This window comes from Thauera mechernichensis (assembly GCF_029588855.1).
GTDB lineage: Bacteria > Pseudomonadota > Gammaproteobacteria > Burkholderiales > Rhodocyclaceae > Thauera > Thauera mechernichensis.
Map to the genome: position 1 here is coordinate 112752 of NZ_JARQZE010000007.1, position 55349 is coordinate 168100.

The following is a 55349-nucleotide window of genomic DNA, read 5'->3' on the forward strand; positions in this document are numbered from 1 at the left end:
GAAGATCTTCGGCCAGCTGCTGCCGATCATCCAGGCCTACCGACCGGCCAGCATGCAGGCCTGAGGTTTCGCTAAGCCCCGGGGATGCGCAAGGTGAGCGTATCCCCGCGCTGGGTGAATTCGAGGTGGCGCAACACCGACATCCCGAGCAGGATCTCTGCTCCCTGCATCCCGGGGTTTAGATGGCCGCTCACGTTACGTACCTCGAAGGGCCCGAGCGCCAGGGTGTCGATGCGGGTCTGGTGCACGGTGACGTTGCCATTTGCGGTAATCACCGAGCCCGCGGCGCCGGGCCGCAGCCCGAGCTGGGGGCCAAGATGGGCGGGCACCGATACCTGGGTCGCACCGGTATCGAGCAGAAAAACCACCGGCTGGCCGTTGATCTCGCCTGGCGCCAGGTAGTGGCCGAAGCGGTTGCGCTTGAGCACCAGCTCTTGCGCCCCCTGAGTGACGACCAGGTTGCGGTTTGGATTGTCGCGGCGCTCAAGCACCGAATCGAAACTCACCCAGCCCAGCGCCAGAAAGGCGAGCGTGGCCAGCACGCCAAGCTTGCGGCCAAGGCTGCGGGTTTCCTGATCGCGGTCGTTCATGGCTGTCTCCCCTGGGGGCGGTATTCGATCTGTCCGGGGCGATAATCTCGCCCTCACTCACGACAATACAGCGCGCAAGAGGTTTCTGTTGGCAGCACGCACTCCCATCGATTCGACCACCCACGCCGGCGCAGCATTGAGCGAAGCGGAAATCGCCGCCCACACTCCCATGATGCAGCAGTATCTGCGCATCAAGGCCCAGCACCCGCGCACCCTGCTCTTCTACCGCATGGGCGACTTCTACGAGCTCTTCTTCGAAGATGCCGAGAAGGCAGCACGGCTGCTCGACATCACCCTCACCACACGCGGGCAGTCCAGCGGCAAGCCGATCCGCATGGCGGGCGTGCCCTTTCATGCCGTCGAGCAGTACCTCGCCCGCCTGGTCAAGCTGGGCGAGTCGGTGGTGATTGCCGAGCAGGTCGGCGAGCCGGGCACGACCAAGGGGCCGATGGAGCGTGCGGTGAGCCGCATCGTCACGCCGGGAACGCTGACAGACGCCGCCTTGCTCGACGACCGCCGCGACGCCCTGCTGCTGGCGGCGAACATGCATCGCGGCGTGCTCGGCCTGGCCTGGCTCAACCTCGCCAATGGCGATTTTCGCCTCATGCAATGCCCGTCGGACGCGCTGCAGGCGCAGTTCGAGCGCCTGCGCCCGGCCGAGGTCCTGGTGCCGGACGGGCTCGCCCTGCCGCTCCTGGACAACCTGGCACCGGCGCTGCGCAGGCTCGCCGACTGGCAGTTCGACGCCGACACCGGGACACGTCTGCTCACCGGCCATTTCGGTACGCGCGATCTCGTCGGCTTCGGCGTCGAAGACCTGCCGGTGGCGCTCGGCGCCGCATCCGCGCTCTACGACTACGCCCAGGCCACTCAGCGCCAGACCCTGGCCCACGTCACCGGTCTCACGGTCGAGCGCGAGTCCGAATACCTGCGCCTGGACGCCGCCACCCGGCGCAACCTGGAACTGACCGAGACCCTGCGCGGCGAGGCGGCCCCCACACTGCTCTCGCTGCTCGATACCTGCATCACCAGCATGGGCTCGCGCTGGCTGCGCCACGCCCTGCACCACCCACTGCGTGAGCGCAGCGTGCCGACGGCGCGCCACGCGGCCGTGGCCGAACTCATCGGCGAGGCCGCCGCCTACGGCATCGACGGCCGTGACGGGCGGCGGGCGGCCAACGTGCGCGGCGCGCTGCGCGGCGTCGCGGACGTCGACCGCATCACCGCCCGCATCGCCTTGCGCAGCGCGCGCCCGCGCGACCTCTCGGCGCTGCGCGACAGTCTCGCGCGCCTGCCCGAACTGGACAGCGCGCTTCACGCGTGCGAAGCAGCGCTGCTGCTCGAAATTCGCGCTGCGCTCGACATCGCCCCCGAGCCGCTCGCCCTGCTGCGCCAGGCCATCGCCGATGAGCCTGCAGCCATGGTGCGTGACGGCGGCGTGATCGCGTCCGGCTACGATGCCGAGCTCGACGAGTTGCGCGCCATCCAGACCAACTGCGGCGAGTTCCTGCTCGCGCTCGAAACGCGGGAGCGCGAGCGCACCGGCATCAGCGGTCTCAAGGTCGAGTTCAACAGGGTGCATGGCTTCTACATCGAGGTGAGCCGCGCCAACGCCGACAAGGTGCCGGACGACTATCGCCGTCGCCAGACGCTGAAGAACGCCGAGCGCTACATCACCCCCGAGCTGAAGGCCTTCGAGGACAAGGCCCTGTCGGCGCAGGAGCGCGCGCTGGCGCGCGAAAAACTGCTCTACGACACCATCCTCGACGCCCTGGCCGCGCACATCCCCAGCCTGCAGCGCATCGCCCGCGCACTTGCCACGCTCGATGCGCTCGCGGCCTTCGCCGATGCCGCACTGCGCCATGCCTACGTGCAGCCGAGTTTCGTGGACACGCCGGGGCTCGACATCGTCGGCGGCCGCCATCCGGTGGTCGAGCGCCAGGTGGACGACTTCATCCGCAACGACGCGCGGTTGTCGCCGACGCGACGCATGCTGATGATCACCGGCCCCAACATGGGCGGCAAATCGACCTTCATGCGCCAGGTGGCACTCATAAGCCTGCTCGCCCATGTCGGCAGCTTCGTGCCTGCGCAGTCCGCCACGCTCGGCCCGCTCGACGCCATCTTCACCCGCATCGGCGCCTCGGACGACCTCGCCTCGGGGCGCTCCACCTTCATGGTCGAGATGACCGAGGCCGCCGCCATCCTGCATGGCGCGACGGAACACAGCCTGGTGCTGATGGACGAAATCGGTCGCGGCACCTCCACCTTCGACGGCCTGGCGCTGGCCTTCTCGATCGCCCGCCACCTGCTCGAGAAAAACCGCAGCCTGAGCCTGTTCGCGACCCATTACTTCGAACTCACCCGCCTCAACCTCGATTACCCCGAGTGCGCCAACGTGCACCTGGATGCCGTCGAGCACGGTCACCGTATCGTGTTCCTGCACGCGCTCGAGGAGGGGCCGGCGAGCCAGAGCTACGGGATCGAGGTTGCCGCGCTTGCCGGCATTCCCGCAGCCGTCATCCGCGACGCCAAGCGCAGGCTGCGCATGCTCGAGAACCAGGCCGTGGATAGCGGCCCCCAGGCTGACCTGTTCACGTCGCTACCCGAGCCCGAACAGGACGTACCGATGTCACACCCGGTGCTGAGCGAACTTGCCGATATCGACCCCGACGCGCTGAGCCCGCGCGAGGCACTTGAGCGCCTCTACGCCCTCAAGCGCCTGGCCGCTAGCTGAGGCGCACAGAGGCACACATGAACCCACCTATCGAAGTCTCGGAAGAGGCCGGCGTGCGCTACCTGCACTTCGGCTCGGAATGGGTCCAGGGTGCGATGCGCATCCGCAAGCCCAATGCGCTCGAACTCGCATACACACGCGAAATGATGGCTGGGCTGCTGCTGCGCGACGGTCTCGCCGAGGATGGTGCGAGCTGGCCGCGACGCGTCCTCATCATCGGCCTGGGCGCAGCCTCGCTTGCCAAGTACGTATTTCACACCTTGCCCCAGGCGCGCATTCAGGTGGTTGAGATCGCACCGGCCGTGGTCGCCGCCGCGCGCCAGTTCTTCCGTCTGCCGCCCGAAGACATACGCTTTTCGATCCATGTCGGCTGTGGCGCTCAGTATGTGCTCGAGCGCGAGCAGAAATGGGACTACGTCCTCGTCGATGGCTTCGACCGCAATGCGCGCGCTGGCGTGCTCGATACCCAGGCGTTCCACGAGGCGGTGCGTTCACGCCTGTCTGAACATGGCTTGATGGCGGTAAACCTGTTCGGCCGCGCCCGCGGCTACAAGGCAGCGCTGGAGCGCATCAACCGCGCATTCGACGCCCGCTGCCTCGCCTTTCCGTCCTGCGACAGCGGCAACGTCGTCGCCTATGGTGCCGCAGGCGAGCCGATCGAGCGCAGCGTGGCCGAACTGCGCGAACGCGCGGGCTGGCTCAAAGCCCGCACCGGACTGGACCTTGGCCCCACGGTTACGCGACTGGAGCAGTCGGGGACGCTGCCGGGAGGGCGCGTCGAACTTTGATTGCTACGGAACCGAGCGTCGCGACCTGGATCAGAACCGCAGATGCCCGCGCTCGGAATAGTCAGAACTCACCCGCGCGCGGTATTCTTCGGGTGTGAACGGGGCTCGCAGCGAGCCCGCAAGATGGAGTCAGCATCAACATGAGCACCTTTCTGATCACCCTGATCGTCGTCGCCATCGTCATCGCCGCAATGGCGATCGGCGTCATGTTCGGACGCAAGCCGATCGCCGGCAGCTGTGGCGGCATCGGCTCACTCGGACTGGATTGCGAGTTCGGCTGCAAGAAGCCGTGCTCCAAGCGCCAGGCCCGCATGGAGGCCGCCAAGGCCGAACAACAACATTAAAACCCGGGAGACACCATGCTCAGTTCCCTGCTCGTCAAGGATTACATGATTGGCGATCACCTCGCCTTCGGCGCCCACACCGACCTGTTGAAAGCGGTCCATACCTTGCTCGAGCACCGCTTGAGCGGCGCTCCGGTGGTTGACGAGAACAACCGTCTGATCGGTTTTCTTTCCGAAAAGGACTGCCTCAAGGCGGCGCTCGACGCTTCCTACTTCCGCCGCGAAGCAGGCACGGTGCAGGAGTTCATGAGCAAGGACGTCGTTGCCATCTCGAGCGACGCAAGCGTGATCGACGCCATCGAGATGTTCCTTGGCGAACCCTGCCGCTGCCTGCCCGTGGTCGAGGGTTCGCGCCTGATCGGCCAGATTTCCCGTAGCGACATCCTCAAGGGACTGGAGCAACTGCGCCGCGACGGTCACTGAGACTCCACGGGCCGGGCTCAGCCCGGCGCGGGGGGCTCCTGTGCGGGCGGCAACCACAGGCAGAGCCCCTTGTTTGCCTTGGCGATGTCGGCCAGCATCGCCTCATGCGCGCCAAGCTCAGCAGCATCGGCGCGCACGACGACGATGCTGGCGCGCTCGCGCGGAGCCGCGCCGTCGTCGGCAGCGCCCGGGAGTGGCTCGTCGTCGAGGCCTATCATCAGGCTCTCCTGGCCACGCGTCATCGCCAGATAGACTTCTGCCAGCAGCTCCGCGTCCAGCAAGGCGCCGTGCAATTCGCGATGGCCGTTGTCGATTTCGTAGCGGTCGCACAAGGCATCCAGCGACGCCTTCTTTCCTGGATTCTGCTCCTTGGCCATGCGCAGCGTGTCGATCACCCCAGCGCACAGGGTGTCGAGCCGGCCGCGCCCAAGCAACTGCAGTTCGTTGTCGAGAAAGCCGACGTCGAAGCTCGCGTTGTGGATCACCAGTTCAGCGTCACGCACGAAGGCCTCGAAGTCATCGACGATCTCGGCAAAGCGCGGCTTGTCGGCGAGAAACTCTTCAGTAATGCCGTGTACCGCGACGGCCTCGGCATCGATGCTGCGGCCGGGATTGATATACACATGGAAATGGCGACCGGTCAGGCTGCGGTTGAGCAGCTCGACGCAGCCGATCTCGATTACCCGGTCACCGTTGCGCCAATCCAGGCCGGTGGTTTCGGTATCGAGCATGATCTGTCGCATCTTTGATTCCTGGCGGCCTGCGGCCGCGTCATGAGTTGTCGATGAAGGGGAGCGTCAGCCGTGCACGGCCCCGCCCGCCTTGCGCACGGCATCCACGCCTTGGCGCGCCAGCGCATCGGCGCGTTCGTTCTCCGGGTGGCCGGAGTGTCCGCGCACCCAGAGCCACTTCACCTGATGGCGGGCAGCGGCCTCGTCAAGCGCCCGCCAGAGGTCCGCATTCTTGACCGGCTCCTTCGATGCCGTCTTCCAGCCGCGCGCCTTCCAGCCGTGGATCCACTCGGAGATGCCCTTCTGCACATACTGGCTGTCTGTATGCACGCGGGCCGATACCGGGCGTTTGAGCGCCTCGAGCGCCCGGATCACTGCGAGTAGTTCCATCCGGTTATTGGTGGTGGCGGGCTCGCCGCCCCACAGTTCCTTCTCATGCGCGCCAGCGCGCAGGATTGCGCCCCAGCCGCCTGGCCCCGGATTGCCGCTGCAGGCCCCGTCCGTGTAGATATCCACTTCTTCCATTACTGCGTTGTCCTCGCTCCGGCATCGCGCTGAGCGACCGGAGACAATCGTTTAGAAGCCGACTTGCGCTCGCGCCAGTGAGGCGTGATCAGGCGCATTCCCTGCACCCGCTTCACCCCGTGCAATAGATAGGCGGCGCCCAGCACCGGCCACCACCGCGCCCCCGCCCGGTCCAGGAACTGCCAGCGCTGCAGCCAGCGCTCGCTGCTCACCGGCGGCGCATGGCAACCGAAACGGCTGCCCTGCACCTCGAAACCGAGCAGACTCATCCAGTCACGGATCCGCATTACCGTGCGGTACTGCCCGCACCAGGGCGGTTTCGAGCCACGTCCTGCGAGCAGGCGGCGCACACCCCACAGGCTCAACGGACTCAGGCCGCTAATCACCACGCTGCCTTCGGCGACAAGCACACGCTCGACCTCACGCAAAACCCGATGCGGGTGAGCAGAGAATTCGAGCACGTGCGGCAACAGCACAAGATCCACGCTTGCCGATGCGAATGGCAGTTCGAATTCGTTTGCCATCGCATCGCCGCCGGGTGCACGTGCACAGGTAAAACGATGCGGCATGCGATTGGCCCGCAGCAGGTCAAATCCGGGCAGACCGATCTGGACAGCGTTGTAGCCGAAGATGTCCGCGACCATGCTGTCCAGGACGTCCTGCTCCCAAGTCAGAAGGTAGTGCCCCTGGGGGGTGTGCAGCCAATCCTTGAGGTCGAGCATTGACATCGCCACTCAGGTCCTCAAAATTCGGGGGATGAACATTATCCCTCTTCCAGCCTTTCGCGATAACTACATCTGGTTGTTGCACGACGAACGGCACGCCGTAGTGGTCGACCCTGGCGATGCCCAACCGGTCGTGGAGGCGCTCGAGCGACTGCAGCTATCGCTGTCCGCGATCCTGATCACCCACCACCACCCCGATCACATCGGAGGCCTGGCCGCATTGCTCAGCCGTTGGCCGGTACCGACGTATGGTCCGGCGAACGAGGCGATAAACGGCGTGAGCCATCCAGTAAGCGAAGGCGACATTGTCCGCCTTGCACAGCCGGGCATCAGCCTGCGCGTCATGGAGGTCCCGGCCCACACGGCCGGACACATCGCATTCCTGGCCGATCAGGCCTCGCCCGGGCTGCTGTTCTGTGGCGATACGCTGTTCTCAGCGGGCTGTGGCCGGCTGTTCGAAGGTTCGCCGGCGCAGCTTGCCGAAGCGCTGGCCCGCTTTGCCGCCCTCCCCGCAGACACTCGTGTCTATTGCACGCACGAATACACTTTGTCCAACCTCGCCTTTGCGCGTGCGGCAGAGCCTTCCAACCCGGCCAGGGACGCCTACCAGCAACGCTGCGAGACGCTCAGGGCGCGTGGCGAACCCACGCTGCCATCGACCATCGGCCTCGAGCGCGACATCAACCCCTTCCTGCGCCCTCATATCACCGGGGTCATCGATGCCGTGACTGCGCAGAGCGGGCAACGGCCGGTGGACAGCACCGCCTGCCTGGCGGCACTGCGGGCATGGAAGGACAATTTCTGAGCCGCAGGCCACGCCCATGCCCCGTTCCCCTCGCCTGTGCCCTGCAGCCCCCGGCGCGCAAACCCGCCGCATCCTGATGGCCACCGTGCTTGCGGCCTTCTGCCAAGCCCCCCTGGCACAGCAGCACCCGCCCACGGATGCGCCGGTTCAGGCCATTCCCGCCGCCCAGGACGAAGCTGAGGCTCAGATCGAGGACGAGATCGTGGTCGAGCGCGTGCTGACACTCGACCTCACCCGCGACGCCAATGACATCTGGGACAGGATCAGGCGCGGCTTCGGCATGCCGGACCTGGACAGCCCTCGGGTGATGGACCAGCAGGCCTTCTACCTGAACCGACCGGGCTTTCTCAAGCAGGTCTTCGGCCGCGGCGGGCGCTATCTGTACTACATCGTCGACGAGCTCGAGCGCCGCGGCATGCCGACCGAGATCGCCCTGCTGCCTATGGTCGAGAGCAGCTTCAACCCGATGGCCTACTCATCGGCCCACGCCTCCGGCCTGTGGCAGTTCATTCCATCCACGGGGCGTTACTTCAACCTCACCCAGGATCAATGGGTCGATGAGCGCCGCGACGTGATCGCATCGACCAACGCCGCGCTCGACTACCTTCAACGCATCTACGAGATGCACGGCGACTGGCACCTCGCCCTGGCCTCGTACAACTGGGGGGAAGGCTCTGTACAACGCGCACTCAAGCGCAACGCCGAAGACGGTCTTCCCCTCGAGTACACCCACCTGCGCATGCCTGAGGAAACGCGCAACTACATCCCGAAGCTGCAGGCGATCAAGAACATCGTCAACGAGCCCGAGCTGTTCCATTTCGAGCTGCCTTACGTTGCCAACGAGCTCCACTTCGTCACCGTCGACGCCCCCGTCGGTGTGGACCTGGCCACCGCCGCCCGCCTCTCCGACATGCCACTGGACGAGTTCCTGGCCCTGAACCCCGGTTTCAATCGCCCGGCGATCACCACGCCGGGGCAGACCTTCATCGTCCCCACCGACCGTGCAGAACGCCTAGAGGAAGGCCTGGCCGAACTCGAACGCAGCGGCAAGGGCTGGCGCATGCACACCGTGCGCGCGGGGGAGTCGATCGATGCGCTCGCACGCCAGCATGGCCTCACGCCGGCCCAACTGCGACGCCTCAACGGCCTTGCCGCCGGTGCCACCCCACGTCCGGGTCATGCCCTTCTCGTACCCGACGGGGTGGAGCCCGAGGGCGCACTCGAGGTCAGCGCGCTGCTGCCTTTTGCCAATGCCGCCCCCAGCCGCCAGGGCTTGAAGCTCAAACCTGCCGGTGCAGGTCAGCCACAACTCAAGTCCACTTCGAACCGTCCGCGCGCCAGCACCACCCCCCGCTCCGGCAGCCGCACGCGCTGATCAGGCGCCGAAGCGGGGCCAATGGCAGCGCACGCGGTGGCCCTGCGACATCTCGGTCACCTGGGGATAGCTCAGCCGGCAGACATCGGTGGCATGTGCGCAGCGCGGGTGGAAATGACAGCCTGCCGGCGGCGCAAGCGGGGATGGCAGGTCGAGCGCTGCCGTTGCAGTGTCAGCGCCGCTGTCTTCCGCGCTTTCGGCATCGATGCGTGGAACCGCGGCCATCAGGCTGCGGGTGTAAGGATGGGTGGGCGCCGACAGCACGCGTTCGACCGGTCCCTCCTCGACGATACGACCGAGGTACATCACCGCCACCTCGTCGGCGAGGTACTCCACCACCGCCAGGTTATGAGTGATGAAAAGATAGGCCAGGCCGTGCTCACGCTGCAGCTCACGCATCAGGTTCAGCAACTGTGCCTGCACCGATACATCGAGCGCGCTGGTCGGCTCATCGCAGATCAGCACCCTGGGCGCCACCGCCAGCGCACGTGCCACCGCAATGCGCTGGCGCTGGCCGCCGGAAAACTCGTGCGGGTAGCGCCAGCGCATGTCGGGATCCAGGCCAACGCGTTCGAGCAGGCCATCCACCTGTTTCCGGCGCTGGCGCGGGTCGCCACCGAGCGCGAGCGCATTCATGCCTTCCTCGATGATGTCACCGACCCGCATGCGCGGATTGAGAGAGGCAAAGGGGTCCTGGAATACCATCTGCACTGCGCGGCGCAAAGGGTGCAAGGCCTGCTCCGGCAAGGCGGTAATGTTCTCGCCATCGAGCAGGAACTCGCCGGCCGTGGCCTCGACCAGCCGCAGGGCGGCCTTGCCGACGGTCGTCTTGCCGCAGCCAGACTCGCCGACAAGGGCAAGCGTACGGCCGGCATACAGGCGCAAGCTCAGACCATCGACGGCCTTCAGTTCGGCGACCTTGCGCTTGAGCACACCCTTGCGCACGGGGAAATGGACCGAGAGATCGCGAATCTCCAGCACCGGCTGCCGGCTGCGCGCGCCCTCGGCGACCGCGGTCAACGCCTGTGCGGGCACGAACGGCCGCGGCACGCTGACGCCCTCGTACAGGTGGCAGCGCACCGCCTGCTCGCCGAGCCTGTGCCAACCCGGCGCCTCCTCGTCGCAGCGATCGAAGGCCATCGGGCAACGCTCGGCGAAGCGGCAGCCCTGGAACACCCTGTCCAGCCCGGGCACGCTGCCCTCGGGCGCCTCCAGTGCGGCCCCGCGGCGGTCGGCGCCCGGCAAGGCGGCAAACAACTTGCGCGAATACGGATGCAGCGGCGCAGCAAAGAAGTCCGTGCGCGCGCCGGTCTCGACAATCTCGCCCGCGTACATCACCCCCACCGTGTGGGCCACGCGTGCGACCACACCCAGGTCATGAGTGATGAGCAGCATGCCCATGCCGCGCGCACGCTGGATCGCGACCAGCAGATCGAGCACCTGGGCCTGGATGGTGACATCCAGCGCCGTCGTCGGCTCGTCGGCAATCAGTAGCTGAGGCCGGCCGGCAAGCGCGATGGCGATCATCACGCGCTGCTTCATGCCGCCCGAAAACTGGAAGGGGAAATCGCGGAGGCGGCGTGCAGGATCAGGGATGCCGACTGCCTCGAGCAGGCCGCAAGCCTCGTCCGCCAAAACCACACCCGGCGGGCAGTGACGGGCGAGCGCCTCCATGATCTGTGCGCCGACGGTCATCACCGGATTGAGGCTCGTCGACGGTTCCTGGAAGATCATGCCGATGCGCCCGCCGCGCACTCGCCGCATCGCGGCCTCGGGCAAGGCCAGCACGTCCTCGCCTGCGAGATGTACGCTGCCGCCGCAGATCTGCCCGGTGTCCGGCAACAGGCGCGCCAGCGCCAGTGCGGTCATCGACTTGCCGCAACCCGACTCGCCCAGCAGGGCGAAAGTCTGACCCTGGCGGATGGAAAAGCTCACCCCATCGACGGGGCGGATCTCGTCGTCGCCGCGCGCGATCGCCACGCGCAGGTCCGTCACCTCGAGCAGGGGCGCGCCGTGGCTGGCGCACGCGCCTGCGACGGCGGCGCTGGATACGGAAAGGCTCATGCAGACCTTACGGACAGTTCACGAAACAAGGGCCGCTGATGCGGCCCTCTGATCACGATCCTCAGTGGTGATGACCACCGGCCCCATGCACGTGACCGTGGCTGATCTCCTCCGCGCTTGCGGCGCGGACTTCGGCCACCGTGACGTCGAACACGAGCGCAACCCCAGCGAGCGGATGGTTGCCATCGACCACCACCTTGCCGTCGGCGATGTCGGTGATGCGATAGACGAGGTCCTCCTCGCCATCCTCGGACACACGCTCGAAGCTCATGCCGATCTCGATGTTATCGGGGAACAGCTTGGCATCCTCGACCAGGATCAGCTCTTCGTCGTAGTCGCCGAAAGCGTCTTCCGGCTGCAGTTTGACCTGCAGCTTTTCGCCAACCTTCTTGCCGTGCAGGGCCTCTTCGAGCACCGGGAAGATGCCGTCGTAGCCGCCATGCAGATAGACCAGCGGGTGCTGGCCATCGTCGATGACGGCGCCGTCCGGGTCGCGCACGGTGTACTGCAGCGTCACGACGCTGTTCTTGACGATCTCATTTTGCATTGCGGGATTCCAGTTCCTTGACCAATTCAAAAACCGCGGCGGCATGGCCGCGAGGCATCACATCGTAGAGTGCGTGGCGGACCCTGCCTGCCTTGTCGATGATGAAGGTCGACCGCCGCACACCCATCTTCCTGACTCCGTCGACTTCCCGCTCCTGCCAGACCTTGTAGAGCCGGCAAGCCTCGGTGTCCGTATCCGACAACAGGCGAATCGACAGGCCTTCCTTGTCGCGGAACTCGGCATGCGTCAGACAATCGTCGGGGCTCACGCCCACCACGATGCAGTCGTAGCGGGCAAACTCGTCCTCATGGTCGCTGAAATCGGCGGCCTGGAGCGTGCAACCCGGCGTGTTGTCACGGGGATAGAAATAGAGCACCACATTCTGCTTGCCGACCTGCGACGCGAGGTCGAAAATTTCCATGTCGGCATCCGGCAGTGAAAACGCGGGGGCGATGTCTCCGCTCTGCAGCATGTGTTCTCCCTGATGTGGAGGGGATTCTAGCCGAGACACCCGGCCAGCACTACCGGCGTGGAGGTTGACTTGCGATTGGTTCAGCACTGAGAACTCCTCCCTGGCTTGTTGTCTCGCTTCGGGGTGCCGCCTGCCGACACCATGGAGAAGCAATAGCCCAGATCTGGCCCGGGCTCAAGACGCAGCGCATCATTGCATGGGCGCGGGGCCGGCAATCGATCATCTGCCGCACGGCTACAGAGGGGGCCCATGCCCGAATTCACATACCCCGAGAACCCAGCCCCCGAGGCTCCACCGCCACGCCCTCTCGTCGTCTTGCCCGCAACCATGCGGGCCATGGTGCTCGAGCGCAGTGGCGAACCTCTGCGCGCTCGGGCGCTCGCTCTGCCCCGACCTGGACACGGGCAGGTTCTGCTGCGGGTCGAAGCCTGCGGAGTCTGCCGCACCGACCTGCACCTGGTCGACGGAGAACTACCCGACCCGCCGCTGCCGATGATCCCCGGACACGAGATCGTCGGACGAGTCGCCGCCCTCGGCACGGGGGTGAGCGGCTTGGCACCCGGCCAGCGCATCGGCGTACCCTGGCTGGGTTGGACTTGCGGCCGGTGCGATTTCTGCACCAGCGCACGCGAGAACCTGTGCGACGAAGCGCGTTTCACCGGCTATCAGATCCAGGGCGGCTATGCCGAATACACCGTGGCCGACGCCCGCTACTGCTTTGCGCTGGACGATGCGCTCGATGCCGCCGAAGCCGCGCCGCTGCTGTGCGCGGGCCTGATCGGTTACCGCGCGCTGGGCCTGGCCGGCGCAGCGCAGCGCATTGGGCTGTACGGCTTCGGTGCAGCCGCCCACATCATCGCCCAGGTGGCACGCTGGCAGGGCCGCGAGGTGTATGCCTTCACGCGCGTCGGCGACACCGCCAGCCAGGCCTTCGCGCACCATCTCGGCGCGACATGGGCCGGTAGCGCTACCGACAAGCCGCCCCACCCTCTCGATGCAGCGCTGATCTTCGCCCCTGCGGGCGAGCTCGTACCCGCCGCCCTGCGTGCGCTGGCCAAGGGCGGCACGGTGGTGTGCGCGGGCATCCACATGAGCGACATTCCGTCCTTTCCCTACGACATCCTGTGGGGCGAGCGCCGCATCGTGTCGGTAGCCAACCTCACCCGCAGCGATGGCGACGCCTTCCTGGCGCTTGCCCCTCGCGTACCTGTCCGTACCGAGATCACCCGTTTTGCGCTCGAAGATGCCAACCTGGCGCTCGAACGGCTCAGGCGTGGCGAGCTTCAGGGCGCAGCCGTGCTCGTGCCCTGAGCGCACATCGCACACCGCAGGATTGATGCGGGTCGGCGCACGGTTGACCGTGATGCTTGCCATTGGCACACAACTGTTTAAAATTACAGCCAGCTCATGGAGGCCGACATGTCTGCCCGCAACGAAACCCTTACCGCACGCCAGCAGGAAATCCTCGACTTCATCCGCAGCACCGTCGAGTCCGAAGGCCGCCCGCCCACCCGCGCCGAAGTCTGCACCGCGTTCGGCTTTCGCTCGCCCAACGCGGCCGAAACCCACCTGCGCGCACTGGCCGCCAAAGGCGCAATCCTGCTCGAGGAAGGTCGCGCCCGCGGCATCCGCCTGGCCGAAGCACTCGGCCTGCCACTGGTCGGACGAGTGGCTGCAGGCAGCCCCATCCTTGCCGCCGAGCATGTCGAGGCCCGCTATCAGCTCGACGCCTCCCTGTTCTCGCCCAAGGCCGACTACCTGCTGAGGGTGCGTGGCATGAGCATGCGTGATGCCGGCATCCTCGACGGCGACCTGATCGCCGTTCACCGCAGCAGCGAGGCCCGCAACGGACAGATCGTCGTTGCCCGCGTCGAGGATGACGTCACCGTCAAGACCCTGCAGCGCAAGGGCGCAGTGGTCGAGTTGCTGCCCGCCAACCCGGATTACACACCCATCGTGGTGGACACCCGGCGCGACGAACTCGTCATCGAAGGGGTCATGGTCGGCCTGATCCGCAAGGATCACTGAGCCCCCGTCACCCAGCGGCTTTAGTCTCATCGTGCCGTCCTGCCCGCATCGCTCCCAATGGCTGCATCCCTGCGCCACGCCCCCTCTGCTGCGCCGCTGGCGGCCGTACTCGACGCCCTGCCCGCCGGCAGCGTCTGGCAGGCCAGCCGGATTGCCGACCATGCAGACACCTGCCATCCGAGCGGTTTCGCCGCGCTCGATCGTGAACTGCCCGGGGGTGGCTGGCCGGCTGGCGCGCTGATCGAACTGCTGCTCGACCAGCCCGGCGTGGGCGAGTTATCCCTGCTGCTGCCGCTGCTCGGCGGCGCCCCTGCCGAGCGCTGGATCACCCTGGTCTCCCCGCCCTTGCTACCCTATGCACCCGCCCTCGCCGACGCTGGCGTCGCCCTCTCGCGGCTGTTGCTGGTTCGCCCGCCTCAAGCCAGAGATGCCGTATGGGCTGCACGCCAGGCAGCAGCCTCCGGCAGCTGTGCAGCCGTGCTCGCCTGGCTGCACATGCCGGACAACACGGCGCTGCGCCGACTGCAACTGGCGGCCGAGGCAGGCGCCACACCATTGTTCCTGTTCCGTCCCCTCGCTGCCGCCCGCCAGTCCTCGCCTGCGGCGCTGCGCCTGTGCCTGACACCCGCGGCCGGCCAGCTCCGGGTCGATATCCTCAAGCGTCGCGGCCCGCCCTTGGCACGCCCGCTCCTGCTGCCGATCCGCTGACGGGCTCCGCCTTTCGCCATGCTCTGGCTCGCCATCCTGCTGCCCGACCTGCCGCTCCAGGTCTTCACCCGTGGCCTGCGCGACGTACCGGCCATCGCCATCACCGCCGACAAGCCTGGCGCGCCGCTGATCGCCGCCAGCGCATCCGCGCAGGCAGCCGGCATCCGTCCCGGGCAGCACGCAACAAGCGCAAGCGCACTGTTGCCCGAGCTCCGCCTGCATGCACGCGTGCCACGACGCGAAGCCGAGGCGCTGAACGAGATCGCAAGCTGGGCAGGACGTTTCACCCCACGCGTAAGCCTGTCCTCTCCGGATGCGGTACTGCTCGAGATCGCCAGCTGCCTGCGCTTGTTCGGCAGCGTTCATGACATCACCACCCAGGTTGCCAGCGGCCTCGCCGCACTCGGCTTTCATGCACGCATCGGCCTTGCCCCCACCCCCCTGGCCGCACGCTGGTTCGCCCGCTGCGGGCGCCCCGCTGGTGAGGACTGGCTGCAGGCCATCGACCAGCTGCCACTGTCCGTTCTCGAGGACGAAGCCGCTTGCGACGCCGACACCCGGGCCCTGCTCGCCGGCCTTGGCCTGCACAGCCTCGGCGAGGCCCGCGACCTGCCTGCAGCCGGGCTGGCGCGCCGCGGCGCCCAGGCAGTGCGCCACTGTCTGGCGCGCGCACGCGGCGAGATGCCCGACCCGCGTCCCTGGTTCGAAGCGGCAGATACCTTCAGCCACGGTCTCGAGTTGCCGGCACCCACCCATCACAGCGAGGCCTTGCTGTTCGCCGCCCGCCGACTGCTTGCCAGCCTGGAAGGCTGGCTGCAGGCGCGACACGCCGCCATCGACCATTGCCAGCTGATCCTCGAGCATGCACATCGCCCCCACAGCAGGCTCGAACTGGTGCTCGGCCAGCCCTGCAGGGATACCGCTGGCCTGCTGACGATCCTGCGTGAGCAACTGGCCCGCCTGGTACTCGAGGCGGACGTCGGCGCCCTCAGGCTGATTGCCGATCGTCCGCTGGCCGCCATTGCGCGCACAGGCGTGCTGTTCGATGACGTCGGCACCCTGCGCGAGCAGGCCGTCCTGCTGCTCGACCGCCTGCGCGCCCGTCTCGGCCAGTCCAGCGTCCACCTGCTTGCCTCCCAGCCCGACCACCGTCCGGAGTCGGCCTGGCGCCAGGGCGATGCAAGCTGCGCCGGCAGTCCCGCACAACACACCTGCAGCGCACACGCGAACCCCCTCGCACGCGAACACAAGGGGCTGCACGTCCGTCCGCTGTGGCTGCTGCCGGAGCCAAAGCCCATCGAGCGCGCAGACTACGTCCTGCTGAGCGAGGCCGAGCGCATCGAGTGCGGCTGGTGGGACGACCATCCGGTGCACCGCGACTACTACCTCGCAAACAACACGGGCCAAGCCCTGTGCTGGATTTTCCAGGCGCTCGACCCGCCCGGGCGCTGGTTCCTGCATGGTTATTTCGCCTGAGCAACGCGACAACGGGCGATGTCATGCAGGAGATAGCAAGTGGCGGGGACGGGCGTAGTACACTTTGTCCCCTCCCCCTTTTTACCCTCCACCCAGTATCTTCTGTGCTTCCGACTGCAATCCAGGATCCTGCAAGCACAAACCGACAACCGACGATGCCCCAGCCCCAACAGCCGAGCCCTACCCCGACCGCCCCCTCCTCTTCACGAGCCACCGATCATGCGCAGGATGCTGTGCTGGCAGGCGATCGCAGCCGCAGACGTGCGCTGTTCTGCCTGCTCCTTTGCCTGGTCGCTCTGCCCGCATCGTGGCTGATCTTTTCCGAGCTCGATCGCTTGTGGCCCGAAATCGCCACACTCGAAGGGCCCACCTTCATGGCTGCGACCACCCTGCTCGGCGCTGCCATGGCCCTCGGACCGCTCGCTGCCGCCATCGGCTTCCTGCTTGCCGTCTGGTTCGGCGTCGATAGCGTCTACCAGCCGCGTCGCCATCCCTCGCCCGCACTCGACCGCTTCATCGTCGGCGCCGGGTTGTTCGTGTGGTTCGCTCCCGCCGCCACTGCAGCGGCGATGGCCATCCAGGCCGTGCTGCGTGGCCGCATCCACTTCGTCCGCCCACCACGCGACTACCTGCTCGCCACCGATCCGATCGCATTCTGGCAAGGCGTCGGTTTCTGGCTGATCATGGGCGCCTTATTCGCGTTTCTCGCCTGGCGCTACTGGCGTCCGCGCCTGATCCCCAACGCGGCGTCCGAAGATTGACCGTAGCCGGCGCCACGTCCAAAGCCCCTTCGGCGCAGCCTTCGCCGGTTGCCCCGAGCGTACCGGGGGCGCTCGCCATCGGCAGACAGCTGCTGCACCACGCCTGGCCCGTGCTGGTCGCGCAACTGCTGTCGATGAGCATGATGGTGGCCGACACCCTCATCGCCGGCCACTACAGCACCAAGGACCTGGCCGCCGTCGCAGTCGGTAGCGGGCTATACATCTCGGTGGTAATGCTGCTGGTCGGCATCCTGCAATCGGTGGCGCCCACGGTCGCACACCATGTCGGCGCCGACCGTCATGACGAGATCGGTCCCGCCCTGCACCAGGGCTTCTGGCTGGCCCTGATGCTGGCCGTACCCGGAACCTTGCTGCTCGCCCACCCCGAGGCATTGCTCGCGCGCGTGGGCGTACCTGCGGACGTTGCCGCCACGGCGAGCAGCTACATGCTGGCTACCGCCTTCGGACTGCCTGCGGTGCTGCTGCACCGCACCTTCTACGCCTTCATCAACGCCCTCGGCCGGCCACGTGTGCTGATGGCGATCAGCTTCATCGCCACCAGCACGCACATCCCGCTGGCGTGGTTCCTCACCCATGGCCTCGGGCCACTGCCCGCACTCGGCGCCCTGGGCTGCGGCATCTCGACCGCACTCGTAAGCTGGCTCGGCTTCGCCTGCGCACTCGCCTACCTGTGGCGAACGCCGGTTTACCGGCGCTACCGCATCTTCGAGCGCTGGCAACCGCCACGTGCACGCGCAATCGGCAGCCTGCTCAGGCTGGGCGTACCGATGGGGCTGTCGACCTTCATCGAGATCACCTCATTCACCCTGATCGCGCTCTTCGTCGCCCGCATCGGCGCCGATGCAGTGGCGGGCCACCGCGTCGTCGCCAACCTCGCCGCCCTCGTCTATATGCTTCCGCTGGCGATGTCGATCGCCACCCTGGTACTGGTGGGCCAGGCAGCCGGTGCGCGCGACTGGGCGCGCGCACGTGCCACGGTGAGAGTCAGCCTGTGGCTCACCTGCGCATTTGCAGTCACCATCGGTATTGCGCTGTGGCTGGTGCGCGGGCCGGTGATTGCCCTCTCCACCAGCGATCCGGCGGTTCGCGCGGTTGCGCTCGGGCTCATCTTCTACATCTGCATCTACCAGCTCAGCGATGCCATTCAGACCGTCGCCGCCCACGCACTGCGCGGCTTCAAGATCACCCTTCTGCCGATGCTGCTGCACACCGTGTGCTTCTGGGGCATCGGCCTGGCAGGCGGCTACTGGCTGACCTACCACGTCGGCGCACGCACCGAGCAGCCCTCGGTAGCCGGGTTCTGGGAAGCCAGCGTGGCGGCGACGATCCTGGCTTCCGTCCTGTTCGGCCTGCTGCTGCGCAGCGTGCTGCGCCGCCATCGCGAACTCGACCCCGGGCGCTGAGCACCCGCGGCGCCAGCCCCCAGTCGGCCGCGCTCAGCGCCCCAGCCAGCCCTTGCGCAAGCGCCGTGCGCGCTCGCCACTGCGCGGTGCGAACCTGAGCACGTACCTGTCAACTGCCGGCGGGTCGAGCTCCACGCTGAAGCGCATCAGCTCATCACGACGGAAGGCGTGCAGCTCCACCCGATCGCCCACCTGCCTGCGCTTGAGTTGCGCCTCCAGGCCCTTGGGGCTCAGCCTGAGACCATCGAGCGCGATCAGCACGTCGCCCGCCGACAGGCCGGCACGCTGGGCCGCGCCGCCATCGAACACATTGGCGACGCGCACCTCGCCCTCACCCGCGGCCAGCTTGATGCCCAGGCTGGGGGCCTGGATGCTGGCCTCTGCGTCCAGGTCCACCCCGAACCCCTTGAGCAGGCGTTGCAGCGCCAGATCCTCCGTACCCTCGACCGTATGCTCAAGCCAGCGCGCCAGGCGCGCACCCAGGCCGGCACCGCCCACCTCGCGCACCGCCTGGTAAATACCGTCCTCGGCGACGCCGATACCGGTCTGGCCATGCTCGACCCACAGGCGGCGCATCACATCGTCCAGGCTGCGTTCGCCCGCACTGCCGGCGCGCAGCTGCAGATCAAGCGCGAGCGCGATCAGGGCGCCCTTGGTGTAGTAGCTGACGATGGCGTTGGGCGCGTTCTCGTCCTGGCGGTAGTACTTGGTCCACGCATCGAATGATGATTCGGCCACGCTCTGCTTGAGCCGACCGCTGCCGCGCATCACGTTCGACACCGTCTTGCCCAGCAAACCGAGGTAGTCCTCCGGATCGATCACGCCGCTGCGCACGAGCGCAAGGTCGTCGTAGTAGGACGTGAAGCCTTCGAACGCCCACAGCAGCCTGGTGTGGTTCTCGCGCGACAGATCATAGGGGGCAAAGGCGGCGGGCTTGATGCGTTTGACGTTCCAGGTGTGGAAGTACTCGTGACTGCACAGGCCGAGAAAGGACTTGTAGCCATCGGGCAGGCCCTGCATCCCTTTCCAGGGCAGATCCTCGCGCGCACACAGCAGCGCCGTCGAGGCACGATGTTCGAGGCCACCGTAGCCATCGCCGACCACCATGGTCAGGAAGGCGTAGTAATCCACTGGCGCCGGGCGACCGAACAGATCGATCTGCCAGGTGCAGATGCGTGCCAGGTCGGCGCACAGGCGTTCGAGGTCGCAGTCGTGGCGTCCGGTCAGCGCAATGTCGTGGGCGACACCCCCGGCCTCGAAGCGGGCCAGGCTGAAGCAACCCATTTCCACCGGGTGGTCGATGAGTTCGTCGTAGTCGGCGGCAAGGTAGCGCCCGAAGCGGCCGCTGCCCTCTCCGCCCGGGCGTCCATCTGCGGGCGGCAGGCTGGTGATCACCCGCCAGTCGGCGAATTCGGCGCCTTCCGGGCGCTCGATGGTGACTGCGCAGGGCATGTCGGTACGCCCCTCGACGGCGAGGAACACGCTGGTGCCATTGAAGAAACCATGCGTACGGTCGAGATGGGCGGAACGTACCGACAGATCCCAGGCATAGACCTCGTAGTGCAGCACCAACGGCTCACCGGCGACCGGGTGCGACACGCGCCAGCTGTGCTTGTCGAGCTTCTCGACCGCGCACGGTCGCCCGGCGCTCTCGGCACGCAGACGCACGATATTGCGCGCGAAGTCGCGGATCATGTAGCTGCCCGGAATCCACGCCGGCAGGCGGAACACCTGCCCGCTCGGGTTGGGGTCGGCCACTGTGCAGCTCACCGCAAACAGATGGGCGCCGGGGTTTGACGGGCAAATGCGGTAGGCGACCGCAGGATGAGGGGTTGGCATGCGCGTGGTGCTCCGCAGGCGAAGAAGTGGGAGGCAGAAAAATGCGAGCGTTGCGAAGCATACCCCCGCCCGGTCCTGCGGCTCCACTCGCGATGGCGCGCCCTGCGCCGGCAGGAAGCCCCTCGCTGGCGCATGCGATCGATGCAGGGCGGTGAACGACAAAGCCGGCGCGAAGGGCGCCGGCTTTGTCGTGGTGTGCTGGTGGGCGGTACTGGGATCGAACCAGTGACCCCTGCCGTGTGAAGGCAGGATTCTCAGTAAAATACAGTAAGTTCAAGTCTTCAACCCATTGTTTTGCCGCACTTTTTATAAGTTGAAGTAAGCCGTAGTTCATGGTAGTTTTCCGTACAATTTCCGTACGTAGAAACTCCTCATGACGAACGACATAACCACCGTGGGCGGCCGCAAGCGCCTCGACCCCCGCCGCGAACCCTATTGGCATCGAATCAATACCGGGAACTTTCTCGGCTTTCGCAAACTGGACGACGGCACTGGCACATGGATCGCCCGCCATCGCGACGACGCCGGCAAGCAGAACTATCGCGCCCTGGGAGACTTCCAGCGGTTCGACGAGGCCGAGAAGAAAGCACGCGAATGGTTTGCTCAGTGTGAAGGCGGATCGCCCGAGGTGGTCACGGTCGCCGAAGCCTGCCGGCGCTACGTAAAGGACCGTCTGAAGGAGAAAGGGAAGGCGACCGCGACAGACGCAGAGGGGCGTTTCCGCCGCACCGTTTATGAGGCACCCATTGGCAAGCTCGAACTACACTCGCTTCGTGCTGCGCATCTAACGGATTGGCGCAATGGACTGGTGGACATTGATGAGGAAGACGACGACCCGGATGCCGAGCGTAAAGCGAAGGATTCTGCGAACAGGACCCTCGCCTCACTCAAGGCCGCACTCAACCTAGCCTATCGCATGGGTCTCGTTTCTTCCACCGCCCAGTGGGATCGCGTGGAGAGCTTTCAGAGGGTGGGAAGACGCCGCGAACGCTTCCTGAACTTGGCTGAACGCAACAAGTTGATCAAGGCTGCCTCGCCTGCTCTTGAGCTCCTTCTGCGTGCAGTCGTGGAGACTGCCGCACGTCCAGGTGAGCTTGCAAGTGCGACAGTGGGAGATCTCGACCCGGCCGGCCTCCTTTCCGTGAACGGCAAGACCGGACGGCGCATCATCCCTCTTTCGCCAAAAGCACTCGCTCTCCTTAAGTCTTGCGCAGACGGTCGGCCGATGGATGCGCAGCTGCTGACTCGCCCAGACGGGAACCCCTGGACACGATTCGACTGGCGCGATGAAATGGGAAAAGCCCGCAAGATCGCCGGTCTGCCGGATGACGTGGTGCTCTACAACCTGCGCCACGTTGCCATCAGCGAAATGCTCATCGGCGGCATTGACGTGCTGAGCGTCGCCAGGGTTGCTGGCACCTCGGTGGCGATGATCCAGCGTCACTATGGACACCTTATCAAGGATGAAATCGTCGCCAAGCTGGCGCAAGTCAAGATGCTCTAGCAACGATCTCTGGCACCTCCCCTTGAAAGGCGGAGGTCGCTTGACAGACACAAGCCACGAAACCACAACAACCCCACTGCAATGGACCGCGCTCCTCATTTGAGAAAACTCATTTCACGAGTCAGCGTCACCAATCGAGGCCCTCTGTAAAGTTCGCTCCAACCCGATTGACTACGAGCTTCGGTCCTTGGCTACGGATCCAAGAGCGATTGCCTCAATCGTGATGAGCAGAATATCTAACAAGAGGAATCATCGATCATGACTAATGCGACTTGGAACCAACTGGCTATGAGTGTTGCGGATTTTTGCATGTCTCATTCCATCACCAAGCCTACTTTCTACGAGATGATCAAACGCGGCCTGGGCCCGAAAATCATGAAGGTTGGGGCTCGGACGCTCATCTCTACGGAGGCGGCAGCTGAGTGGCGGCGGAAAATGGAAGAAGGGGCCGAGCTCATGAAACCCCGGAACTCGCACTCGCGGGCGCGCTATTCTTAAAAAATAGCTTATTGAGTTTTTTCCGCAGGCTGCTTTAAGAAAGCCACCTTCTTAACTCCTACGGGAAATAATAGGAACCGGCAGCAATCGAAGTAAGCAGCACGCACGAAAAAGCTCGCGTAATTACATGCGAGCTTTTTTATTTCAACGGGCGTCACCATAGAGTAACGCGATTGCCGCCATTGGCACTACTTGCGCGACGTCGTGATTAAAACGGCCTGGCTACTCTAACGACGATCTAACCAGCAAGCGAAGTAAAGGCTTCTACCAGCTTTTCGAACCCGGATCTCTCCAGCCTTTTCACCATTATCATGTGCAGACTTCAAAACCGCTTAACGTCAAGTTGAGGTTAAGCGGTCCATGAGCAAATGAGCACACTCAGGCCACGAGGAGATCCGAAGCCTCGTCAAAGGTCATTTTTCCATCATTGACAGCTTTGGCGAAGCTCTCAAACTCTGCGACCAAATTTCTCATTCGGCGTGTCGCTCGTTTGTTCTCTGAAACACGGACCCACCGTTTTGCTCGAGTTGCATTTGCTGGAATCATTGGCCTGCCCATGCTGTCAAGATCCACCATCAGCAAGTAGACTCGAGTCGGCCACACCCACATTCCACCGCCGGAGCCTGACCTTACCACCACTACTGCACGTTCACCTGATTTCATAGCTGCACTCATAGATCACCTATTTGGAAGGAATGGATCTACGCAGCAGCCTTCATCCGTATCAAGCGTACAAAGGCGGGGTTGTACCCACATTTAGTTCCCCCAGCTTCGATGGCGGTCGATCTGTTTCTCGACTGCGTAGGCTATCGATCCGTTAAGCCTTCACTAAGCTGTTAACTCATCGGCGCGCTGATTGCACCCGGTGAGCCGCGTTGCTTTAAAAACTCAGCACTTCTTGCGACAGGGGTTAATAAAAAAATATTTGAGAACAGCTTACTATTTTTAAATCCATTCGTCAATTGTTTTTAAACCTAAGTTGACGCTATTTTATAACTTTACGGCACCGTATGGTTCCTCTCGTCTAGGCTTTTTTAAATCGGCTACGCCGACGGAACTCAGTCTGCTATGATTGTCAGCCCTAAACCTCAAAGAGTATGAAGCATGCTTCCCGACGAAGAGCTCAAGCAACTCGAAAAAGAGCGCGAGGAGATTGAGCGGCAGCGTAGGGAGCTTGAAGCGAAGATCCAGAGCCGGAAGCAAGAACTTAAGGCTGAGGCCATCAAGCAAGTCCTCACCCTTGTGAAGACCTTTGACCTGACACTGGAAGATTGCGGCTTCCGGTGCCCTTCACTTGAAGAGCGGGAACGGGCACGACCACCGATTAAGTTCGTGTCGCCTGACGGCCAGGTCAAATGGAGCGGCCGTGGGGTCGCACCCAAGTTCTTTCGGGACGCCCTAGACAGAGGCGAAGACCTGAGCATCTACTTGATAGAGAACCTGACGAAGGATTCCTCGAACTGAACTCAGACCCGGTTTCCAGCTCATCTTTTCGATTACAAGAAGGTCGGCGCGAAAACCCCGGCAAGCCAGATCCAACGGGCGCCCTCAGGCCCGGGCTGAGGACGGCTCGATCAGCCCCGCCCCCTCACTCCTCACGTTTCCCACCGCCTTCCCCACGGGATACACCGCGAGCGCCGCCTCGGGACACGGCCTCACCAGCGCCTGCACCTCGTCGGCCGCAGTCACCCCGTTCAACCACGCCCAGTAATCCCCCGGCGCCAGGATCACCGGCATGCGGTCGTGCAGCGGTCGCATCGCCGCGTTGGCCTCGGTGGTGACGATGGTGAACGTGTCGAGCGCCTCGCCGTCGGCCGGTCGCGTCCAGCGCTCCCACAGCCCGGCGAGCGCGAAGAACTCGCCCCCGACCGGGTGGATGTAGAATGGCTGCTTGCCGCCGCCCTCCTGGTCACTGAGTTGCTGCCACTCGTAGAAGCCGTTCGCCGGCACGATGCAGCGCCGGCGGCGGAACGCCGCCCGGAACGAGGGCTTCTCGGCGACCGACTCGCCGCGCGCGTTGATCAACCTGGTGGCGATCGCCTCATCCTTGGCCCACGAGGGCACGAGGCCCCAGCGCAGGCGGTGAATCACCCGTTCGCCGTTCGACCGCTGGCGCACCACCGGCAGCCACTGCATCGGCGCCGCGTTCCAGCGCGGCTCGAAGTCGAAGCCTTCGGGCACCGCGTCGAAGGCCTCGCGCAGGCGCGAGACCGGACCGTAGAGGGCGTAACGACCGCACATGCGCGCCCCCTCCCCGACTGCCTCAGTGCAGGGTGCCGGAAGGCGCGCCCTCGCCTTCCTTCACCGGCAGCAGATCCGTGAACCGCCCCTGCACCTCGGTGTAGTGCCGGAACTCCGGCGCCCCGACCGTGCGCTTCTTCTTGCTGATGCCCTTGGGCCTGATCGGCACCTGGGCGACCCACACGCCGTGACGGGTCTCGAGCGACAGGCTCACCACGTCGATCCGCCAGCTCGCCGGGCAGTCGGCCAGCGAGCCGTACTCGTCGAGGATCTCCTCGTAGCGGGCGACCTTGTCGGCACGCAGGCTGTAGGCCTCCATCAGCACGAACACGAAGTCGGCGTCGAGCTGCTCGGCGAGCAGCTTCACCGCGCGCGCCGCTGCGTCCTTGTCGCCCGGCGAGCGCATGACGAGCGCCGTGGGGATCGTGGCCCCGGTGGTGAAGTTGCCGACGAAGGCCATCGGCACGAGCTCCTCGCCCTGCTCGAGGAGTTCACGCGCCTTGCCGATCAGCGGCGCGATCGCCGCCTGGTAGCGTTCGGGGAGCTGGCTCATGTCGGGGTCCTCGCCGGGTTCAGCGCTCGCGGCGCATCTTCACCGCCGCCTCGTATTCGCGATCGAGCCCGGTCCCGGCGTCGCCCTTCGGGTCGAATATCCGGAAACCCACGTGCATGTACGCCAGCAGCGCCAGCCCGGAGAACTCGCCCTCGAGGTTCTCGAGCGTGTAGCGCACCGCCGGCTTGTTGATCTCGAGCCCATTGCGGCCGATCAACGCGATCTCCATCACAATCTGCCCGACCTTCGCCTGGTCGAGCGTGGCGAAGCGGTCCAGCGCCGCCTGCATGTACATCACCGCGTCCATGCGCAGCCCGCCGTCGACCGCCGCACGCATCTCCTCGTGACCGATGCGCGTGAGCGCCTCCTCGGCCATCTCGCCCGCCTGGTGCTCGGGGAAGCGCTTGACCACCGCCTTGTACTGCTCGGCCGCCTCCTTCACGTGCGACGGCCCGAGCGCCTCCAGGCACTGCGCGAGCCCGAGCTGCGCCCCCGGATCGGCCGGCGCCAGGCTCGCCGCCTGGCGGAAGAACGGCAGCGCCTCGGCCGCCCGGCCGGACCGCATCAGCACCGCCGCCAGGTTGCGCTTGGCGAAGGCGTTCTCGGGCTCGAGCTTGACCGCGTCGCGCAGCGCGTTGGCCGCCTCATCGGCGCGCCCGGTGCGCGCGAACGCTACCCCGAGCGCGATGAACGCGTTCGCGTGCGTGGGGTCGAGTTCGACCGCCCGCTGCAGCGGCGCCACCGCGTCCGCCGGCCGACCCAGCTCGGACAGGCACAGCCCGTGGCTGTAGGCGATCTCGGCGTCGTCGAGCATGCCGTCGAGCGCCTCGAGCACCGGCAGCGCATCCTCCAGGAAGCCGTTTTGCAGCAGCCCCAGCACGTAGGCCTTCGGCTCGACCCCACGCTCGGGGACCGCGACCACGCGCACGAACGCGTCATCGACCGCCACCACGGCCTGCCAGCCACGCGCCGCGTAGTCGAGCGCATAGCGTCCGATCACCGCCTGCTCGAACTCGGGCGTGCCACGCGGCGGCAGGCCCGCTGGGTCGAGGTCGTCGAGCGGGATCTGGAAGATTTCGGGGGCTTGGCGGGTGGTCATGACGATTCAATCAACAGGCGAGGGGAGTTCGGTGGCGGATTGTCGCACAGGAGGGCCAAGCCTTCCGGCCAAACCGGCCTTCTTCCAGCCCTCTGCCCCATTTACAAGGTCACTGCCGCAAGAATAGGCAAGCCTGTAAAACATACTTCCCGCCTGGGCTGCCATCGCTTATCCACAGGATCTCCCACATCCCTTTCCCCAGCGACTGGGGACAAGCAGGCCATCAAGAACGACGCGTTTGGCCGCCGGGACTGATCAGATGACTTGAGATGCCGAGGCGACCCGAGGCATGCGCGGCGAATGGGTTTGTGCTTTGTCAAGCACCTGCCGATCTTGCACCCAGGACCAGCAGGGCCTGGGTGCAAGCTGTTGGACCGGGGCCAGCTACTCATGGCAAAGGAGCCTGGACTCAAACCCCTTATCGCCACGGCCAGACGTCCTTGCTTCGAGGCCCTGAGCAGAGGTGCAATGGATCGACAGGTTCCCCGGTCCGGCGGGGTTCTCGGTAGTCGTCTTGGACCCCAGGCTTGAATGCATGGCTTCCGATGGGCCTCAGCAGCGGACGCCTGACGCATGAAGTCAGGCCGCAAGGTGCCGCACACGTGCCGTTCGTCCGTCAGGCGACGGCGAACGGCAGCCTCTGAATCCTGCGAACTCGAACTTCCGAGCCGTTGTTTTCATTCGCCGTTCGGATAATCCGGCGGCAGGTTCATGGGCACAGCAGCCATATAGCGGCGCTTCTATTATCCGTGCTTCATCCGAGTGAAGTGCGTCGCAACAAAGGGTAGACCGACTCCCGGCACGACATCTAGAATGCGCGGAGGTGCCCACCCTACTTGCACGCGAGTAAAAACAGGCAACGCAGCAACGACCGTCATATCTAGATTGACCTTCTCTTTTGAGCCTCGTCGTCGGGGACTTAAACGCGTGCACCTGACCCGAATCGATGAGGTTTGAGGAAAGGTTCATCATGACGATCAAGCAACTCGCATTCGACGCGCAGCAGCTCCTCCAAGCCCAAACCGGCACAACCTTCAGGCGCAGCCACATCTACGAGCTACTGGCCGCTGCTTTCGGTTTCAAATCCTACGCGTCCTTGTGCGCAGACCACGTATTCACGCACAGAAGTATCACCAGCCGACGCTCGGCCAAGCATGGCGAGTCCGTTGGGCGCCGCTGCCTGGAACTCGACTATCCTCCGGAAAGTGCTCTCCAGATCGCGCAGGTTCTTCCGGACTATCTCTCGGACCGGGACATCGGAGTCATCCGTATTACGAACCTCGTCGCCCGTCTGCAGCACGAAACCGGCAGCAACTCTTATGTGCATGACGACGAGTTCGGTGAAGACTCTGTGGGCGACGACGACACGTTTGCTCTGTGGTTCGACGGCGAATCCATCGCTTCACCGGTCCTGCTCGATGGACTGGCCACTGCCGCCGAAAAAGGCAACGCCAACGCCCATTACGCTTTGGCGCTCATCCACGCCTTACCTGACGATCCCTACGATGAACCTAGTGCCGGCAGTGACTATTGGTACAACGAAGAACGTAACGGCCGCGTGCTCGTCGGTGTCGAAAAGGAATGGGCAGACCAATATGCCGCAAGGCTTAGCGGTGCAGACAAGTATAAGCACCATCTCCGCGCAGCCGGCGTCCTCGGCCATGAGGTAGCCTTGCTCGAAATGGCTGAGCGTTTTGGCGATTCGACCTTCTTCGAGCGACCGCCCATCTATTACTCGGGTATCGATGCAGCCCATGCCGCTGATGTCGCCGAACATCTCGGCCGGGGCAAGGATGCTTGGCGGTGGCGGACGGAAGCCGCAAAACAGGGTGACACTGAAGCCATGCGCGAACTGATCGAGGGTTACGATCGGTTGAACCTGCAGCAGTGCTGGACGTGGTTCTATCTTGCCGAACTGCTCGGTACCGACCTGTCCGAGGACGAATATGAAGCCATCAACGAGGATGGCTCACCCTATGATGACGATGTCGGCGGGCCAGCCTACGTCGGCGGTCGGGGCGGCGTGGAACTGGAGCCGATCGATTACGAACAGGACATGGCTGCTCGACAGGCTGCAGCCGCGTTGTATGAGGCGATCGAGCCTAGTCACAACGCGGAGCCAAACGGCAGCCATGGATAAGTTGTCAGCGCGGGGCATCCGACAGATCTCGTAGCACAACGGCCGCTGAGATGATGACCCCCAGTCAACGTTCTATGGCCAACTGTGGCCGGAACGCACGTTCCGCCTGGGTCGATATCTGCCAATCAGCGCCAGCTTAGGTTGAATGGCAACTCGGTCCGTCGCCGACGGGCCGGGCCCGACCCCGTGCTGCCGTTCATTCAACCGAACGACCAATGACAAGTAACAGCATCAAGCCGCCGCCTGCTACGCAACGCTTACGAATAGCTAGCTGGCACGGCGGTAGCACAATTTGAATGTCGATGATGTAGGTCCGGGTAGTGCGGGCACCCGGGGACTATCACCTTTTGGCGACTGGTTTGCCGCTGGCGCTGCGCTGCCCGAATTGTAGGCCGCCTGCATCTCCTGCCACCTGCTGGCAGTGGAGGGGTAAGGTTAAGAAGTGGCTGACCCGCGAGGCGGATTGAAGCTCATGGCATGCGGTTGCAAACACCCTACTTGGGCTGAAACGCGATGATGCTCATGCCCGCCAGCGTCACCACTACACCGGCGACGTCCCAGGCGGAGGGGCGGATTCCGTCCACCGTCCACAGCCATAGGATGGCGACGCTGATGTACATCCCGCCGTATGCGGCATAGACGCGGCCGGAGGCCGCCTCATGCAGCGTGAGTAACCACGCGAAGGCCGCCAGGCTCACCGCCGCAGGCAGAAGTAGCCAAACCGAGCCCCCCTTCTTGAGCCACAGCCAGGGCAGATAGCAGCCGACGATCTCGGCCATCGCTGTGACGAAGTAAAGTAGCAATGTCCTCACGCGGCTCCTCCGGCAGGGCTTTCCCGAAGCCCGGCGTGGTGATAGATCTCGATCGTTGAGTGGACGATCTCCTCGTGCACCGCCAAGCGGCTCCTCACAGCGTCGGGGGTGCGTGCGCGGTCATGCGTCACCACCGCGATGGCCAGCACCGAGGTGGCCGCGTCGGCGATCACGTGAAGGTAGGCGGATTTGAGCTTGAGGCCGTGATGATCGTGACCGTGTCCGTGTGAGTGGCCGTGATGGTGAGCCTTGCCCGGGATCAGCGCACAAACGACGGTGACGGCCAAGCCCAGGATGGCGACCGCGATGGCCTCCTTGTACTGGATGGGTTGCGGCGACACGATGCGTTCGATCGAACCGATGACCATCATCACTGCCACGCCGAGCAGGAAGATGGCGCTGGCGAAGCCTCCGAGGATCTCGATTTTCCAGGTGCCGAAAGCGAAGCGCGGATCGTTCGCGCAGCGGCATAGGCCAGCGCGGCAGACACGCCGATCGCGAAGGTATGCGGGCTCATATGCCAGCCGTCGGCCAGCAGCGCCATTGAGTTGAACCACCAGCCTGCGGTGATCTCGACAACCATCGCAACGGCAGTGATCCACATCACCACCGAGGTACTGCTTTTGGCAAGCGCATTGCCGCCATCGAAGACGTGATCATGGGTCCAGGTGGACGGGTTCTCGGTGGGCACGGCAAGGCTCACTTGAGGTAGCTGCGCAGGACGCCTATCAGATCCTCGGCACCCTTGTGCGTCGGCATCGTCGGTCATTGCGGAGTCTCCGAGGTGGGTGCTGACAGACACTTAGAACACGTCAGCCATCGGCGCCGCGCACGAAGGCGATCTGGTGCAAGTTCGTGGTGTCGAGCGCACTCTACCTGGCCACGTATCCATGTGACCCCAGCACTCTCGATAGTCAGTGCCGCAAAGAGGCAAAGTTCAGCCCTTTCAGCAATGCGCCTTATCTGTCATGAGGTGCTACCTCCATTTGGCTGCACCCGCACATGGCAAGGCCAACGCTCGTCGTTCCGGCAGCTGACCGCACAAAGGTGGCGCCGCCATGCATTCGCGCGATCGCAGCTACGATCGCCAAGCCGAGCCCGTGATTATGGTCGCGATGTTCGCGGGCCCCATCAACCCGATAAAAGCGGTCGAATAGACGAGGCAAATGCTCCGGGGGGATGACAGGGCCCGTGTTGCTGACAGACAGGCAAATGCGGCCATCTGCGTCCTGCTTGATATCGACCTCGATCACCGATCCGCGCTCTGCAAAACGGGTCGCATTGGCGAGCAGGTTCGAGAGCGCACGCCTAACCAACCCAGCATCGACTGTGCCCATGCCGTCACCGCGTAAGCGCGCAGTCACGCCGGCCTCCTGCATTGACGCTTCGTGGAATTCGATGACCTCGGACACCAGTTCGGCCAGGCTATCCACACGGTGGCGACGGGCGCGCTCCCCGCGATCGGCCCGGGACAAGAACAACATGTCATTGACCAGCCCCGCTAAAAGTTGAAGATCCTCGAGGTTCGATCCGAGCACATCGCGCAGTTCGGCGACATCGCGCTGACGACTCAGAGCTAGCTCGGTCTCACCAATCAAGGTCGCCAGCGGTGTGCGCAGCTCGTGAGCGACATCGGCGTTGAACCCTTCCAGTTGTTGATATGCGCGGTTCAATCGAACCAGGAGCGCGTTGAATTGTGTGACCAACGGCTGAAGCTCCTGTGCCTGGGCGGAGCCGTCAAGCGGCTGTCCAACGCTTTCCGGGCTTAGGGCCGCTGCTTGTCGAGCCAGGTCGCGAACAGGCAAGAGCGCTCTACGAACGAGCCATGCGCCGCCCACTGAGATGGCCGCCGCTCCACCAAGGGCGCTCGCGAGTAGCGTCCAGGCCAACTGCTCCAAAAGCAGCGCGTCGGCGCTGCTGTCGAGCATCAATTCGGCGCGCAGCATGGTTGTGGGCGACCATGGCACGGAGATTTCGAACTCATCCCGCCGCAGGATTGCGCCGGGGCTTGAACGCGCCGGAGTTGCGTACAGAAGAGCGTCAGATCCCTGGATCAGCCGTAACTCGAGGTTGGCATGGCCCACAAAGAAGTCGTCGAGCTTGTGACGCAGGCTCGGCAACGCGTCCCGCGTTGCAATCTCGCCGACGAGATGGCGCACTATGTCCCGCTTGTGCCGCAGTTCGTCCGTCTGCTTGTTGGAGAGATTTAGACTCGCGCCCACGTAAACGATCGAGCAGACCAAGCCGAGCCCCAGCGAGGCCAGCACGGCGAGCCACCACGATAACCAGCAGCTAAGCGAACGCGGATTGCGCATTCTCAGGGCTTCCGGTCCTCAAGGACGTATCCCATGCCGCGCACGGTATGCAACAACTTCTTCTCGAAAGCGTCGTCGATCTTGCCGCGCAACCGGCGCACCGCAACTTCGACCACGTTCGTATTGCTGTCGAAATTCATGTCCCACACCTGCGCTGCAAGCGCGGTACGGGAAAGGACCTGCCCTTGCCGGCGCAGCAGCAACGTCAGCAACGTGAACTCCTTGGCGGTCAGGTCGAGGCGCTGCCCGGATCGTGACGCCTTGCGCCGAACCAGGTCGAGTTCGAGGTCCGCCAAACGGAGCACCGTTGAATCCTGGCTATCCGAGCGCAAGGCACCGCGCCGCAACAAGGCCTGCACGCGAGCGAGCAACTCGGACAGAGCAAACGGCTTCACCAGGTAATCGTCGGCACCCGCCTGCAGGCCTCTGACCCGATCCTCGACCTCGTCCCGCGCGGTCAGCATCAGGACGGGTACGTGTTTGCCCCGACGCAGTTCTTGCAAGACGGCATAGCCATCCAGCCCCGGAAGCATGACGTCGAGGAGGACGAGGTCGTAATGCCCTTCGGTCGCGAGATAGCGGCCATCCGTGCCGCTGTGCGCGACATCCACGATGTAATTGCTTTCGGTGAGCGCCCTGCGTAGGTATTCGGCGAGCTTGGGTTCGTCTTCCACAACCAGAATCTTCATGCAGCGATTATCGCGGAGATGCCGAAACCATCACATTACGAAATCGTAATCTGGCAGTTCGCGATTCGACGAGGATGGACCTTTAAAGTCCGCGACGTGTTCGGTGCAAGGCGACGCCAAGCGGCTTATGCCGAACGCCACCTCTCACGTTGAACGAAGGAGTCTCGTCATGTCGAAAACCCGCACCACTGCCCTTTTTTCGCTTCTTGCTGCCGTCCTTGTCGTTCCTGCGGCTGCGCAAGCCAGCTCGCTGTGGCATCCCGCTCCCGGCGAGCAGGGGTTCACGTTCCATCCGGATCACTCCACGAGCACGAAAACCCGCGCCGAGGTGTTGCGCGAGCTCGAACAGGCAAAGGCCGATGGCAGCTATTTCTACCTGCAGCGTGGCCTCGCGGTGCCCTCGCGTGCTTCCGGACCCGGCAAGACCCGTGCAGAAGTCCTCAAGGAGCTGGTCGACATGACCCCGACAGAGCGCGCGTACATGAATGAACTGTACAGTGGCTCCTGAAGCCACCTATCGGCGCGAGACGTCGGGCCGTCCAGGCGTTTCGCCCAGCAGGTTCTCGTAAAGCGCCGTTTGGTCTGCCCATTGGTACCGTCGCTGTCGACGATAGCAAATCCTTATTGATAGAATCCGCGCCATGCGTCGTTGGCTTGCGATTTTCCTCTTGATCCTGCTGCCTGCCCAACTGAGTTGGGCGGCGGTGGGCGATTACTGCGCGCACGAATCCGGTGCCGCAGCCAATCATTTTGGTCATCACGCGCATCGTCACACCGAAGATGCAAAAGGCAAGGAAAAAGGGGGCTTGACGAAGGGCGCACACACAGACTGCGCATCGTGCCAGGTGGTGGGCTCTTCAGCAGTAACGAGTGAGTCCAGCGCGCTATTCACACAGCATCAGGCATCCCTCCCCATCGGCGTCACACCTGGGTGCTCACTTGCGGAGCATCCCGCAGAGCCCGAACGCCCTAAATGGGCCCGCCCAGCCTGATCGGCAGGGCGGTCGCCTTCATTCCCTCTTGATGTTCCTACCGCTTTGAGCGGTAGCGTCACGCGTCCATTGCGATCGGTCCGATCGCCCTCTGCCGATTCCCCGTGTCTTTCCATCAACGGAGAATTGGATGTTTCAGCAACTTCATCTCAAATGGCTGCCTGCGCTAATGCTCGGCCTTGCCGTCAACGGTGTCTGGGCGCAGCAGCTGACCCCCCCGGCCCCAAGTGCCGCCCTATCCCTCAAGCACGCTTTCGAGGCAGCATGGGCACGCCAGCCTGAAGCGCTGTCGCTCACGACTCAACAGGAAGCGGCGCAGGCGCGCCGCGACAGTGCCAACAGTTGGTTTGTCGAACCGCCCGCCCTTGAGGTAGCCGGTAAGACCGATCAGTTGGACAGCAATCGCGGGAGCCGTGAGTACGAGGTCGGTATCGCGGTTCCGATCTGGCTGTCGGGCGAACGTTCGAGCACTGCAGCCCTCGCCACTGCCGAAATAGCTGCCACGGCGAGCCGGGCTCGCGGCGCGCAGTTGCGCACCGCTGCAGCGGTACGCACAGCATATTGGGATTGGCAACGCGCGCGTGTAGATGTGACGCTGGCGAGGGCGGGTCTCGCGAACGCCCGCGAACTGGCCGCCGACGTGGCCAAGCGCATCAAGGCGGGTGATCTGGCGCGCGCAGATCAGCATCAGGCCGACGGTGTCCAAGCTACAGCTGAAGCCGCCGTCGCCGAGGCAGAAAGCGCCCTTGCAGATGCTGCACAGCAGTTGCGCACGCTCACTGGAATCGGGCCAGAACGCTCATCCGGCGGGGTGTCTGCGCCGGAGCCCGTCCCTTCCGCTGCGACACCGACACAGATTCTTGAGACGGCGCACCCTGCAGTGGCCGAGCTGCGTGATCGGGTCGACGTTGCGCGGCGCACGATGACCCTTGCCAGCGTTCAGGGCCGCGCGAATCCGGAGTTGAGTGTCACGACCACCCGCGAACGCGGCGCATCGGGTGAATCCTGGGAACAGACGGTCACGTTGGGCTTGCGCATTCCGCTTGGTTCCGGTTCGCGCAGCCGGTCCCGCGTTGCAAGCGCCAATGCAGAGGCCATCGAGGCCGAGGCGCAACTGCAGATCGAACTCGAACGTCTGCTGGCCGAAACAGAGATGGCGCACCAGCGCGTCGAATCGAGACGGCAGCAGGTCGCCGCTGCTGAACGGCGCTCCGACCTCGCACAGGCTTCACGCGGCTTCTTCGAGAAGGCGTTCCGCCTCGGTGAGGCCGATCTGCCGACCCGTCTGCGCATCGAATTCGAGGCGGCCGAAGCCGAACGCGAGCTCGCTCGCGCGCGTATTGATCTGGCAGCCGCCATCTCGGCCCAGCGCCAAGCGTTGGGCCTGCTTCCCGAATGAATAACAGGATCCCCAAAATGAAATCCACTCATACCCTCGCGGCATGGAGCCTCGCTGCAGTGCTTGCCGGGCTTGCCCCGCAAACGCTGGCCGGTGACGGACACGACCATGGAGAAGCGCCCGCGACCACAGCGGGCCCGGCATTGCCGCGATTTACCGCCGTCTCGGAACTCTTCGAGCTGGTCGGCGTAGTGAATGGCAAGAACGTCACCGTCTATCTTGACCACTTCGCTGACAACAGTCCGGTCAAGGACGCAAAGGTCGATCTGGAACTCGATGGGAAGGCCGTTGCGCTCACGCCCCATGCCGACGGTGAGTTCGGGGCCACGCTCGAGGAGACGCTCAAGCCGGGTGTCGTCTCTGTCACGGCAACGGTGATTGCCGGCCAGGACGCCGATTTGCTCGCTGGTGAGCTCGACTTGCATGAGACCGCCGCCGAGGCGCACGAAGAGGTTGCCGAATTGGACATTAAACCCTACGCAATTGGGGCAGGCGCGGGGGGGCTTGTGCTAGGCCTCATCGGCTGGATTGTGCTTCGCAAGGGGAATTCGCGTAATCGCTCGACTGGAGGTGCCGCATGAAGCTGAGCGTACTGTTTGCTGCGCTGGCGCTGGTATCGGCCAGTGCCTCGTGGAATGCCTTTGCTGGCGAAGGCCATGATCATGGCGATGAAGGTCCAGTTGTGGCAGGAGGCAATGGGCCACAACGGCAAGCCGATGGCAGTGTCTTTCTGCCCAAGCCGGCACAACGCCAGATCGGTGTTCGCACGTTGGTTACGGAAGCCGGCGAATTGCCGCGTACCACCGCGCTGGCCGGCAAGGTGGTCATGGACCCGAATGCCGGCGGAAAGGTGCAGGCCATGGTGGCTGGGCGCCTGGAGGCGGGCCCGCAGGGGTTGCCAAGCGTCGGTCAGGCCGTGAAGAAGGGGGTCGTGCTGGCTTACGTCAGTCCTTCGACGGACCAGATCGAGCGGTCTAACCAGATGGCGCAATTGGCCGAGCTGCACGCGGCCAGGGCCCTTGTGGAAAAGCGCCTCGCGCGTCTGAAGGAACTCGCCGACACGGTACCGCGCAAGGAGATCGAAGCGGCCGAAAGCGAGCTTGCCAGCCTGAAGGCTAGATCGAAAGCGATCGGTGGTGGCCTCAATGCCCGTGATGTCCTGACCGCACCCGTGAGCGGTGTGATCGCATCGACTAACGCCGTGTCAGGCCAGGTGGTCGATGCGCGCGAGCTCGTGTTCGAGATCGTCGACCCGAAGCGGCTGCGCGTCGAGGCGCTCTCCTATGATCCAGAAATGGCGGCGGATGTCGCCTCTGCAAGTCTTGCGGTCGGCGACCAGCGGATCCCGCTCACCTTCATCGGCGCCGCCCGCAGCCTGCGCGAGCAGGCCTTGCCACTCACCTTTGCAGCCGAAGGTGAAGCGCTGGCCTTTCTTGCCGTGGGGCAGCCGGTCGAGGTCTTCGTCCAGTCGCGCAGCACGCAGCAGGGTGTAAGCGTTCCCGCAGCATCGGTGCTGAAGAATTCGGCAAACCAAACCATCGTCTGGGTAAAGACGGCGCCCGAACGTTTCGAGTCCCGGACCGTCACGATCGCGCCGCTGGACGGTGTGAATATTGGGGTGACGTCCGGCCTCGAAGCCGGCGAGCGGGTCGCCTCCCGTGCCGCCACGCTGATCAACCAGATCCGCTGACGGGGAGTCTATCCGATGTTCAAGTGGCTACTCGACAACAGCCTTGGTAACCGGCTGCTGGTGATTATCGCCAGCCTGGTACTGATGGCCTATGGGGCGTTCACGCTTTCGCGAACACCCGTGGACGTATTTCCGGATCTCAACAAGCCGACGGTCACGATCATGACCGAAGCCGGCGGCATGGCGGCGGAGGAGGTCGAGCAACTCATCACCTTTCCGCTCGAGACCACCATGAATGGTTTGCCCGGCGTGGAGTCAGTGCGCTCTACCTCGAGCTCGGGGCTGTCCTTCATCTACGTGACCTTCGACTGGAGTACCGAGATTTTCCGCGCCCGGCAGATGGTGTCGGAACGCCTCTCAGCCATGGAGGAAGGGTTGCCTGAAGACGTGATTCCGCGCATGGGGCCGATCAGCTCGGTCATGGGCGAGATCATGCAGATCGCGATCCCGATCGACACGGCGAAGATCTCGCCGATGCAGGTCCGAGAGTATGCGGACTGGGTTCTTCGTCCGCGCCTGATGGCGATCCCCGGCATCGCGCAAGTCATCCCGATTGGCGGGGAGGTGCGGCAGTTCCAGGTTCAGCCCGACACCCGCCGTATGGCTGAGCTCGGTGTTTCGTTGGAGCAGTTGGAAGGGGCGATTCGAGGCTTCTCGTCGAACACCTCGGGGGGCTTTCTCGAACTGAACGGGCGCGAGTATCTCATCCGCCATCTCGGTCGGACCTCGAGCCTGGAGGATCTGAAGAACCTCGCGATCACTGCGCGAGATGGCCAGCCGATCCTGCTGCGTCAGATCGCATCCGTGACCTTCGCAGCGGCGCCCAAACGGGGGGATGCGGGCTTCGAGGGCAAACCGGCCGTCATTCTCGGCATTCAGAAGCAGCCTACGGCGGACACCATTCACCTGACTCGCTCGATCGAAACCGCGCTCGAAGAGATGAAGATATCGCTCCCGGCCGGGATGGATGCGCCGGAGGTGACCTTCCGGCAGGCGACTTTCATCGAGGCATCGATCAGCACGCTCAAGGGTAAGCTGATTGGCGCATCGGTGTTCGTTGCGGCAATCCTCTTCTTTTTTCTCGGCACCCTGCGCCCGACGATCATCGCGCTCACCGCGATTCCGGTGTCCATCTTCATGACGGCGTTGGTCTTCAAGTATTTCGGGCAGTCGATCAACACGATGACCCTTGGTGGTCTCGCGATTGCGATTGGCGGCTTGGTCGACGATGCGGTTGTGGGCGTAGAGAACGTGCTGCGCCGATTGAAGGAGGACCGCGCAAAGCATCACGACCATCGGCTTCACCCGATCGAACTCGTGGCGCGCGCAACGATGGAAGTGCGCTCGGCCATCCTTTACGCGACGATCATCATCGTGCTGGTGTTCTTGCCGCTGTTCGCGCTGCCTGGCATGGAGGGGCGGCTGTTCGTGCCGCTCGGCGTGGCGTTCATCGTCTCCACGCTCGCCTCGTTGGTCGTCTCGGTGACCGTGACGCCGGTGCTGTCCTTTTACCTGCTTCCCCGGATGAAGTCCCTCGATCACGGTGACACGCGCTTGCTCGCCTGGCTCAAGGCACGTTATCGCGGGGCGTTGCAGGGGGTGCTCGAGCACCCCAGGGCGGCCGTCACAGCGGGTGCGGTTGCGGTGGCAATTGCTGCCGCTGCGGTACCGTTCTTCCCCACGACCTTTCTGCCGCCGTTCAACGAAGGCACCTTGCTGATCGGCATGCGGCTCAACCCGGGCGTTACCCTGGCGGAGTCGACCGCGCTCGCGCAGCAAGCGGAAGTGCTCGTGAAACAGGTTCCCGAAGTGACGCACGTCGGGCGCCGAAGCGGGCGGGCCGAGCTTGACGAGCATGCGGAAGGTGTCCACGTCAGCGAGCTCGATGTGGGGCTGAAACCCGCCGGTGAGCTGAGCCGCTCAATGGGTGAGATCACCGCAGACATCCGGTCGCGACTGGTCAATCTGCCAGCTGCGATCGCGATCGGGCAACCGATCTCACATCGCATCGACCACATGCTGTCGGGCGTGCGCTCGCAGATCGCGATCAAAATCTTCGGCGAGGATCTCGACACCCTGCGCGGTCAGGCTGACCTATTGCGAACGCGGCTTGCCGCCATTCCGGGGCTCGCCGACCTGGAGATCGAGAAGCAAGTGCTCGCGCCGCAGATCAAGGTGCGGATCGACTATGCGGCCGCTGCCCGTTACGGGGTGCCGGCACCGCAGATTCTGGCCGCGCTGCAAAACCTCGTCGAGGGCGAGAAGGTCACCCAGATCGTCGAGGGTGGTCGACGGTTCCCATTGGTCGTTCGCCTACCGGAAACGGCGCGCTCGGTCGACGGGCTGGCTCAGATCCTGATCGAAACGCCGACCGGACATGTGCCCTTGTCGAAGCTGGCGTCGATCGAGGATGGTGACGGTCCGAACCAAGTGAGCCGGGACGACGGTAAGCGCCGCATCGTGCTTTCGGCCAATGCGCAACAGCGTCCGCTATCGGAGGTCGTCGAGGACATCCGTGCCGTCGTGGCCGACCTTAAGTTGCCCGAGGGCTACTTCATCACCCTCGGCGGGCAGTTCCAAGCTCAGGAAGAGGCATCCCGTTTAGTCGGGTTGCTTTCGATCATCTCACTCGTGCTGATGTTCGTCGTGCTTTACAGCCGCTACAAGTCGGTTCGACTCTCGGCGCTCATCATGGCGAACATTCCGCTCGCACTGGTCGGGGCGGTGATTGGACTGTGGATCTCCGGTCAGCCGTTGTCGGTGGCGGCACTCGTCGGCTTCATCACGCTTGCAGGTATTTCGGTGCGAAACGGCATCCTCAAGGTGAGCCATTACCTCAACCTGATGCGTATCGAGGGCGAGAGCTTCGACCACACGATGATCCTGCGGGGCTCGATCGAGCGCCTGTCGCCGGTGCTGATGACCGCACTGGTAACCGCGTTTGCGCTTGCACCGCTGCTGTTCGAGGCCGAGCGCCCGGGTACCGAGATCCTGCATCCGGTGGCCGTGGTGATCTTCTCGGGCCTCATCAGTTCGACCCTGCTGGATACCTTCCTTACCCCTGCAATGTTCTGGCTCTTCGGCCGCCGCGATGCAGAGAGTCTGCTCGACGATCGAAATGCCGAAGCATTCTGACGCTGCTTAACCCGCCTCATGCAAACCAGAAAGGAAAAACCATGAAGTTCTCAAAAGTCGTCGCCCTCGCTGCTCTCGTGTCTGTGGGCCCCACCTTTGCAGCCGACAAGCATGACCATGCTCACGAGCATGAATCGATGCATGGAGGCGTGGTGGTCGAGGTCAAGGATCTCGATCTCGAACTCGTTGCCAAGCCCGAGGTGATCCAGTTGCATCTTCGCGATCACGGCAAGCCTGTTGATGTGGCAAACGGCAGTGCCAAGCTCACGCTGCTGTCTGGCGCAAACAAGCAAGATGTCGAACTCAGGCCTGCAGGTGATCGACTCGAAGCCAAGGGTAGCTTCAAGGTCGGCGCCGGCACCAAGCTGGTCGCGGTTGTCACCCTTCCGGGCAAGCCTTCCACCACGGCACGCTTCACACTGAAGTGACTCCGCCCGACCGCCTGCGGCAACGGCGCGCAGGCGGTCACCTCAGGCGCTCGGCGGTAGCAAGATGAAAGCATTGATTGGGCCAGGACTGGCCTTGGTCGTCGCTGGTGGCTTGACCGGATGTGCGGCCGCCGTCGTGTATGAAGATAAGTACGCGCAGGGCGATGGCTGGCGCAAAGGTACTGTCGTCGAGATCGGCTTGGGCAAAGAGCTTCAACGGCCATCGTTCTATGACTGCAGAGATGAGACAGTCGGAGAGGCAAGTAACGTCACCTACGTGACAATCGCGTTCAAACGCAACGGCCATCCGTATGCGCGGACTGCGAGGCTGCCAGCTGAGCCGAAGTTGCAGGTGGGGGACAAGGTTTACGTGAACTTCAGGGACTGCACGGCAGCGATCCCGAAACGTAGTTCCTGATTTGCTCGGATCGGTCGAGCTCATCTGCGTTTTGTTCTCGGGCAAACCGGAGTCGTGCCTGTAAAGCTCGCCCCCGGTTTGCGGCCGCTGCTATCACGGAAAGCAGGCCAGCGAGCCCGAACGCTTCGATCACCGCTGTAATTTCCCCACTTCCTCGGCCACGAGGCGTGTGAGTTGTTCCGGACCGAAGCTGGGCAGACTGCGTCCGTTGACAAAGAAGGTCGGCGTCTTGCTGACCTGCAACGCGGTCAGATCCTCGATGTCCTGCGCGAGCACGGCCTGGATCTCGGGCGTTTCCATGTCCTGCCGGGCGCGTTCCATGTCCAGGCCGGCCCGAGCGGCTGCTTCGAAGGCGATGCCGATGTTGGGCGCCGCGTGGTCGGCCCACTCGGGCTGTGCGGCCAGCAGCGCCTCGAGCACCGGGGTATAGAGTCCCTGCTTGCGCGCAGCCTCGATCAGTTTCACCACCTGGTCCGAGCCGTGATGGAAGGGTGCATAGCGCAGCGCAAGCCGAACCTTGTCCGGATGCTGGGCCATGATCTGCTTGACGATCGGATAGAAGGCGCGGCAGGTCTCGCAGGCGGGATCGAAGAACTCGACGATGGTGACCGGCGCGTTCTGCGGCCCGATGATCGGGGTATGCATCCGCACGAGGCGGCTTCCTTCCACAGCGATGCGCGTGTCCTGTTCGGCCTGTGTGCGGTCGCGATAGGCATCCATGCCGAAGTAAAAGGCCAGGCCGAGGATCAGCAACACGGCGAGTGCCAGGAGTTTTCGTGTGTTCATTTACGGGTCCTTATCAGATAAATCGTCAAGGCGGCGGCGATGGCGAGGAAGGCCGCCAGCGATAGCCAGGGAATCTGGATGTCGCCAAGGATGACCAGGGCTTGCTGGCTGCACGAGGGGCCAGTGCCGCACGGCACCCACCACTGTGGCACCCAGCCGGCGATCAGTGCGCTGTGATAGGCGGCCAGCGCGAGACCAGCGAGCGCGAATGGGAGCGCATACACCGCACCGCGCCGGTCCTCGGCGAACACGGCCATGCCCAGAATGAGGGCGAGCGGGAACATGGCGATCCGCTGGTACCAGCACAGCACGCAGGGCGTCATGCCCATCACTTCACCGATGAAGAGCGCGCCCAGCGTGGATACCAGAGCCACGGCCCAGGCGGCCATCAGCCACCACCATTGGGTTCGTTTGTCGTGCATCGAGTCGATCTCGAGGGTTGGTTCCCAGGCTTCGGGAGGGGCGGACGCCATAGGCAGTGCCCGGACGTCCGCAATGGAGCACACCGCCGCTACCGTGCGGCGCGCACTCGAAGAAGAGGGGAAGACAGGGGTGGGCTGCCGCTCAGGCAGCGAGGCGCCACTTGGGGCGTTCAGGCTCGGTGACCAGCGCAGACGCGTTGAAGTCCCGCCCGGCGTCGACGAGGACATGGCCCAGTCCTGTCAATGGCAGACGACCCGCATCGAGCAGTGCAGCGCTCGCAAGGATCTGGCAGAAACCGCAGTCGGCGTGAAGTTGCCCTTTCATCCCTTCATCGCCTTCATCCACCTGACAGGTATGTGGATGGTGGTCGCCGTGGCTGGTCGCGAAACCGGCCGATTCCAAGCAGTACGCCTCCAGGCCCGCCGACGCGAACTGAAGCGGAACGAGCAGCAGGAAGAAAATGGCAAGCCAACGGTGCATGGGCGACGATTTTAACCCCAGCCCGTTGGCTGACGGCTCATATCGCGACCATGAACGTACCGGAGCGCTGGCACCCCACATTGTGGTCACTCCGCCACCGAACCGCAGATCATTGCGCATGCTCATCGTGGCACACACAGACATCCCCCCGCGTCGGCGCCTCGAGCTCATGCAGGATGCCGCATTGCGCCGCACGATCGGGTGCACAGCACTGGCTGCGCAGGGCGACGAGTTGGCGCTCGAGCATTTGCAGGGTGTCGAGACGCGCGCGGACACGGGTGAGTTGGGTGTCGATCAACGCGTCGACCTCAGCACAGTCGGTTGTGGGGTCGTCCACGAAGCGCAGCAGCTGCGCGACGTCGGCCAAGGCAATGTCCAGTGCCCGGCAGTGGCGGATGAACGCGAGGCGCTCAAGGTGCCCACCCGCGTAGGCCCGATATCCATTGGGGCTGCGGGAAGGCGCCGGGAGCAGACCGATCCGTTCGTAGTAGCGGATGGTTTCGGCCTCGACGTGCGCGGCCTTGGCCAATTCACCGATCTTCATCGCCTGCATCTCCTCATTGCGACCGCCCAACAGCTTAACCGCTTGACCCTGTAGTGGCTACAGGGTGTGTGATGCACCCCTCGCCCACGTTAAGGAGAAAACCATGGCCGGCTGTTGTTCCCACTCCACCTGCGATGCCAGCGCAGCGAGCCCGCGCTTGCGCCTGGCACTGTGGATTGCATTGATCGTGAATGCGGTGATGTTCCTGGTCGAATTCTTCGCCGGCCTTGCAGTCGGTTCGGTCGCCCTGTGGGCCGACGCCCTCGATTTCGCAGGAGATGCCGCCAACTATGCGCTGTCGCTGACGGTGCTGTCTTGGGGATTGATATGGCGGGCACGCGCGGCCTTGCTCAAGGGCGTGGCGATGGTGCTTTTCGGCGCCGTTGTAATGGCACGCGCCCTGTGGGCCTTCCAGCACGGCGTGACGCCTGAGCCGATCACGATGGGCGTGGTCGGCATCCTCGCACTGCTCGCCAACGCAGGGGTGGCGATGATGTTGTATCGCTTTCGCGCGGGCGACGCGAACATGCGTTCGGTATGGCTGTGCAGCCGCAACGATGCGATCGGCAATCTCGCGGTGATCCTGGCGGCGGCAGGCGTCTTCGGTACCGGAAGCGCGTTGCCGGACCTTGTCGTTGCACTGGTGATGTCCGGGCTCGCGCTGTGGTCGGGGCTTGTCATCGTCGCTCACGCCCGGCGCGACATCGGCGACGCACGACAAGTCCATCAGAAGGGATGAGGACAGCGGAGCGACGTGCTTGAGGCAATGACAGCTTTCGAGGCCCAGCGGCCATCAGGATGGCTGCATTGTGGAGAGGAGGACGGGCAGCTGATGGCCGGACTGAGACTTCCAGTTCACACCTGCGCGGGAGCGCGGCAAGCCGACTGCGGCTGTCTCGACCCGACCCAATCCAGCCGTCGGGCTCTTCGTGGTGCGAACGGCAAGTAACCGAGTGAAGCCGTCACCTCGCATGACATGTTGGGGGACGTGAAATTGGTGCTTCGTTCACGCGTCTGCCGTTCGGTCAAGGCCTTGGACTGACGAAACCCGGCCCGCCAACCCTGACCGTACCCTTTCATTCTTATGACTTAAACGTAATTGCAGGGTCACTGCCCTGTCAGTCGCTGGCTCCTATGATCGAGTCCATGGTTGCTCAAGCATGAGCAGCCAATCTGGACAAGGAGCCCATCATGAAAAAGTCGATCATCGCCGTTCTCGCCGTCTCGGCCATCAGCACCCTTGGATCTTCCGCTGCGTTCGCACACGAAGACTATTCCGAGGGCGGTGCGCTGCACTGGCTCGAGCATGTCCAGGCACGCGCTTCGAGCCCGACTGAGCGAGAGCTGGCCACATATGGCTACGCGAGCAACGCCACGCCCTCCCGCACCGTGATCGTCAATGCGGACACGCGCTACATCAACGTCACGCGGCTCGAGACGGTTGCCCTGAAGGTCGGTGACAAGACGATCAACTGGACCTTCGACACCCTCGGCACAAACAGCTTTCCGCTTTCGAAGGTGGTCCAAGGGGGCGACAAGGTGACTGTCTATCTCGAAGAAAGCCCCCTTTACCGCAGCGGCTCCTGATAGCACCAAGCTTCCCCAGGAACCAAGGCGGGTAAGGCATCGGGCAATCTTCTATGGAAGAGGCCTGATGCAATGTTCAGCAATTATTTGTAGTTGATTCAAGGAGACGAGCATGTTGAAGAAAGCACTGATGGTCGCGGCACTTGGGATTGCCACCACATCGGCCTTCGCGGTCGATGTCGAGCGGGTCGAAAAGTCCATCCCCTTGAAGGATGGCTCGACGGTCTACATCTTCAAGGATGGGAAAATGGGCATGGAGGACAAGATGGGCCGTGCGGTGAGGATGAAACACGGCGAAGTGATGGAGACCAAGGATGGACAGAAGATCATGATGCACGGCGACGAGGTCATGCGTCTCGACAGCATCCTTCGCCACGACACCCGTAACTGATTCGCACGTTTCAGGATGAACTTGCCCCCGGTGTCGATCCCGGGGGCTTTTCTGTCGACCTTTTTCAGGATCGGCGGGTTTGATTGATCAAACTCACTCTGCCCCGCGCGCATGCATGGTGCCCCAAACTCAAAGGCGCCTTGCTTGCAGGCAATGAGGAATCTGCGCGTCGGCATCTCCCTCTACTTCGCAAGCGGCGCTCTGGACCAAACGATCCGTCGAACTACCGCAGGCGAGGAATGAACGCCGGCGTGCGGTCGCGGTATGAGCGATAGGCATCACCGAATGCCTCGATCGCATCGAGTTCTTCCCGGCGGGCGAGCCTGGCGTACACGATCAACAGAACCGGGAACATGATCAGCGTGATCAAGGTCGGCCATTGCAGCAAAAAGCCGAACATGACCAGAACGAAAGCGACGTATTGCGGGTGTCGAATGCGTGCGTACGGGCCACTGTCGGCGACGCGGCGGGTGCGCTGAGCCTCGAGGAGTACGGGCCAGGCCTTTGCCAAGAGCCAGAAGCCACCGACGATGAACACCGTGCTCAAGAGGTGAAACGGGCCGAAGTGCGGGTTACTGCTCCATCCGAACATCACCTCCAAGAGGTGCCCCGAGTCGTGGGCAAAAAAATCGATTCCCGGAAATTTCGAAGACAGCCACCCCGAGAGCAGGTAGATCGTCAACGGAAAGCCGTACATCTCGGTGAAGAGCGCGAGGATGAAGGCCGAGTAAGCGCCCAAGGATCGCCAGTCCTGGCTTGTGCGGGGACGCGTGAAGCTGAATGCGAAGGCGATGAAGAACAGCGAGTTGATGATAACCAGTGACCACAAGCCGTAACTCGACGTCTCATTCATCTCGATCTCCCGTGGCATTACGCATCATGGTTACCTTGGTCTTCAGTCGGCGTGTGTTTTCCCTTGTGGCCGTGACCGTGATGCATGAAGACGTGCATCAGGGGGCACGCAAGCAAGATGAGCCACGGTAGGTAGCCGAGCACATGGAGCCGGTGCTCGGCGATAAGGAGAACGGCCGCCAGTACGACGAAGACCGGAAATACGCGGCGAACCCTTAAGTTCGATTCAGCCCGACCGGATGGACGGGGCTCGGCTTCCGTCTCGGCTTTCATGAGACAGCTCCTTGTGCGCAAACATCGACACGCTGACGCCGGCATGCCTCCCAACGAACGAAGTACCCGTCACGCAGTTCGTCTGCCCAGCTTTCCGTGCGGGCGGATTGAGGTCGATCAGATCCTTTTCCGTCCGAGGCGCAACGCGTTGCCGACCACGGACGCCGAACTGAAGCTCATCGCCAGGGCGGCAATCAGCGGTGAAAGAAGCAGCCCGAACGCTGGATAGAGCACCCCGGCTGCGATCGGCACACCCGCTGCGTTGTACAGGAAGGCGAACACGAGGTTCTGGTGCATGTTGCGCACGGTGGCGACGGAGATGCTGCGTGCGGTGGCGATGCCCCGGAGATCACCCTTGACCAAAGTCAGATGGGCACTGTTCATCGCGACGTCGGTCCCCGTGCCCATCGCGATACCCACATTCGCGCGCGCGAGCGCCGGCGCGTCGTTGATGCCGTCGCCGGCCATGGCGACGATGTGCCCCTCGGCCTGCAGTTTGCCGACGAGCTCATTCTTGTCGGCGGGCTTCACTTCGCCATAGACCTCGTCGATGCCCAGGCGGGCACCGACCGCACGCGCCGTGGTGAGCCCATCGCCCGTGGCCATGATGATCCTGAGCCCGCTCGCCCGCAGCGCATCGAGCGCTTCCGGGGTCGAAGCCTTGATCGGATCTGCAACGGCGATGAGGCCGACGAGCACGCCCTCTGCGGCGAGGTACATCACGCTTGCGCCCTCAAGGCGCAGAGCCTCGGCGCGTTCCGCGAGCCCGCGCCAATCGATGCGCTCATCGTCCATCAGGGCGGTGTTCCCCAGAACCACACGTTGGCCATCGACCGTGCCGCGCACGCCGATGCCGGACGAGGACTCGAAAGTCTCGGGCGTGCTGAGCGAGAGACCACGCGCGCGGGCCTCGGCCACGATGGCGTGGGCGAGCGGGTGCTCGCTACCCTGGTCGAGGCTGGCTGCGATGCGAAGCACGTCGGCTTCCGTCCCGCCCGGTGCCGCCACCACACTGTGGAAGGCGGGGCGCCCTTCAGTCAGGGTGCCGGTCTTGTCCACGATCAGCGTGTCGACCTTGCGCAACGACTCGATCGCCGCCGCATCGCGAAACAGCACGCCCTGGGTGGCGGCCTTGCCGGTGGCCACCATCACCGACATCGGCGTGGCCAGGCCCAGTGCGCAGGGGCAGGCGATGATCAGCACCGCTACCGCGTTGATGAGGCCGTAGGCCCAACTCGGCTGGGGTCCGAAGAGTCCCCACACCACGAACGTGGTGAGGGCGATGAGCACGACGACGATGACGAACCAGCCCGCGACGACATCGGCCAGGCGTTGCATCGGCGCGCGCGAACGCTGGGCCTGCGCGACCATCTGCACGATCTGCGACAACATGGTCTGCGCCCCGATCTTCTCCGCGACCATGACCAGGGCGCCGCTGGTGTTGAGCGTGGCGCCGATCACCTTGTCGCCGGGGCGCTTGGTCACCGGGATCGGTTCACCCGTCAGCATTGACTCGTCGACCGCGCTTTCGCCTTCGGCAACGGCGCCATCGACCGGCACCTTTTCACCCGGACGAATGCGCAACCGGTCGCCGGGGTGGACGTGCGTCAACGGGATGTCCTCTTCCGTGCCATCCGCGCGAATACGCCGCGCGGTCTTGGGCGCGAGGCCGAGCAGCGCCTTGATCGCGGCGCCGGTCTCCGAGCGCGCCTTCAGCTCCAGCACCTGGCCGAGCAGCGTCAGCGAGATGATCACCGCTGCTGCCTCGAAATACACCGCCACGTGTTCGCCCATGCGGAAAGAGGCCGGAAACACTTCGGGCGCAACCGTAGCGACGACGCTATATAGATAGGCCGCCCCAACTCCCAGTCCAATCAGCGTCCACATGTTCGGGCTGCGGTTGCCGATCGACTGCGCGCAGCGCACGAAGAACGGCCAACCGGACCAGAGCACGACCGGTGTCGCCAGGGCCAGCTCGACCCAGGGGCGCGCCGCACCCAGCATCGGATCGAAGACGCCACCGGACATGGCGATCGCGGTGACGATCACCGTCAGCGGCAGCGTCCACCAGAAGCGGCGGCGCAAGTCGGCGAGCTCGGGATTGTCCTCCTCGTCGAGGCCCGGCATCACCGGCTCGAGCGTCATGCCGCATTTCGGGCAGGTACCGGGCCCAATCTGGCGGATCTCCGGATGCATCGGGCAGGTGTACTCAGTGCCGGCCACCGGTGCGGGCTCCGTTGACGGCTGACTTGTCTCCGGTGCCAGATACCGCGCCGGATCGGTCTCGAACTTGCCTTGGCACTTCGCACTGCAGAACCGGTATTCGTGTCCGGCGTGAATGACCCGATACGGAGAGTCGGGCTTGACGGTCATGCCGCAGACCGGATCGGTATCCTGGCCTGGTGATGCATGATCGTGGCGATGAATGTGGCCAGAATGGCCGCCCTGCGAATGCTCGTGGGTCATGATGCCTCTCCCCGGCGATTGTTGTTATCGAATGCCGACCTTGCGCTGTTCCCCCCGGATGAATGCCGTGACATGAGCGACCTCGTCCGGCGTCAGGCCGGGAACAGGTGCCATGTCGCCGAACTGCCAGTGGTGGGCGCGCACACCGTTCGCCACCGCCAGCTGAAAGGCGATATCGGCGTGATGACTGGGTTCGTAGACCTTATGGAGCATGGGCGGCCCCTTGTCCGAGCCCTTGAGGTCGGTCCCATGGCAAGCGGCACAGTGCTGTGCGTAGAGTCCCTTTCCCTGCCCCGGATTGGGCATCAGCCCCGGAGAGGGCTGCGGGATCGTCCAGCCTTGCGCCGCTGCGCTCGAAATCAAGACGCCCGAAAGCGCCGCAATGACGACGCCACGGCCTAGGCACGCCTCTGTCATCGGCATCTCAGCGCTTCTCCGAGTCGGTGTCGTTACTGTGGTGCCCGCCGTGATGTCCGCCATGGCCAAACAAGTGCATCAGGGGACACAGCAACAGGATCAGATACACCCAGTTGCCCGACACATGCGCCCAGTGTTCGCGCAGCAGGAAGAACAGTGCGATCGCCGCCAGCATCAGGCCAGCGATGACGCCGGGGGAGCGATACCAGGCGACAGATCGAGGGTGTCCAGGATCATGAGCAGGCTTCGTGTTCATGGCTTCATACCTTGCGGGTCGGCGAACGGTGAACGGCTGCGGGCGGCTTCGAGCAGCACGGCGAGAGCGGGGCATCCCGGTGGGCCCGCTCGTTCTCGCGACACCAGTTCTTGAAGGATTGCCAGAGGGATTTCAGCCAGGCAAGCATCGCAATGCTCCTCGTCACGTTCAGCGGCAGCCTCGGGAACGGGGCCTTGGAAACAGGCTACGCCCCCGATGCTGTCGCGCCGCTGACCGGTGCATTACAAATTCGACACCGTGACCAGCGCCTGCGCGGGTGCTGTCTTGGCGCTGCGGCGCAACTCCCACTGCTTGACCAGCGCATACAGCGCCGGAATCACCGCCAGCGTCAGCACCGTCGAGGACACCATGCCGCCCACCATCGGTGCAGCGATGCGGCTCATGACTTCGCTCCCGGTGCCGGTGCTCCACATGATCGGCAGCAGGCCGGCCATGATCGTCACCACCGTCATCATCTTCGGTCGCACGCGTCCGGCCGCACCCTCCATGATCGCCTGGTAGAGATCGGCGACGCCGGCCTCGCGGCCTTCGGCCCGCCTGCGGTCGCAGACCTCCTTCCACGCCTGATCGAGGTAGATCAGCATGATCACTCCGGTCTCGGCCGCCACCCCGGCGAGCGCAATGAAGCCCACCGCCACCGCCACGCTCATCTGGTAGTCGAGCCACCACATCAGCCACACCCCGCCCACCAATGCGAAGGGCACCGACAGCATAACGATCAGCGTCTCGGCAAGCCGCCGGAAGTTCAGGTACAGCAGCACGAAGATCAGCGCCAGGGTGAGCGGCACGACGACCTTCATCTTCTCCTTGGCGCGCTCCATGTTCTCGAACTGGCCGCTCCAGGTGGCGTAGTAGCCGGGCGGGAAAGCGACCTCCTCCACCACCGCCTGCTGCGCGCGCTTGACGAAGGCACCGAGGTCAGTCTCGCGGGTGTCCACATACACATAGGCCGCCAGCAGCGCGTTCTCGGTACGGATACCGGGTGCGCCGCGCGTCAGCTTCACCTCAGCCACCTGGCCGAGCGGGATCGGGCCGTTCATGGTCGGTACGAGGACGTCGGACGCGAGCCGCGCGGGGTCGTCGCGCAGGCCGCGTGCGTAACGCACCGACACGCCGTAGCGCTCCAGGCCCTCGACCGTCGTGGTCACCATCTCGCCGCCGAGCGCGGTGGCGATCACGTCCTGCAGCATGTCGATGGTGAGGCCGTAGCGCGCGAGCTGCTCGCGGCGCGGCACGATGTCGACGTAGTAGCCGCCGGCCACACGCTCGGCATAGGCGCTGCTCGCGCCCGGCACCCTGCGCACGGCGGCTTCCACCGCCTGGGCCACCTTCTCCAGCGTCTCCAGATCGTTACCGAAGACCTTGACCCCCACCGGCGTGCGGATGCCGGTGCTGAGCATGTCGATGCGGGCCTTGATCGGCATCGTCCACGAGTTGGCCAGGCCGGGAAACTTGAGCGCGGCGTCCATCTCGGCGATGAGCTTGTCGGTGGTCATGCCGGGGCGCCACTGGTCCTGCGGCTTGAGATTGATGACAGTCTCGAACATCTCCAGCGGCGCCGGGTCGGTAGCGGTGTTGGCGCGGCCGGCCTTGCCGTAGACCGACTCCACCTCGGGGAAGGTCTTGATGATGCGGTTGGTGGTGGCGAGCAGGCGCCCAGCTTCGGTCACCGACATGCCGGGAAGCGCCGCCGGCATGTAGAACAGCGTGCCTTCGTTGAGCGTCGGCATGAACTCCGAGCCGATCTGGCGCGCCGGCACCAGGGTCACCGCCATCGCAGCCAGCGCCAGCAGCAGCGTGATGAACTTGAAGCGCAGCACCGCGCGGATGACCGGCCGGTACAGCCAGGTGAGCACGCGATTCACCGGATTCCTGTTCTCGGGCAGGATGCGTCCGCGCACGAAGAGCAGCATCAGCACCGGCACCAGGGTGACCGACAGCAGCGCGGCCCCGGCCATGGCGAAGGTCTTGGTGTAGGCCAACGGCGCGAACAGCCGGCCCTCCTGCCCCTCGAGGGCGAACACCGGCAGGAAGGACACGGTGATGATCAGCAGGGAGAAGAACAGCGCCGGGCCGACCTCCTTGCACGCTTTCAGGATGACCTCGGCGCGCTGCGCCTGCGAGGCCTGCGCCGGCAGGTGTTCCAACCGCTTGTGCGCGTTCTCGATCATCACGATCGCCGCATCGACCATCGCCCCGATCGCGATCGCGATGCCGCCCAGACTCATGATGTTGGAGCCCAGGCCGAGCGAGCGCATGGCGATGAAGGCGAACAGGATGCCGAGCGGCAGCGTGATGATGGCCACCAGCGCGCTCCTAACATGGAGCAGGAAGATCACGCACACGGCAGCGACGATCAGGCTCTCCTCGAGCAGCGTCCATTGCAGGTTGCCGATCGCACGCTCGATCAGCTCGGAGCGGTCATAGACCGGCACGATCTCGGCGCCCGCCGGCAGCCCGGGGGCGATCTCGGCGATCTTGGCCTTGACGTTGGCGATCACGTCGAGCGCGTTCTGGCCAAAGCGCGCCATGACGATGCCCGAGGCGACCTCGCCCTCGCCGTTCAGCTCGGCGATGCCGCGCCGCTCGGCGGGCACCAGCTCGACGCGGGCGACGTCGGCCACCCGCACCGGCGTGCCGCGCTCGGCCTTGAGCACGATGCCGGCGATGTCCTCCACGCTTTGCAGGTAGCCCCGGCCGCGCACCATGTATTCCTTCTCGGCAAGCTCCACCACCCGGCCGCCGACGTCGCGATTGGAGGCACGGATCGCCTGCGTCACCTGGTCGAGCGTGATGCCGTAGCCTGCCAGGCGCAGCGGATCGACCGTGACCTGGTACTCGCGCACGAAGCCGCCGATGCTGGCGACCTCGGACACGCCCTGCGCCTTGGTGAGCTGGTAGCGCACGTACCAGTCCTGCAGGCTGCGGGTGTCGGCCAGGCTCATGTCCTTGCCCAGCACCGCATATTGATACACCCAGCCCACGCCGGTGGCGTCCGGCCCGATCTGCGGCGCCACGCCCTGCGGCAGGCGTCCGGCGGCCGAGCTCAGGTACTCGAGCACGCGCGAGCGCGCCCAGTAGATGTCGGTGCCGTCCTCGAAGATCACATACACATAGGACGCGCCGAACATCGAGAAGCCGCGCACCACCTTCGCGCGCGGCACCGCCAGCATCGAAGTGGTGAGCGGATAGGTGACCTGATCCTCGACCACCTGCGGCGCCTGGCCGGGATAGTCGGTGTAGACGATCACCTGCACGTCGGACAGGTCGGGCAGCGCGTCGAGCGGGGTGTGCTTGACCGCATACACGCCACCTCCGATCAGGAACAGCGTGGCGAGCAGCACCAGGAAGACGTTGCGCGCGGACCAGTCGATGACGCGATCGAGCAGGCCGGCCGTTGTCGGATTGGCGGCCGTGTCGGTCGGCACAGCGCTTGAAGGTTCCATCACAGGGGCCTGCATTTCAGTGCCCCCCGTGACCGCCGGCGCTCGGTGCAGGCGCAGCGCCTGCAACCGGCTCGATACCCGTGATGATGTACTCACCGGGCTCACCCGCCTCGAAGACGAAACGCACCGGCGAGCCTGGGGCGATGTCCTTCACCAGCGCCGGATCGGCAAGCTTGAAGTCCATGGTCATCGCCGGCCACTGGAGGGCCGGGATCTCGCCATGCGTCATCGTCACGCTGCCGCCTTCGGCGTCGAGCGCATCGAACGTCCCTTGCGCTTCGTAACGGGTCGGGCTCGCTTGAGCCTGATCGCGGGCATCGGGCTCAACCAGGTTGGAGAGTGCCGCCTTGAGCTGGCTCTCCGAGTCGATCAGGAAGTTGGCCGAAACCACCACGCGATCACCCGCAGTCACGCCGTCGAGCACCTCGACCACATCCCGGCCGCGCTGGCCGAGCTTCACTGGCTGCGGCTTGAAGCGGCCTTCCCCGAGCGCAATCAGCACGACCCGCCGTTCGCCATCGTCGATGATCGCCGAGGTGGGCACGGCAACCTTCGGGGTGGCATCGCCCGCCGACAGCGCGACCTGGGCAAACATGCCGGGACGCAGCAGGCCCTCAGGGTTGTCCAGTTCCAGCCGCACGCGCGTGCTGCGCGTGGCGGCGTCCAGCGTCGGATAGAGGTAATCGACCCGCGCCGCGAAGGCGCGACCGGGATAGGCCTCGAGCGTCACCTGCGCGCTCTGGCCGACCTGAACGCGGGCGAGATCCTGTTCATACACATCGGCAATGATCCACACCTTCGACAGGTCCGCGATGCGGAACAGTGCCTCGCCCGGCATGAAGCGTCCGCCTTCGATGGCCTCCTTCTCCAGCACCACGCCGCTCGCCGGGGCGTGGAACACCTGGCGCGCGCCGGCCTGGCCGGCCACCTGCAGGTTGCGCAGGCGCGCACGGGTCGCCTCGGCCAGCCGACGGGCGGATTCGCTCGCCAGCGGATCATGGGCCGCGTTCTGGCTGGCCAGGCGCTCGGCAATGCGCAGTTCCTCGCCGGTGGATTGCAGTTCCGGGCTGTAGGCGGTGAACAGTGGCTGGCCTTTCTTCACCGCATCGCCGACCGCATTCACATGCAGGCGCTCGATCCAGCCCTCGAAGCGCGGTGCCACCACCACCTGCCTGCGCTCGTCGAGCTCAATTCGGCCGCTCGCGCGCACCGTTGCGTCGACCGTGCGCAGTTCGACCAGGGCAGTCTTCACCCCCAGGGTCTGGATGCGCGCGGGGCTGACCACCACTGCGCCACTGTCGTCCGGCTGGTCGTCGGCATAGACGGGGATGTAGTCCATGCCCATCGAATCCTTCTTCGGCACGGGCGAGGTGTCGGGCAGGCCCATCGGGTTGCGGTAGTAGAGGATCTTGCGTTCGCCGTCGGCCGGGGCTGCGCTATCGCTTTGCGCCTGGCTTTCGCTGATCAGCGGAACTGGATTTCCAGCATTTTGCAGGTGCGCAATCCAGTACCCCGCACCTATGGCAATCGCCACGCCCGCAGCGATCGCCGTCATTCGAACGGCTGAGCTCACTTCAGATCCCCTGTCAGTTTCTTGATTTCTGTCAGCGCCAGGCGCGTGTCGAGCTCGGTCTTCAAGCGTTGAGTCCGGATGTCGATGAGCTGGCGCTCGGCTTCGATCACGCTGTCGAAGTCGACCTTGCCGCTGCTGAGCGCGGCCTGACTTGCATCCCGGGTGGCCTGGGCCTGCGGCAGCAGCGTATGTTCGAGCAGGCGCAAGGTCTCGCGGCCCTGCGCGTACATCGACCAGGCGATACCCAGTTCGCCGGATGCGCGCGCCTTGGCATCCTCCCGCCGCGCCTCGGCCGCCATCAGCATGTATTCGGCTTCGCGCTCCTTGGCGCGACGGCTGGACTGTTGCAGCGGGATCATCACCTCGAACATTACGTCCCAGGACGACTTACCTACATCAGGACGGTTGTTGCGCACGCCAACAGCGAAGTCCGGCAAGCGTTCCTGATACGTTCGTTCGCGCTCGGCACGCGCCACATCGATGCCGTAGGTCGCGGCATTCACTTCCGGATTAGCGCTCGCCGCCAACTCAAAAAGGGCGCCCGCCTCCAGCTGCTCGGGCAAGGGGGCTGGATCTGCGGGTGTGGCGAGCGGCGCATCATGCGCCCGGCCGAGCAGGCCGTTGAGCCCCGCTGCCAGCCCCTTGCGCCGCTGTTCGACCTCCACGAGCGCGAGGCGCTGGGCAGTGATTTCGCGCTGCATGCGCAGCACCGCCTGCTGCGGCAGCAGACCCAGCTCGTAACGGGTGAGGCTCAGCGCCTCCAGGCTTTGCAGCAGGGTCAAGCCCTCGCGGTTGAGGACGAGTTCGCGGTCGGCGGCGTAGTAGCGCAACCACAGCGTCTCGATCTTTGCCGCGAGCTCAGCCCAGGAGGTATCGCGCATCGCATCAGCCTGGGTCGCCTGGGCTTCGGCGGCCTTCACCGCCAGCTCGCGCTTACCCCACCCGGGTAGCGGCTGGGTGATGCGGTAGCGGGTCTCGCCCACCTGGCCGGGCAGCAACGACGCCGAGCGCCCGCTCATGGTGTTGGTGGCGTCCATCAGCTCGACCTCGAACGTCGGGTCGGGCAGCGCACCGGCGGGCGTCACGCGCTCCTGCGCTGCGGACGCTTCCGCGCGGGCAGCGGCAAAGCCGGGGTTGCTGTGGCGCGCATATTCAATCAGCGCCTGGGGGCTCGAGCCGAGCGTTGGAGTGTCGGGCGAACCCTGTGTCCAGGCACTGCCACTTCCCAGCGTGAGCGCGACCACCAGTGCAAGCGCTGCAGGACGTAGCAGGTGAGATGAGGGTACTGCGAACGGGGATTTCATCGAGAAACGATTCCGGCAGGCGGTTAAGTGCATGCGCAGGCCCTTCGCCACCCGCCTCGTCGTTCAGCCACTCAGTGGGGCATCCCCACGGCTGGCCGGTCAGAGTGGAACGCGACGCACCTGCGGGATAGGCGTCACTGGGCGGGCTCGAGAGACGTCACGGTCAGCGCACCGCCGACCTTCTCGACCGCGAACCGGATCTTGTCGCCCGCCTTAACCTGATCAAGCATGCCCGGCTCGGCCGCGCGGAACACC

General features: G+C 64.5%; 54 protein-coding genes and 1 pseudogene (2 of these 55 cut by a window edge). 27 read left to right on the forward strand and 28 right to left on the reverse strand.

Features of this window, described 5'->3' with window-relative positions; all coding sequences use genetic code 11:
* Positions 1-64, forward strand: partial view of an inositol monophosphatase family protein gene (locus P7F68_RS11670; protein WP_002932481.1) — the 3' portion only. 749 nt of this gene lie to the left of the window's left edge; only the last 64 of its 813 coding nucleotides appear in the window; its start codon lies beyond the left edge, outside the window; it ends in the stop codon at positions 62-64.
* A 7-nt stretch (positions 65-71) separates the two neighbouring features.
* On the opposite strand, the gene P7F68_RS11675 is transcribed toward P7F68_RS11670, so the two are convergent.
* On the reverse strand, positions 72-590 hold the full coding sequence (locus P7F68_RS11675) for a retropepsin-like aspartic protease family protein (protein ID WP_002932483.1): 519 nt from the start codon (positions 588-590) through the stop codon (positions 72-74).
* A 172-nt stretch (positions 591-762) separates the two neighbouring features.
* Here P7F68_RS11675 and mutS point away from each other — a divergent pair, with 172 nt between their 5' ends.
* From mutS to P7F68_RS11695, 4 genes are all read left to right on the forward strand, one after another.
* Positions 763-3327 carry a DNA mismatch repair protein MutS gene (mutS, locus tag P7F68_RS11680; protein ID WP_422126333.1) on the forward strand — a complete coding sequence of 855 codons (2565 nt, stop codon included), beginning with the start codon at positions 763-765 and terminating at the stop codon, positions 3325-3327.
* A 17-nt stretch (positions 3328-3344) separates the two neighbouring features.
* A complete protein-coding gene (locus P7F68_RS11685) occupies positions 3345-4115 on the forward strand; it encodes a fused MFS/spermidine synthase (RefSeq protein ID WP_277833263.1) in 771 nt (256 codons plus the stop codon).
* A 140-nt stretch (positions 4116-4255) separates the two neighbouring features.
* Positions 4256-4459 carry a (Na+)-NQR maturation NqrM gene (gene nqrM, locus P7F68_RS11690; RefSeq protein ID WP_002929903.1) on the forward strand — a complete coding sequence of 68 codons (204 nt, stop codon included), beginning with the start codon at positions 4256-4258 and terminating at the stop codon, positions 4457-4459.
* A gap of 15 nt (positions 4460-4474) precedes the next feature.
* A complete protein-coding gene (locus tag P7F68_RS11695; protein WP_002929900.1) occupies positions 4475-4882 on the forward strand; it encodes a CBS domain-containing protein in 408 nt (135 codons plus the stop codon).
* Between the two features lie 17 nt (positions 4883-4899).
* Here P7F68_RS11695 and dnaQ read toward each other — a convergent pair whose 3' ends face one another.
* From dnaQ to P7F68_RS11710, 3 genes are read right to left on the reverse strand one after another with little or no spacing between them, the layout of a single operon-like run.
* Positions 4900-5625 (reverse strand): DNA polymerase III subunit epsilon, encoded by a 726-nt coding sequence (gene dnaQ / locus P7F68_RS11700; protein WP_002937249.1) that lies wholly within the window; start codon positions 5623-5625, stop codon positions 4900-4902.
* Positions 5626-5679: 54 nt separating this feature from the next.
* Positions 5680-6138 (reverse strand): ribonuclease HI, encoded by a 459-nt coding sequence (gene rnhA / locus P7F68_RS11705; protein ID WP_002929896.1) that lies wholly within the window; start codon positions 6136-6138, stop codon positions 5680-5682.
* Positions 6138-6866 carry a class I SAM-dependent methyltransferase gene (locus P7F68_RS11710; RefSeq protein ID WP_002929893.1) on the reverse strand — a complete coding sequence of 243 codons (729 nt, stop codon included), beginning with the start codon at positions 6864-6866 and terminating at the stop codon, positions 6138-6140. Before P7F68_RS11710 ends, rnhA begins: the two co-directional genes overlap by 1 nt.
* A gap of 28 nt (positions 6867-6894) precedes the next feature.
* Here P7F68_RS11710 and gloB point away from each other — a divergent pair, with 28 nt between their 5' ends.
* Both gloB and P7F68_RS11720 read left to right on the forward strand, forming a co-directional pair.
* Entirely contained in the window at positions 6895-7668 is a 774-nt protein-coding gene (gene gloB, locus P7F68_RS11715) for a hydroxyacylglutathione hydrolase (protein WP_277833272.1), read from the forward strand.
* Positions 7669-7744: 76 nt separating this feature from the next.
* Positions 7745-9043 (forward strand): transglycosylase SLT domain-containing protein, encoded by a 1299-nt coding sequence (locus tag P7F68_RS11720; RefSeq protein WP_277833404.1) that lies wholly within the window; start codon positions 7745-7747, stop codon positions 9041-9043.
* Here P7F68_RS11720 and P7F68_RS11725 read toward each other — a convergent pair whose 3' ends face one another.
* The 3 genes from P7F68_RS11725 to P7F68_RS11735 form a co-directional block, all read right to left on the reverse strand.
* Positions 9044-11107: an ABC transporter ATP-binding protein gene (locus P7F68_RS11725; protein WP_270067919.1), complete on the reverse strand. Its 2064-nt coding sequence runs from the start codon at positions 11105-11107 to the stop codon at positions 9044-9046.
* A gap of 61 nt (positions 11108-11168) precedes the next feature.
* Positions 11169-11654, reverse strand: a complete 486-nt coding sequence (locus P7F68_RS11730) for an FKBP-type peptidyl-prolyl cis-trans isomerase (protein ID WP_002929884.1) — start codon at positions 11652-11654, stop codon at positions 11169-11171.
* Positions 11644-12126 (reverse strand): peroxiredoxin, encoded by a 483-nt coding sequence (locus P7F68_RS11735; protein WP_002929883.1) that lies wholly within the window; start codon positions 12124-12126, stop codon positions 11644-11646. Before P7F68_RS11735 ends, P7F68_RS11730 begins: the two co-directional genes overlap by 11 nt.
* A 249-nt stretch (positions 12127-12375) precedes the next feature.
* Between P7F68_RS11735 and P7F68_RS11740 the strand changes: the two genes are divergently transcribed.
* The 6 genes from P7F68_RS11740 to P7F68_RS11765 all read left to right on the forward strand — a co-directional run bounded on the left by P7F68_RS11740 (position 12376) and on the right by P7F68_RS11765 (position 18523).
* Positions 12376-13437, forward strand: coding sequence for a zinc-dependent alcohol dehydrogenase family protein (locus tag P7F68_RS11740; protein ID WP_277833277.1), 1062 nt, complete (start codon positions 12376-12378; stop codon positions 13435-13437).
* Between the two features lie 108 nt (positions 13438-13545).
* The gene (lexA, locus tag P7F68_RS11745; RefSeq protein ID WP_198291779.1) at positions 13546-14154 is read left to right on the forward strand and encodes a transcriptional repressor LexA; all 609 of its coding nucleotides are present in this window, start codon (positions 13546-13548) and stop codon (positions 14152-14154) included.
* Positions 14155-14211: 57 nt separating this feature from the next.
* Complete coding sequence (gene imuA, locus P7F68_RS11750) at positions 14212-14862, forward strand: translesion DNA synthesis-associated protein ImuA (protein WP_002939623.1); 651 nt, start codon at positions 14212-14214, stop codon at positions 14860-14862.
* An 18-nt stretch (positions 14863-14880) separates the two neighbouring features.
* Entirely contained in the window at positions 14881-16338 is a 1458-nt protein-coding gene (locus P7F68_RS11755; RefSeq protein ID WP_277833281.1) for a Y-family DNA polymerase, read from the forward strand.
* A gap of 233 nt (positions 16339-16571) precedes the next feature.
* Positions 16572-17099: a hypothetical protein gene (locus P7F68_RS11760; protein ID WP_002939621.1), complete on the forward strand. Its 528-nt coding sequence runs from the start codon at positions 16572-16574 to the stop codon at positions 17097-17099.
* Positions 17096-18523 (forward strand): MATE family efflux transporter, encoded by a 1428-nt coding sequence (locus P7F68_RS11765; RefSeq protein ID WP_277833283.1) that lies wholly within the window; start codon positions 17096-17098, stop codon positions 18521-18523. The genes P7F68_RS11760 and P7F68_RS11765 overlap by 4 nt, the downstream gene beginning before the upstream one ends.
* Positions 18524-18556: 33 nt before the next feature.
* On the opposite strand, the gene P7F68_RS11770 is transcribed toward P7F68_RS11765, so the two are convergent.
* Positions 18557-20362, reverse strand: a complete 1806-nt coding sequence (locus P7F68_RS11770) for a M61 family metallopeptidase (RefSeq protein WP_277833286.1) — start codon at positions 20360-20362, stop codon at positions 18557-18559.
* A 373-nt stretch (positions 20363-20735) separates the two neighbouring features.
* Here P7F68_RS11770 and P7F68_RS11775 point away from each other — a divergent pair, with 373 nt between their 5' ends.
* Positions 20736-21866 carry a tyrosine-type recombinase/integrase gene (locus P7F68_RS11775; protein ID WP_277833288.1) on the forward strand — a complete coding sequence of 377 codons (1131 nt, stop codon included), beginning with the start codon at positions 20736-20738 and terminating at the stop codon, positions 21864-21866.
* Between the two features lie 876 nt (positions 21867-22742).
* Here the strand turns inward: P7F68_RS11775 and P7F68_RS11780 are convergent.
* Complete coding sequence (locus P7F68_RS11780; RefSeq protein WP_277833290.1) at positions 22743-23027, reverse strand: hypothetical protein; 285 nt, start codon at positions 23025-23027, stop codon at positions 22743-22745.
* Positions 23028-23468: 441 nt separating this feature from the next.
* Here P7F68_RS11780 and P7F68_RS11785 point away from each other — a divergent pair, with 441 nt between their 5' ends.
* Entirely contained in the window at positions 23469-23828 is a 360-nt protein-coding gene (locus P7F68_RS11785) for an H-NS histone family protein (RefSeq protein ID WP_277833292.1), read from the forward strand.
* A gap of 84 nt (positions 23829-23912) precedes the next feature.
* On the opposite strand, the gene P7F68_RS11790 is transcribed toward P7F68_RS11785, so the two are convergent.
* From P7F68_RS11790 to P7F68_RS11800, 3 genes are read right to left on the reverse strand one after another with little or no spacing between them, the layout of a single operon-like run.
* Entirely contained in the window at positions 23913-24605 is a 693-nt protein-coding gene (locus P7F68_RS11790) for an SOS response-associated peptidase (RefSeq protein WP_002924890.1), read from the reverse strand.
* Between the two features lie 22 nt (positions 24606-24627).
* A complete protein-coding gene (locus P7F68_RS11795; RefSeq protein WP_002924888.1) occupies positions 24628-25158 on the reverse strand; it encodes a hypothetical protein in 531 nt (176 codons plus the stop codon).
* A gap of 19 nt (positions 25159-25177) precedes the next feature.
* Positions 25178-26257, reverse strand: a complete 1080-nt coding sequence (locus P7F68_RS11800) for a tetratricopeptide repeat protein (protein WP_277833297.1) — start codon at positions 26255-26257, stop codon at positions 25178-25180.
* Between the two features lie 970 nt (positions 26258-27227).
* On the opposite strand from P7F68_RS11800, the gene P7F68_RS11805 reads away from it, so the two are divergent.
* On the forward strand, positions 27228-28397 hold the full coding sequence (locus P7F68_RS11805; protein ID WP_002924883.1) for a hypothetical protein: 1170 nt from the start codon (positions 27228-27230) through the stop codon (positions 28395-28397).
* A 494-nt stretch (positions 28398-28891) separates the two neighbouring features.
* On the opposite strand, the gene P7F68_RS11810 is transcribed toward P7F68_RS11805, so the two are convergent.
* From P7F68_RS11810 to P7F68_RS11830, 4 genes and pseudogenes are all read right to left on the reverse strand, one after another.
* Complete coding sequence (locus P7F68_RS11810) at positions 28892-29176, reverse strand: YnfA family protein (protein ID WP_222948386.1); 285 nt, start codon at positions 29174-29176, stop codon at positions 28892-28894.
* A 29-nt stretch (positions 29177-29205) separates the two neighbouring features.
* Positions 29206-29978 (reverse strand): annotated as a pseudogene (locus P7F68_RS19910) (cation diffusion facilitator family transporter).
* A gap of 190 nt (positions 29979-30168) precedes the next feature.
* Positions 30169-31524 carry a heavy metal sensor histidine kinase gene (locus P7F68_RS11825; protein ID WP_270068838.1) on the reverse strand — a complete coding sequence of 452 codons (1356 nt, stop codon included), beginning with the start codon at positions 31522-31524 and terminating at the stop codon, positions 30169-30171.
* A gap of 2 nt (positions 31525-31526) precedes the next feature.
* Positions 31527-32213, reverse strand: coding sequence for a heavy metal response regulator transcription factor (locus P7F68_RS11830; RefSeq protein ID WP_002924878.1), 687 nt, complete (start codon positions 32211-32213; stop codon positions 31527-31529).
* Between the two features lie 169 nt (positions 32214-32382).
* On the opposite strand from P7F68_RS11830, the gene P7F68_RS11835 reads away from it, so the two are divergent.
* From P7F68_RS11835 to P7F68_RS11865, 7 genes are all read left to right on the forward strand, one after another.
* Positions 32383-32721, forward strand: a complete 339-nt coding sequence (locus tag P7F68_RS11835; RefSeq protein WP_004248732.1) for a DUF4148 domain-containing protein — start codon at positions 32383-32385, stop codon at positions 32719-32721.
* 614 nt (positions 32722-33335) lie between these two features.
* A complete protein-coding gene (locus P7F68_RS11840; protein WP_187719102.1) occupies positions 33336-34604 on the forward strand; it encodes a TolC family protein in 1269 nt (422 codons plus the stop codon).
* 17 nt (positions 34605-34621) lie between these two features.
* Positions 34622-35185: a hypothetical protein gene (locus P7F68_RS11845; protein WP_002931009.1), complete on the forward strand. Its 564-nt coding sequence runs from the start codon at positions 34622-34624 to the stop codon at positions 35183-35185.
* On the forward strand, positions 35182-36294 hold the full coding sequence (locus tag P7F68_RS11850; protein ID WP_002931006.1) for an efflux RND transporter periplasmic adaptor subunit: 1113 nt from the start codon (positions 35182-35184) through the stop codon (positions 36292-36294). The genes P7F68_RS11845 and P7F68_RS11850 overlap by 4 nt, the downstream gene beginning before the upstream one ends.
* 15 nt (positions 36295-36309) lie before the next feature.
* Positions 36310-39429 (forward strand): efflux RND transporter permease subunit, encoded by a 3120-nt coding sequence (locus P7F68_RS11855; protein ID WP_187719101.1) that lies wholly within the window; start codon positions 36310-36312, stop codon positions 39427-39429.
* Positions 39430-39470: 41 nt separating this feature from the next.
* A complete protein-coding gene (locus tag P7F68_RS11860; protein ID WP_002931002.1) occupies positions 39471-39857 on the forward strand; it encodes a hypothetical protein in 387 nt (128 codons plus the stop codon).
* Between the two features lie 64 nt (positions 39858-39921).
* Entirely contained in the window at positions 39922-40275 is a 354-nt protein-coding gene (locus P7F68_RS11865) for a hypothetical protein (RefSeq protein WP_002931000.1), read from the forward strand.
* A 129-nt stretch (positions 40276-40404) separates the two neighbouring features.
* Here P7F68_RS11865 and P7F68_RS11870 read toward each other — a convergent pair whose 3' ends face one another.
* Both P7F68_RS11870 and P7F68_RS11875 read right to left on the reverse strand, forming a co-directional pair.
* On the reverse strand, positions 40405-41061 hold the full coding sequence (locus P7F68_RS11870) for a DsbA family protein (RefSeq protein WP_002930999.1): 657 nt from the start codon (positions 41059-41061) through the stop codon (positions 40405-40407).
* On the reverse strand, positions 41058-41483 hold the full coding sequence (locus P7F68_RS11875; RefSeq protein WP_225433332.1) for a disulfide bond formation protein B: 426 nt from the start codon (positions 41481-41483) through the stop codon (positions 41058-41060). The genes P7F68_RS11870 and P7F68_RS11875 overlap by 4 nt, the downstream gene beginning before the upstream one ends.
* A gap of 73 nt (positions 41484-41556) precedes the next feature.
* Between P7F68_RS11875 and P7F68_RS11880 the strand changes: the two genes are divergently transcribed.
* Positions 41557-41979: a hypothetical protein gene (locus P7F68_RS11880; RefSeq protein WP_021249911.1), complete on the forward strand. Its 423-nt coding sequence runs from the start codon at positions 41557-41559 to the stop codon at positions 41977-41979.
* A gap of 94 nt (positions 41980-42073) precedes the next feature.
* On the opposite strand, the gene cadR is transcribed toward P7F68_RS11880, so the two are convergent.
* Positions 42074-42508 carry a Cd(II)/Pb(II)-responsive transcriptional regulator gene (cadR, locus tag P7F68_RS11885; protein ID WP_002930997.1) on the reverse strand — a complete coding sequence of 145 codons (435 nt, stop codon included), beginning with the start codon at positions 42506-42508 and terminating at the stop codon, positions 42074-42076.
* Between the two features lie 103 nt (positions 42509-42611).
* Here cadR and P7F68_RS11890 point away from each other — a divergent pair, with 103 nt between their 5' ends.
* The 3 genes from P7F68_RS11890 to copK all read left to right on the forward strand — a co-directional run bounded on the left by P7F68_RS11890 (position 42612) and on the right by copK (position 44486).
* Positions 42612-43247: a cation efflux transmembrane domain-containing protein gene (locus P7F68_RS11890; RefSeq protein ID WP_002930995.1), complete on the forward strand. Its 636-nt coding sequence runs from the start codon at positions 42612-42614 to the stop codon at positions 43245-43247.
* A 452-nt stretch (positions 43248-43699) separates the two neighbouring features.
* Positions 43700-44095: a CzcE family metal-binding protein gene (locus P7F68_RS11895; protein ID WP_043742024.1), complete on the forward strand. Its 396-nt coding sequence runs from the start codon at positions 43700-43702 to the stop codon at positions 44093-44095.
* Between the two features lie 112 nt (positions 44096-44207).
* On the forward strand, positions 44208-44486 hold the full coding sequence (copK, locus tag P7F68_RS11900; RefSeq protein ID WP_168940888.1) for a periplasmic Cu(I)/Cu(II)-binding protein CopK: 279 nt from the start codon (positions 44208-44210) through the stop codon (positions 44484-44486).
* 223 nt (positions 44487-44709) lie between these two features.
* On the opposite strand, the gene P7F68_RS11905 is transcribed toward copK, so the two are convergent.
* The 9 genes from P7F68_RS11905 to P7F68_RS11945 all read right to left on the reverse strand — a co-directional run.
* On the reverse strand, positions 44710-45339 hold the full coding sequence (locus P7F68_RS11905; protein WP_277833335.1) for a methyltransferase family protein: 630 nt from the start codon (positions 45337-45339) through the stop codon (positions 44710-44712).
* A gap of 17 nt (positions 45340-45356) precedes the next feature.
* Entirely contained in the window at positions 45357-45611 is a 255-nt protein-coding gene (locus P7F68_RS11910) for a DUF2933 domain-containing protein (protein WP_002943399.1), read from the reverse strand.
* 117 nt (positions 45612-45728) lie between these two features.
* Positions 45729-48077 (reverse strand): heavy metal translocating P-type ATPase, encoded by a 2349-nt coding sequence (locus P7F68_RS11915; RefSeq protein ID WP_277833341.1) that lies wholly within the window; start codon positions 48075-48077, stop codon positions 45729-45731.
* Between the two features lie 24 nt (positions 48078-48101).
* Complete coding sequence (locus P7F68_RS11920) at positions 48102-48500, reverse strand: c-type cytochrome (RefSeq protein WP_002943401.1); 399 nt, start codon at positions 48498-48500, stop codon at positions 48102-48104.
* 1 nt (position 48501) lies between these two features.
* On the reverse strand, positions 48502-48750 hold the full coding sequence (locus P7F68_RS11925; RefSeq protein ID WP_141020262.1) for a DUF2933 domain-containing protein: 249 nt from the start codon (positions 48748-48750) through the stop codon (positions 48502-48504).
* Positions 48751-48992: 242 nt separating this feature from the next.
* Positions 48993-52217 (reverse strand): efflux RND transporter permease subunit, encoded by a 3225-nt coding sequence (locus P7F68_RS11930; RefSeq protein ID WP_277833347.1) that lies wholly within the window; start codon positions 52215-52217, stop codon positions 48993-48995.
* Positions 52218-52233: 16 nt separating this feature from the next.
* Positions 52234-53772: an efflux RND transporter periplasmic adaptor subunit gene (locus P7F68_RS11935; protein ID WP_277833348.1), complete on the reverse strand. Its 1539-nt coding sequence runs from the start codon at positions 53770-53772 to the stop codon at positions 52234-52236.
* Positions 53773-53786: 14 nt separating this feature from the next.
* Positions 53787-55094, reverse strand: coding sequence for a TolC family protein (locus P7F68_RS11940; RefSeq protein ID WP_277833350.1), 1308 nt, complete (start codon positions 55092-55094; stop codon positions 53787-53789).
* Positions 55095-55228: 134 nt separating this feature from the next.
* On the reverse strand, positions 55229-55349 hold the end of the coding sequence (locus P7F68_RS11945; protein WP_277833352.1) for a copper-binding protein. It continues 227 nt past the right edge of the window; 121 of the gene's 348 nt are visible here — the last part of the coding sequence; its start codon lies off the right edge, out of view; its stop codon occupies positions 55229-55231.

Excerpts from the sequence above, each read along its gene's own strand:
- P7F68_RS11795 (WP_002924888.1), bottom strand. The coding sequence starts at position 25,158 with ATGAGCCAGCTCCCCGAACGCTACCAGGCGGCGATCGCGCCGCTGATC.
- P7F68_RS11755 (WP_277833281.1), top strand. The coding sequence starts at position 14,881 with ATGCTCTGGCTCGCCATCCTGCTGCCCGACCTGCCGCTCCAGGTCTTC.
- P7F68_RS11685 (WP_277833263.1), top strand. The coding sequence starts at position 3,345 with ATGAACCCACCTATCGAAGTCTCGGAAGAGGCCGGCGTGCGCTACCTG.
- P7F68_RS11905 (WP_277833335.1), bottom strand. The coding sequence starts at position 45,339 with ATGAATGAGACGTCGAGTTACGGCTTGTGGTCACTGGTTATCATCAAC.
- P7F68_RS11925 (WP_141020262.1), bottom strand. The coding sequence starts at position 48,750 with ATGAACACGAAGCCTGCTCATGATCCTGGACACCCTCGATCTGTCGCC.
- P7F68_RS11800 (WP_277833297.1), bottom strand. The coding sequence starts at position 26,257 with ATGACCACCCGCCAAGCCCCCGAAATCTTCCAGATCCCGCTCGACGAC.
- P7F68_RS11675 (WP_002932483.1), bottom strand. The coding sequence starts at position 590 with ATGAACGACCGCGATCAGGAAACCCGCAGCCTTGGCCGCAAGCTTGGC.
- gloB (WP_277833272.1), top strand. The coding sequence starts at position 6,895 with ATGAACATTATCCCTCTTCCAGCCTTTCGCGATAACTACATCTGGTTG.
- P7F68_RS11730 (WP_002929884.1), bottom strand. The coding sequence starts at position 11,654 with ATGCAAAATGAGATCGTCAAGAACAGCGTCGTGACGCTGCAGTACACC.
- P7F68_RS11740 (WP_277833277.1), top strand. The coding sequence starts at position 12,376 with ATGCCCGAATTCACATACCCCGAGAACCCAGCCCCCGAGGCTCCACCG.
- P7F68_RS11835 (WP_004248732.1), top strand. The coding sequence starts at position 32,383 with ATGTCGAAAACCCGCACCACTGCCCTTTTTTCGCTTCTTGCTGCCGTC.
- P7F68_RS11895 (WP_043742024.1), top strand. The coding sequence starts at position 43,700 with ATGAAAAAGTCGATCATCGCCGTTCTCGCCGTCTCGGCCATCAGCACC.
- P7F68_RS11845 (WP_002931009.1), top strand. The coding sequence starts at position 34,622 with ATGAAATCCACTCATACCCTCGCGGCATGGAGCCTCGCTGCAGTGCTT.
- P7F68_RS11830 (WP_002924878.1), bottom strand. The coding sequence starts at position 32,213 with ATGAAGATTCTGGTTGTGGAAGACGAACCCAAGCTCGCCGAATACCTA.
- nqrM (WP_002929903.1), top strand. The coding sequence starts at position 4,256 with ATGAGCACCTTTCTGATCACCCTGATCGTCGTCGCCATCGTCATCGCC.
- P7F68_RS11860 (WP_002931002.1), top strand. The coding sequence starts at position 39,471 with ATGAAGTTCTCAAAAGTCGTCGCCCTCGCTGCTCTCGTGTCTGTGGGC.
- P7F68_RS11890 (WP_002930995.1), top strand. The coding sequence starts at position 42,612 with ATGGCCGGCTGTTGTTCCCACTCCACCTGCGATGCCAGCGCAGCGAGC.
- P7F68_RS11710 (WP_002929893.1), bottom strand. The coding sequence starts at position 6,866 with ATGTCAATGCTCGACCTCAAGGATTGGCTGCACACCCCCCAGGGGCAC.
- P7F68_RS11695 (WP_002929900.1), top strand. The coding sequence starts at position 4,475 with ATGCTCAGTTCCCTGCTCGTCAAGGATTACATGATTGGCGATCACCTC.
- P7F68_RS11805 (WP_002924883.1), top strand. The coding sequence starts at position 27,228 with ATGACGATCAAGCAACTCGCATTCGACGCGCAGCAGCTCCTCCAAGCC.
- cadR (WP_002930997.1), bottom strand. The coding sequence starts at position 42,508 with ATGAAGATCGGTGAATTGGCCAAGGCCGCGCACGTCGAGGCCGAAACC.
- P7F68_RS11810 (WP_222948386.1), bottom strand. The coding sequence starts at position 29,176 with ATGGCCGAGATCGTCGGCTGCTATCTGCCCTGGCTGTGGCTCAAGAAG.
- P7F68_RS11940 (WP_277833350.1), bottom strand. The coding sequence starts at position 55,094 with ATGAAATCCCCGTTCGCAGTACCCTCATCTCACCTGCTACGTCCTGCA.
- imuA (WP_002939623.1), top strand. The coding sequence starts at position 14,212 with ATGGCTGCATCCCTGCGCCACGCCCCCTCTGCTGCGCCGCTGGCGGCC.
- lexA (WP_198291779.1), top strand. The coding sequence starts at position 13,546 with ATGTCTGCCCGCAACGAAACCCTTACCGCACGCCAGCAGGAAATCCTC.
- dnaQ (WP_002937249.1), bottom strand. The coding sequence starts at position 5,625 with ATGCGACAGATCATGCTCGATACCGAAACCACCGGCCTGGATTGGCGC.
- P7F68_RS11855 (WP_187719101.1), top strand. The coding sequence starts at position 36,310 with ATGTTCAAGTGGCTACTCGACAACAGCCTTGGTAACCGGCTGCTGGTG.
- P7F68_RS11775 (WP_277833288.1), top strand. The coding sequence starts at position 20,736 with ATGACGAACGACATAACCACCGTGGGCGGCCGCAAGCGCCTCGACCCC.
- P7F68_RS11870 (WP_002930999.1), bottom strand. The coding sequence starts at position 41,061 with ATGAACACACGAAAACTCCTGGCACTCGCCGTGTTGCTGATCCTCGGC.
- P7F68_RS11725 (WP_270067919.1), bottom strand. The coding sequence starts at position 11,107 with ATGAGCCTTTCCGTATCCAGCGCCGCCGTCGCAGGCGCGTGCGCCAGC.
- P7F68_RS11875 (WP_225433332.1), bottom strand. The coding sequence starts at position 41,483 with ATGCACGACAAACGAACCCAATGGTGGTGGCTGATGGCCGCCTGGGCC.
- P7F68_RS11915 (WP_277833341.1), bottom strand. The coding sequence starts at position 48,077 with ATGACCCACGAGCATTCGCAGGGCGGCCATTCTGGCCACATTCATCGC.
- mutS (WP_422126333.1), top strand. The coding sequence starts at position 763 with ATGCAGCAGTATCTGCGCATCAAGGCCCAGCACCCGCGCACCCTGCTC.
- P7F68_RS11785 (WP_277833292.1), top strand. The coding sequence starts at position 23,469 with ATGCTTCCCGACGAAGAGCTCAAGCAACTCGAAAAAGAGCGCGAGGAG.
- P7F68_RS11930 (WP_277833347.1), bottom strand. The coding sequence starts at position 52,217 with ATGGAACCTTCAAGCGCTGTGCCGACCGACACGGCCGCCAATCCGACA.
- rnhA (WP_002929896.1), bottom strand. The coding sequence starts at position 6,138 with ATGGAAGAAGTGGATATCTACACGGACGGGGCCTGCAGCGGCAATCCG.
- P7F68_RS11720 (WP_277833404.1), top strand. The coding sequence starts at position 7,745 with ATGGCCACCGTGCTTGCGGCCTTCTGCCAAGCCCCCCTGGCACAGCAG.
- P7F68_RS11825 (WP_270068838.1), bottom strand. The coding sequence starts at position 31,524 with ATGCGCAATCCGCGTTCGCTTAGCTGCTGGTTATCGTGGTGGCTCGCC.
- P7F68_RS11865 (WP_002931000.1), top strand. The coding sequence starts at position 39,922 with ATGAAAGCATTGATTGGGCCAGGACTGGCCTTGGTCGTCGCTGGTGGC.
- P7F68_RS11780 (WP_277833290.1), bottom strand. The coding sequence starts at position 23,027 with ATGAAATCAGGTGAACGTGCAGTAGTGGTGGTAAGGTCAGGCTCCGGC.
- P7F68_RS11920 (WP_002943401.1), bottom strand. The coding sequence starts at position 48,500 with ATGCCGATGACAGAGGCGTGCCTAGGCCGTGGCGTCGTCATTGCGGCG.
- copK (WP_168940888.1), top strand. The coding sequence starts at position 44,208 with ATGTTGAAGAAAGCACTGATGGTCGCGGCACTTGGGATTGCCACCACA.
- P7F68_RS11840 (WP_187719102.1), top strand. The coding sequence starts at position 33,336 with ATGTTTCAGCAACTTCATCTCAAATGGCTGCCTGCGCTAATGCTCGGC.
- P7F68_RS11770 (WP_277833286.1), bottom strand. The coding sequence starts at position 20,362 with ATGCCAACCCCTCATCCTGCGGTCGCCTACCGCATTTGCCCGTCAAAC.
- P7F68_RS11790 (WP_002924890.1), bottom strand. The coding sequence starts at position 24,605 with ATGTGCGGTCGTTACGCCCTCTACGGTCCGGTCTCGCGCCTGCGCGAG.
- P7F68_RS11880 (WP_021249911.1), top strand. The coding sequence starts at position 41,557 with ATGGAGCACACCGCCGCTACCGTGCGGCGCGCACTCGAAGAAGAGGGG.
- P7F68_RS11850 (WP_002931006.1), top strand. The coding sequence starts at position 35,182 with ATGAAGCTGAGCGTACTGTTTGCTGCGCTGGCGCTGGTATCGGCCAGT.
- P7F68_RS11735 (WP_002929883.1), bottom strand. The coding sequence starts at position 12,126 with ATGCTGCAGAGCGGAGACATCGCCCCCGCGTTTTCACTGCCGGATGCC.
- P7F68_RS11910 (WP_002943399.1), bottom strand. The coding sequence starts at position 45,611 with ATGAAAGCCGAGACGGAAGCCGAGCCCCGTCCATCCGGTCGGGCTGAA.
- P7F68_RS11935 (WP_277833348.1), bottom strand. The coding sequence starts at position 53,772 with ATGACGGCGATCGCTGCGGGCGTGGCGATTGCCATAGGTGCGGGGTAC.